The sequence below is a fragment of the Labrys okinawensis genome (assembly GCF_002982075.1).
Taxonomy (GTDB): domain Bacteria; phylum Pseudomonadota; class Alphaproteobacteria; order Rhizobiales; family Labraceae; genus Labrys; species Labrys okinawensis_A.
In genome coordinates this window covers 113,228-168,515 of record NZ_PUEJ01000006.1, presented here as the reverse complement: position 1 = coordinate 168,515, position 55,288 = coordinate 113,228, and the positions used below count along the sequence as shown (strand labels likewise).

General features: G+C 64.9%; 57 protein-coding genes (2 of these 57 cut by a window edge). 25 read left to right on the top strand and 32 right to left on the bottom strand.

The window, feature by feature from the left end:
* A protein-coding gene (locus C5L14_RS17855; RefSeq protein ID WP_105863413.1) for a N,N-dimethylformamidase beta subunit family domain-containing protein crosses the window boundary here: on the top strand, positions 1–564 show its end. 1,701 nt of this gene lie to the left of the window's left edge; 564 of the gene's 2,265 nt are visible here — the last part of the coding sequence; its start codon lies beyond the left edge, outside the window; its stop codon occupies positions 562–564.
* 105 nt (positions 565–669) lie between these two features.
* On the opposite strand, the gene C5L14_RS17850 is transcribed toward C5L14_RS17855, so the two are convergent.
* Positions 670–1,584, bottom strand: coding sequence for a hypothetical protein (locus C5L14_RS17850; protein ID WP_105863412.1), 915 nt, complete (start codon positions 1,582–1,584; stop codon positions 670–672).
* Between the two features lie 83 nt (positions 1,585–1,667).
* Entirely contained in the window at positions 1,668–2,207 is a 540-nt protein-coding gene (locus C5L14_RS17845) for a DUF2569 domain-containing protein (protein WP_105863411.1), read from the bottom strand.
* 203 nt (positions 2,208–2,410) lie between these two features.
* Here C5L14_RS17845 and C5L14_RS17840 point away from each other — a divergent pair, with 203 nt between their 5' ends.
* The 6 genes from C5L14_RS17840 (at position 2,411) to C5L14_RS17815 (ending at position 8,893) form a co-directional block, all read left to right on the top strand.
* Positions 2,411–3,454 (top strand): LacI family DNA-binding transcriptional regulator, encoded by a 1,044-nt coding sequence (locus C5L14_RS17840; RefSeq protein ID WP_105863410.1) that lies wholly within the window; start codon positions 2,411–2,413, stop codon positions 3,452–3,454.
* A 94-nt stretch (positions 3,455–3,548) separates the two neighbouring features.
* Positions 3,549–4,802, top strand: a complete 1,254-nt coding sequence (locus C5L14_RS17835) for an extracellular solute-binding protein (RefSeq protein ID WP_245443420.1) — start codon at positions 3,549–3,551, stop codon at positions 4,800–4,802.
* A gap of 32 nt (positions 4,803–4,834) precedes the next feature.
* Positions 4,835–5,683, top strand: coding sequence for a carbohydrate ABC transporter permease (locus C5L14_RS17830; RefSeq protein WP_105863408.1), 849 nt, complete (start codon positions 4,835–4,837; stop codon positions 5,681–5,683).
* Positions 5,680–6,519 (top strand): carbohydrate ABC transporter permease, encoded by an 840-nt coding sequence (locus C5L14_RS17825; protein ID WP_105863407.1) that lies wholly within the window; start codon positions 5,680–5,682, stop codon positions 6,517–6,519. The genes C5L14_RS17830 and C5L14_RS17825 overlap by 4 nt, the downstream gene beginning before the upstream one ends.
* 10 nt (positions 6,520–6,529) lie before the next feature.
* Positions 6,530–7,567, top strand: a complete 1,038-nt coding sequence (locus C5L14_RS17820) for an ABC transporter ATP-binding protein (RefSeq protein ID WP_105863406.1) — start codon at positions 6,530–6,532, stop codon at positions 7,565–7,567.
* A 42-nt stretch (positions 7,568–7,609) separates the two neighbouring features.
* Positions 7,610–8,893: an amylo-alpha-1,6-glucosidase gene (locus tag C5L14_RS17815; RefSeq protein ID WP_105863405.1), complete on the top strand. Its 1,284-nt coding sequence runs from the start codon at positions 7,610–7,612 to the stop codon at positions 8,891–8,893.
* A gap of 78 nt (positions 8,894–8,971) precedes the next feature.
* Here C5L14_RS17815 and C5L14_RS17810 read toward each other — a convergent pair whose 3' ends face one another.
* The 7 genes from C5L14_RS17810 to C5L14_RS17780 form a co-directional block, all read right to left on the bottom strand.
* Positions 8,972–10,462 (bottom strand): HAL/PAL/TAL family ammonia-lyase, encoded by a 1,491-nt coding sequence (locus C5L14_RS17810; protein WP_105863404.1) that lies wholly within the window; start codon positions 10,460–10,462, stop codon positions 8,972–8,974.
* Positions 10,463–10,605: 143 nt separating this feature from the next.
* The gene (locus C5L14_RS17805; RefSeq protein ID WP_105863403.1) at positions 10,606–11,385 is read right to left on the bottom strand and encodes an ABC transporter ATP-binding protein; all 780 of its coding nucleotides are present in this window, start codon (positions 11,383–11,385) and stop codon (positions 10,606–10,608) included.
* A gap of 11 nt (positions 11,386–11,396) precedes the next feature.
* Positions 11,397–12,119 (bottom strand): ABC transporter permease, encoded by a 723-nt coding sequence (locus C5L14_RS17800; RefSeq protein WP_105863402.1) that lies wholly within the window; start codon positions 12,117–12,119, stop codon positions 11,397–11,399.
* An 8-nt stretch (positions 12,120–12,127) separates the two neighbouring features.
* A complete protein-coding gene (locus tag C5L14_RS17795; protein WP_105863650.1) occupies positions 12,128–12,841 on the bottom strand; it encodes an ABC transporter permease in 714 nt (237 codons plus the stop codon).
* A 196-nt stretch (positions 12,842–13,037) separates the two neighbouring features.
* Complete coding sequence (locus C5L14_RS17790) at positions 13,038–13,892, bottom strand: transporter substrate-binding domain-containing protein (protein ID WP_105863401.1); 855 nt, start codon at positions 13,890–13,892, stop codon at positions 13,038–13,040.
* A 171-nt stretch (positions 13,893–14,063) separates the two neighbouring features.
* Positions 14,064–14,921, bottom strand: coding sequence for a transporter substrate-binding domain-containing protein (locus tag C5L14_RS17785; RefSeq protein ID WP_209432991.1), 858 nt, complete (start codon positions 14,919–14,921; stop codon positions 14,064–14,066).
* 36 nt (positions 14,922–14,957) lie between these two features.
* On the bottom strand, positions 14,958–16,352 hold the full coding sequence (locus C5L14_RS17780) for a formimidoylglutamate deiminase (protein ID WP_105863399.1): 1,395 nt from the start codon (positions 16,350–16,352) through the stop codon (positions 14,958–14,960).
* A 110-nt stretch (positions 16,353–16,462) separates the two neighbouring features.
* Here C5L14_RS17780 and hutC point away from each other — a divergent pair, with 110 nt between their 5' ends.
* The 3 genes from hutC (at position 16,463) to C5L14_RS17765 (ending at position 20,707) form a co-directional block, all read left to right on the top strand.
* Positions 16,463–17,266, top strand: coding sequence for a histidine utilization repressor (gene hutC / locus C5L14_RS17775; RefSeq protein WP_245443419.1), 804 nt, complete (start codon positions 16,463–16,465; stop codon positions 17,264–17,266).
* A 103-nt stretch (positions 17,267–17,369) separates the two neighbouring features.
* Entirely contained in the window at positions 17,370–19,043 is a 1,674-nt protein-coding gene (gene hutU, locus C5L14_RS17770) for a urocanate hydratase (RefSeq protein WP_105863648.1), read from the top strand.
* Between the two features lie 473 nt (positions 19,044–19,516).
* The gene (locus C5L14_RS17765) at positions 19,517–20,707 is read left to right on the top strand and encodes a porin (protein ID WP_105863398.1); all 1,191 of its coding nucleotides are present in this window, start codon (positions 19,517–19,519) and stop codon (positions 20,705–20,707) included.
* A 273-nt stretch (positions 20,708–20,980) separates the two neighbouring features.
* Here C5L14_RS17765 and C5L14_RS17760 read toward each other — a convergent pair whose 3' ends face one another.
* Positions 20,981–22,513, bottom strand: a complete 1,533-nt coding sequence (locus C5L14_RS17760) for an MFS transporter (protein ID WP_105863397.1) — start codon at positions 22,511–22,513, stop codon at positions 20,981–20,983.
* A gap of 178 nt (positions 22,514–22,691) precedes the next feature.
* Here C5L14_RS17760 and C5L14_RS17755 point away from each other — a divergent pair, with 178 nt between their 5' ends.
* On the top strand, positions 22,692–23,582 hold the full coding sequence (locus C5L14_RS17755) for a LysR family transcriptional regulator (protein WP_105863396.1): 891 nt from the start codon (positions 22,692–22,694) through the stop codon (positions 23,580–23,582).
* A 100-nt stretch (positions 23,583–23,682) separates the two neighbouring features.
* Positions 23,683–24,159, top strand: coding sequence for a VOC family protein (locus C5L14_RS17750; protein ID WP_105863395.1), 477 nt, complete (start codon positions 23,683–23,685; stop codon positions 24,157–24,159).
* Between the two features lie 124 nt (positions 24,160–24,283).
* Here C5L14_RS17750 and C5L14_RS17745 read toward each other — a convergent pair whose 3' ends face one another.
* Positions 24,284–24,541, bottom strand: coding sequence for a hypothetical protein (locus C5L14_RS17745; protein WP_105863394.1), 258 nt, complete (start codon positions 24,539–24,541; stop codon positions 24,284–24,286).
* Positions 24,542–24,635: 94 nt separating this feature from the next.
* Between C5L14_RS17745 and C5L14_RS17740 the strand changes: the two genes are divergently transcribed.
* Positions 24,636–25,553 (top strand): LysR substrate-binding domain-containing protein, encoded by a 918-nt coding sequence (locus C5L14_RS17740; protein WP_105863393.1) that lies wholly within the window; start codon positions 24,636–24,638, stop codon positions 25,551–25,553.
* 58 nt (positions 25,554–25,611) lie between these two features.
* Here the strand turns inward: C5L14_RS17740 and C5L14_RS17735 are convergent, their stop codons facing one another.
* Positions 25,612–26,052 (bottom strand): DUF1772 domain-containing protein, encoded by a 441-nt coding sequence (locus tag C5L14_RS17735; RefSeq protein ID WP_181161240.1) that lies wholly within the window; start codon positions 26,050–26,052, stop codon positions 25,612–25,614.
* A 53-nt stretch (positions 26,053–26,105) separates the two neighbouring features.
* Here C5L14_RS17735 and C5L14_RS17730 point away from each other — a divergent pair, with 53 nt between their 5' ends.
* Entirely contained in the window at positions 26,106–26,573 is a 468-nt protein-coding gene (locus C5L14_RS17730; RefSeq protein WP_105863391.1) for a MarR family winged helix-turn-helix transcriptional regulator, read from the top strand.
* Between the two features lie 824 nt (positions 26,574–27,397).
* Here the strand turns inward: C5L14_RS17730 and C5L14_RS17725 are convergent.
* Positions 27,398–28,954 carry a TROVE domain-containing protein gene (locus C5L14_RS17725; protein ID WP_105863390.1) on the bottom strand — a complete coding sequence of 519 codons (1,557 nt, stop codon included), beginning with the start codon at positions 28,952–28,954 and terminating at the stop codon, positions 27,398–27,400.
* A gap of 333 nt (positions 28,955–29,287) precedes the next feature.
* Here C5L14_RS17725 and rtcR point away from each other — a divergent pair, with 333 nt between their 5' ends.
* Positions 29,288–30,883: an RNA repair transcriptional activator RtcR gene (gene rtcR / locus C5L14_RS17720; protein ID WP_105863389.1), complete on the top strand. Its 1,596-nt coding sequence runs from the start codon at positions 29,288–29,290 to the stop codon at positions 30,881–30,883.
* 74 nt (positions 30,884–30,957) lie between these two features.
* On the opposite strand, the gene C5L14_RS17715 is transcribed toward rtcR, so the two are convergent.
* Both C5L14_RS17715 and C5L14_RS17710 read right to left on the bottom strand, forming a co-directional pair.
* Entirely contained in the window at positions 30,958–31,350 is a 393-nt protein-coding gene (locus C5L14_RS17715) for a nuclear transport factor 2 family protein (protein WP_105863388.1), read from the bottom strand.
* A gap of 67 nt (positions 31,351–31,417) precedes the next feature.
* Entirely contained in the window at positions 31,418–32,023 is a 606-nt protein-coding gene (locus tag C5L14_RS17710) for a TetR/AcrR family transcriptional regulator (RefSeq protein ID WP_105863387.1), read from the bottom strand.
* A gap of 88 nt (positions 32,024–32,111) precedes the next feature.
* On the opposite strand from C5L14_RS17710, the gene C5L14_RS17705 reads away from it, so the two are divergent.
* Positions 32,112–33,020 carry an alpha/beta hydrolase family protein gene (locus tag C5L14_RS17705; protein WP_210203262.1) on the top strand — a complete coding sequence of 303 codons (909 nt, stop codon included), beginning with the start codon at positions 32,112–32,114 and terminating at the stop codon, positions 33,018–33,020.
* 42 nt (positions 33,021–33,062) lie between these two features.
* On the opposite strand, the gene C5L14_RS17700 is transcribed toward C5L14_RS17705, so the two are convergent.
* The 3 genes from C5L14_RS17700 to C5L14_RS17690 form a co-directional block, all read right to left on the bottom strand.
* Complete coding sequence (locus C5L14_RS17700; protein ID WP_105863385.1) at positions 33,063–33,584, bottom strand: YegJ family protein; 522 nt, start codon at positions 33,582–33,584, stop codon at positions 33,063–33,065.
* 120 nt (positions 33,585–33,704) lie between these two features.
* The gene (locus C5L14_RS17695) at positions 33,705–34,304 is read right to left on the bottom strand and encodes a hypothetical protein (protein ID WP_146126945.1); all 600 of its coding nucleotides are present in this window, start codon (positions 34,302–34,304) and stop codon (positions 33,705–33,707) included.
* A gap of 10 nt (positions 34,305–34,314) precedes the next feature.
* On the bottom strand, positions 34,315–35,034 hold the full coding sequence (locus C5L14_RS17690) for an SH3 domain-containing protein (RefSeq protein ID WP_105863383.1): 720 nt from the start codon (positions 35,032–35,034) through the stop codon (positions 34,315–34,317).
* A 150-nt stretch (positions 35,035–35,184) separates the two neighbouring features.
* On the opposite strand from C5L14_RS17690, the gene C5L14_RS17685 reads away from it, so the two are divergent.
* Positions 35,185–36,189, top strand: a complete 1,005-nt coding sequence (locus tag C5L14_RS17685; RefSeq protein ID WP_105863382.1) for a 2-hydroxyacid dehydrogenase — start codon at positions 35,185–35,187, stop codon at positions 36,187–36,189.
* A gap of 151 nt (positions 36,190–36,340) precedes the next feature.
* Positions 36,341–36,931, top strand: coding sequence for a nucleoside 2-deoxyribosyltransferase (locus tag C5L14_RS17680; protein WP_105863647.1), 591 nt, complete (start codon positions 36,341–36,343; stop codon positions 36,929–36,931).
* A 53-nt stretch (positions 36,932–36,984) separates the two neighbouring features.
* On the opposite strand, the gene C5L14_RS17675 is transcribed toward C5L14_RS17680, so the two are convergent.
* Entirely contained in the window at positions 36,985–38,001 is a 1,017-nt protein-coding gene (locus C5L14_RS17675; RefSeq protein WP_105863381.1) for an adenosine kinase, read from the bottom strand.
* Positions 38,002–38,103: 102 nt separating this feature from the next.
* On the opposite strand from C5L14_RS17675, the gene murJ reads away from it, so the two are divergent.
* On the top strand, positions 38,104–39,672 hold the full coding sequence (gene murJ, locus C5L14_RS17670) for a murein biosynthesis integral membrane protein MurJ (protein ID WP_181161221.1): 1,569 nt from the start codon (positions 38,104–38,106) through the stop codon (positions 39,670–39,672).
* Positions 39,673–39,826: 154 nt separating this feature from the next.
* On the opposite strand, the gene C5L14_RS29995 is transcribed toward murJ, so the two are convergent.
* Positions 39,827–40,480 carry a hypothetical protein gene (locus tag C5L14_RS29995; protein WP_146126944.1) on the bottom strand — a complete coding sequence of 218 codons (654 nt, stop codon included), beginning with the start codon at positions 40,478–40,480 and terminating at the stop codon, positions 39,827–39,829.
* A 16-nt stretch (positions 40,481–40,496) separates the two neighbouring features.
* Between C5L14_RS29995 and C5L14_RS29990 the strand changes: the two genes are divergently transcribed.
* The gene (locus C5L14_RS29990) at positions 40,497–40,676 is read left to right on the top strand and encodes a hypothetical protein (RefSeq protein WP_146126943.1); all 180 of its coding nucleotides are present in this window, start codon (positions 40,497–40,499) and stop codon (positions 40,674–40,676) included.
* 219 nt (positions 40,677–40,895) lie between these two features.
* Here the strand turns inward: C5L14_RS29990 and C5L14_RS17665 are convergent, their stop codons facing one another.
* The 7 genes from C5L14_RS17665 to nth form a co-directional block, all read right to left on the bottom strand.
* Positions 40,896–41,459, bottom strand: coding sequence for a sugar O-acetyltransferase (locus C5L14_RS17665; protein ID WP_105863646.1), 564 nt, complete (start codon positions 41,457–41,459; stop codon positions 40,896–40,898).
* A gap of 56 nt (positions 41,460–41,515) precedes the next feature.
* Positions 41,516–41,821 carry an NIPSNAP family protein gene (locus C5L14_RS17660; RefSeq protein ID WP_105863379.1) on the bottom strand — a complete coding sequence of 102 codons (306 nt, stop codon included), beginning with the start codon at positions 41,819–41,821 and terminating at the stop codon, positions 41,516–41,518.
* 100 nt (positions 41,822–41,921) lie between these two features.
* The gene (truA, locus tag C5L14_RS17655; protein ID WP_105863378.1) at positions 41,922–42,665 is read right to left on the bottom strand and encodes a tRNA pseudouridine(38-40) synthase TruA; all 744 of its coding nucleotides are present in this window, start codon (positions 42,663–42,665) and stop codon (positions 41,922–41,924) included.
* A 92-nt stretch (positions 42,666–42,757) separates the two neighbouring features.
* Entirely contained in the window at positions 42,758–43,684 is a 927-nt protein-coding gene (gene fmt, locus C5L14_RS17650) for a methionyl-tRNA formyltransferase (protein WP_105863377.1), read from the bottom strand.
* 4 nt (positions 43,685–43,688) lie between these two features.
* Positions 43,689–44,258, bottom strand: a complete 570-nt coding sequence (gene def / locus C5L14_RS17645; protein ID WP_105863376.1) for a peptide deformylase — start codon at positions 44,256–44,258, stop codon at positions 43,689–43,691.
* Between the two features lie 164 nt (positions 44,259–44,422).
* On the bottom strand, positions 44,423–45,640 hold the full coding sequence (locus C5L14_RS17640) for an MFS transporter (RefSeq protein WP_105863375.1): 1,218 nt from the start codon (positions 45,638–45,640) through the stop codon (positions 44,423–44,425).
* A gap of 458 nt (positions 45,641–46,098) precedes the next feature.
* Complete coding sequence (gene nth / locus C5L14_RS17635) at positions 46,099–46,836, bottom strand: endonuclease III (RefSeq protein ID WP_105863645.1); 738 nt, start codon at positions 46,834–46,836, stop codon at positions 46,099–46,101.
* Between the two features lie 112 nt (positions 46,837–46,948).
* Here nth and C5L14_RS17630 point away from each other — a divergent pair, with 112 nt between their 5' ends.
* Entirely contained in the window at positions 46,949–47,416 is a 468-nt protein-coding gene (locus C5L14_RS17630) for a DUF2244 domain-containing protein (RefSeq protein WP_245197180.1), read from the top strand.
* A gap of 82 nt (positions 47,417–47,498) precedes the next feature.
* Complete coding sequence (locus C5L14_RS17625) at positions 47,499–48,407, top strand: methylated-DNA--[protein]-cysteine S-methyltransferase (RefSeq protein ID WP_105863373.1); 909 nt, start codon at positions 47,499–47,501, stop codon at positions 48,405–48,407.
* A gap of 85 nt (positions 48,408–48,492) precedes the next feature.
* Here C5L14_RS17625 and lldD read toward each other — a convergent pair whose 3' ends face one another.
* Positions 48,493–49,626: an FMN-dependent L-lactate dehydrogenase LldD gene (lldD, locus tag C5L14_RS17620; protein WP_105863372.1), complete on the bottom strand. Its 1,134-nt coding sequence runs from the start codon at positions 49,624–49,626 to the stop codon at positions 48,493–48,495.
* Between the two features lie 209 nt (positions 49,627–49,835).
* On the bottom strand, positions 49,836–50,456 hold the full coding sequence (locus C5L14_RS17615; RefSeq protein ID WP_105863371.1) for a 2,3-bisphosphoglycerate-dependent phosphoglycerate mutase: 621 nt from the start codon (positions 50,454–50,456) through the stop codon (positions 49,836–49,838).
* Positions 50,457–50,628: 172 nt separating this feature from the next.
* On the opposite strand from C5L14_RS17615, the gene C5L14_RS17610 reads away from it, so the two are divergent.
* Together C5L14_RS17610 and C5L14_RS17605 are read left to right on the top strand one after the other, a co-directional pair.
* On the top strand, positions 50,629–51,711 hold the full coding sequence (locus C5L14_RS17610; RefSeq protein ID WP_105863370.1) for a cobalt-precorrin-5B (C(1))-methyltransferase: 1,083 nt from the start codon (positions 50,629–50,631) through the stop codon (positions 51,709–51,711).
* A 120-nt stretch (positions 51,712–51,831) separates the two neighbouring features.
* Positions 51,832–52,383: a hypothetical protein gene (locus tag C5L14_RS17605; RefSeq protein WP_105863369.1), complete on the top strand. Its 552-nt coding sequence runs from the start codon at positions 51,832–51,834 to the stop codon at positions 52,381–52,383.
* Positions 52,384–52,527: 144 nt separating this feature from the next.
* Here C5L14_RS17605 and C5L14_RS17600 read toward each other — a convergent pair whose 3' ends face one another.
* From C5L14_RS17600 to C5L14_RS17590, 3 genes are all read right to left on the bottom strand, one after another.
* The gene (locus tag C5L14_RS17600) at positions 52,528–52,842 is read right to left on the bottom strand and encodes a type II toxin-antitoxin system RelE/ParE family toxin (protein WP_105863368.1); all 315 of its coding nucleotides are present in this window, start codon (positions 52,840–52,842) and stop codon (positions 52,528–52,530) included.
* Positions 52,839–53,093: an antitoxin gene (locus C5L14_RS17595; RefSeq protein ID WP_105863367.1), complete on the bottom strand. Its 255-nt coding sequence runs from the start codon at positions 53,091–53,093 to the stop codon at positions 52,839–52,841. The genes C5L14_RS17600 and C5L14_RS17595 overlap by 4 nt, the downstream gene beginning before the upstream one ends.
* Positions 53,094–53,409: 316 nt before the next feature.
* A complete protein-coding gene (locus C5L14_RS17590; protein ID WP_105863366.1) occupies positions 53,410–53,739 on the bottom strand; it encodes a hypothetical protein in 330 nt (109 codons plus the stop codon).
* 222 nt (positions 53,740–53,961) lie between these two features.
* On the opposite strand from C5L14_RS17590, the gene C5L14_RS17585 reads away from it, so the two are divergent.
* Positions 53,962–55,288, top strand: the 5' end (the start) of a protein-coding gene (locus tag C5L14_RS17585) for a DUF2126 domain-containing protein (RefSeq protein WP_105863365.1). Its footprint extends 2,048 nt past the window's final position; only the first 1,327 of its 3,375 coding nucleotides appear in the window; it begins with the start codon at positions 53,962–53,964; the stop codon falls past the right edge of the window.

The window sequence follows — 55,288 nt, the reverse complement described above, 5'->3', positions numbered from 1 at the left end:
ATTGCCGAGCCCGGCGAGTATTACCAGTCCTTCAACGGCGAATATGGCGGCCTCTGGCGCCGCATCGGCCGGGCGCCCAACGTGATCTGCGGCGTCGGCTTCATCGCCCAGGGCTTCGACGTCTCCAGCCCCTATCGCCGCGCCCCCGACGCCGACAATCCTCGCGCCGCCTTCATCTTCGAGGGCGTGCCGGACGAGATCATCGGCGATTTCGGCCTGATCGGCGGCGGGGCGGCCGGCATCGAACTCGATTGCCTGGCCACGGATCTGGGCTCGCCGCCCAACATGCTGCGCCTGGCCTCTTCGGTCGACCATTCGCCGATGATGCTGCTTGTCAATGAGGAGTTCGGCGTGGTGCCGCCCAATATCGGCGGCGACGTCAATCCGCGCGTGCATGCCGATCTCGCCTTCGGCGAGACGCCGTCGGGCGGCGCGCTGTTCGCGACCTCCTCGATCGCCTGGTGCGGCTCGCTCAGCCACAACAATTACGACAACAACGTCTCCCGGATCACCTGGAACGTGCTGAAGCGCTTCCTGGAGGACGAGCCCTTCCCGGTGGCGTGAGAGGCACCTGAATTATCGGGCAGAAAGAGGCGCGTCCTGCCTTTCCCACGAAGTGGGGAAGGCTGCTCGCGCGTGTTCCGGCATGGTCGAGGAGGTCGGCCCGCACTACTTTCCGTAAGTGAGATTGATCCATCCGTCGGGGAACAGCTCGCCGGGCGTGGCGCCCCCGATCATGATGCGGAAGACGTCGTCGACACCCACCGGCTGGGGCAGCTTGATCGACAGATAGAAGGGCTTGGTCGCCTTGGGAAAATCCGTGAGCGCGGCGATGGTGTCCTCGACCTGCGCCGGGGGCATGTTGGTGAGGCTCAAAGTGATGCGCAGCCAGGCCGCGGCCTGGTCCTTGATCTGCTTCAGGCGGGCTGCAGGGTCGGCCGAGCCCCGAAGCAAGGTATAGCCGACGGGCAGGAGAAGCAGGCGCTGGATCTCGCCTTCCTCGTCCTGCAGGCTGAATTCGAGGGATTTCAGCGCTGTCCGCGTAACGATCGTCTTCGATTGGCTCTCAGACGCCGTGGGGTCGAAACGGGCGATCTCGGCGGAAGCGCTGAGCGCCCCATGCCGCGTGTTGAAGGTGAAGGCGGTAAGCTTCAGCGTCTTGCTCGTCGTGTCCAGCTCATAGTCGATGGAGAAGGCGAGCGGGTCGCGCGAGAGCTGCAGCATGTAGTCCTCGGCGGCATCGCCCGAACCACCGGAGAGACGCATCCCCGTTGCCGTCAGGCGGAGCGCCAGCGGCAGCCTGCCGCCGTCCGCGGGATCGGGCTCGATCAAATCGACATCGACGGTGTCGATGGTGAACGATGTTGGCTTGGCCTCCGAACGCAGATTGCCGAAAAGGCAGCCCTTCGTTCCCTTGGCGTCGACCTTCTCGGCCGTGAGGCTGAGGGAGTGAGCCTTGGAGAAGGCGGCCAGCAGGTCGCGGCAGCCCTGCTCGGTACCCGGCGCGGCAGTCTGGGCCAAGGCGGGCGTCGCCAAGAGCAGCCATGCGGCCAGCAGGCCTGGCCGGAACGATCGGTGCGTCATCGTCATCGTCTCCTCGGGTCCCGCGGTGCGTGCCGGCAACGCTTCCGGAAAAAACGCTCCCGGCAGGGGCTATCGTTCCCATCTCACGAGAATATCTCACCGAGCTGTCTATCGGCCTCCTCCCGTGACCGGAACGTGTTCGCCACCCGCCGGGAACGCCGGAAATAGACGATCCAGATCAGGCAGATGGCGGCGATGAAGGGCAGGACCCAATAGTCCTGCGAACTCGCCTGCTGGAGCATGTCCTCCACCGTCCGATAGAGAAAGAAATCCAGGAAGCCGAGCACGAGTTCCACCGCATAGTAGATGATCATCCATCTCGGCGCCCGGGGCGAGCGTTTCAGCATCAGACAGAGGCAATAGCCGGCAAGAGCGACCCTGACGACTGATGTGAAGGTGTAGGCGAGAAGCGGCAGCCGGGCAGCCTCGAAGCGCCCGTCCTCCGCGCCGCCGACAAAGGCGCCGAGCAGGTTCCAGCCGGTCAGCACGGAATGGATTTCATAGGCTGAATAGAACGGATTGATGACGACATCCAGCAAGGGGAGGATGAGCCAGCCGCCGATGCCGACAGGCCCGGCGAGCGGGTGTGGTGAATCCAGCCTGTCTTGGCCCGCGATGCTCATCGGTCGTCACCATCGCCTCTTCCGTAACGTCCCTGGTCCATAGCATCCACGCCGGGCTCGCCCAAGTGACTTGGGTTACCCCTGTGTCCAAGTGACCCCACGCACCGCCTTCCTCGGCATTGGAATATCCGCTGTTCGACTCACAGCTTGACATTTTCCAAAACGTTTTGGATTCTCTTCAAAACGTTTTGAAGAGAAAATAAGTGAGTGAAACGTCGCGGGCAATCGGGCTCAAGGAGCTCGCCAGGGTGCTCGGCCTGTCGGTGCCGACGGTCTCGCGTGCGCTCGGCGGCTATTCCGACGTTTCCCAGAAGACGCGGGAGCGCGTGGCCCAGGCCGCGCGGGAGCATGGCTATGTCGCCAGCCGCGCCGGGCGCATGTTGGTCTCCGGGCGCTCCAATGCCATCGGCATGATGCTGCCGCAGCCGGCGGGACAGATCACCGATGCCTTCGTCGGTGAGTTCCTGCTCGGTCTTGCCGACAGCCTTGCCGAATTGGGACGCGATCTCTTCCTGGCCGCCAGTTCCCAAAGCCGCGACGAGCTGCAGGTCTTGCGCCACATGGTGGACGGCTCGCAGGCCGACGGCATCGTCATCAATCGCCTCACCGTCGACGATGCCCGGGCGCGCATGTTGATAGCGCGGCGCATTCCCTTCGTTGCCCATGGCCGGCTGATCGATGCTCCCGGCCCCTATTCCTGGCTCGACACCGATGGTGAGAAGGCGCTGGACGGGCTGGCGCGTCAGCTGGCTTCCCTCGGACACCGGCGCTTCGCCCTGGTCATGCCCGATGTGGCCTACACCTTCGCCCATTTCCGCAGCCGCGGCCTGGAGCGGGCCTTGGACCAGCTCGGCCTGCCGCTGCACCCCGAACACGTCGTCAAGGTGGCTCCCAACGACCATGAGGGCGCCCATGCCAGGGCGCGGGCGCTGCTGTCGCTCGAGCCCCGGCCGACGGCGGTGATCGCGTTGACCGATCAGCTTGCCTTCGCCGTGCTCGACGTCGCCCGCGAACTCGGCCTCGGAGTGCCCGGCGACGTCTCGGTCGTCGGTTTCGACAATGTGCCGATGGCAGCCTACGCCAATCCCCCGCTCACCACCTTCGACCAGAACATCCGGGAGAGCGGTCGCATTGCCGGCGACATGGTGGTCGCGCGGATAGAGCAGGGCGAAGCCGGCATCAGGACCCTGCTGCTGGAACCGAAGCTGGAGCTTCGAGCCAGCCATGGGTCCGCGCCCGGCGATTGAACGATTGCGATTTCCAAGGCCCACAGCGGCCGCACCAGGAGGCAAGCGCATGCATAAGGGGGAGGCGAGGATGGCGGCACGGAGGAGAGGATTTGTGAGCGGCGTTGCCCTGCTGGCCGCGCTGGCCGCACCCTCGATGGCGGGGGCACAGAACCTGCTGTTCTGGTCGACCCAGGCGACGCCCGTGGAGGAATCGCAGGCCATTCGCGACAATGTGCTGCCAGGCTTCGGCAAGCCCGTCACCTATTCCGCCCAGGAGGCCGGCCCGTTCATCACCCGTATCCAGGCCGAGCTGCAGGCTGGATCGGGGGCCATCACCGTGCTGGGCGGCCTGCATGGCGAGCTGGCCAGCATTCCCGACGGCCTCGTCAATCTCGACGGCGTGGTACCTGCCGGGGCCGTCGCCGAAAGCTATATGGGGTTCGGCAAGCTCGGCACGGCCGAGCAGAAATACATTCCCTGGATGCAGGCGACCTATGTGATGATCGCCAGCAAGCAGGCGCTGCAATATCTGCCCAAGGGCACGGACCTGCAGAAGATCACCTATGAGCAGTTCTATGCCTGGGGCAAGGCGATGGCGCAGGCCTCTGGCGGTCCCAAGATCGGCTTTCCCGCCGGCCCGAAGGGGCTGTCGCATCGTTTCTTCCAGGGCTATCTCCTGCCTTCCTTCACCGGCGCGGCGGTGGTGAAGTTCAAGTCGCCCGAAGCCGAGAAAATGTGGAGCGACTTCCGCGACTTCTGGCACGAGGCGGTGACGCCGGCCTCCACCTCCTATGCCTTCATGCAGGAGCCGCTGCTGAACGGCGAGGTCTGGGTGGCCTGGGACCATGTCGCCCGGCTCAAGGACGCGCTCAACCAGAAGCCGGACGATTTCGTGGTCTTTCCGGTGCCGGCCGGGCCGAAGGGACGCGCCAACATGCCGGTGATCACCGGCATCGCCGTGCCCAAGACCTCGAACGCGCCCGAGGATGCCAAGGCACTGGTCGCCTATATGCTCAAGCCTGAGACGGAGATCGCCATGGTGAAGGCGACCGGCTTCTTCCCGGTGGTCGACGTCAAGCTGCCCGACGACATGCCGGCCAGCGCCAAGATCCTGGGGCCGGTGGTGGCGGCGCAGAACGCGGCGACCGATTCCCTGCCCGTGCTGCTGCCGATCGGCATCGGCGATGCGGGCGGGCGCTACAACAAGGTCTTCTCCGATACGTTCCAGCGCATCGTGCTCGGCGGCCAGCCGGCGCGCGAGGTGCTGGACCAGCAGGCGCAGTCGCTGCAGGCCATCCTCGACGAGAAGAAGGCCCCCTGCTGGGCGCCCGACCCCAAGAGCGAAGGGGCCTGCAAGGTTGAATAGCCGTAGCGTTTTGCTCCAAGAGGATCAAACCCGTGAGCAATGTCCGCGTTCTTCCCTATCTGCTGCTCGCCCCCGCCACGCTTTTCCTGGTGGCCTTCTTCCTGGTGCCGTTCGCCCAGGTCGCGGTGGAAGCCTTCACGCAGTTCGGCCAGGTCTCGACCGGCAATTTCCGCTCGATCATGAGCGACTGGAAGTTCTGGCCGGCGCTGCGCAACACGGTGGTGCTCACGGCGATCGTGGTGCCGCTGCAGCTCGCGCTCGCCCTGGCCATGGCGGCCCTGGTGATGAATCTCGGCAGGGGGCGCGATTTCGCCCTCTATGTCTTCACCATCCCGCTCGGCATCTCCGATCTCGCCGCCGGGCTGATCTGGCTGGCCATCCTGGAGCAGAACGGCTTCCTCAACAGCGCCCGCCATGCCCTCGGGCTGATCGCCGGCCCCCAGCTCCTGCTGGGCTATCAGAACATCGTCCTGCTCTTTGCCGCCATCGTGCTCGCCGAACTCTGGCGGGCGACGGCGGTGGTGCTGGTCATCCTGGTGGCGGGCATGTCGCTCATTCCGCGCGAATATTACGAGGCGGCGGAGGTGTTCGGCGCCGGGCCGTGGAAGCGCTTCGTCAGGATCACCCTGCCACTGCTGCGCCCCAGCCTGCAGACAGCGCTGATCCTGCGTACCATCCTGGCCTTCGAGGTCTTCGCCATCGTGCTGGTGCTGGCCGGCACCAACCTGCCGGTCCTGATGGGCGAGACCTATGGCTGGCAATTCACCCTGCAGGATCGTGCCGGAGCCGCTGCCTACGCCATGGCGATCCTGGCGATCTCGATCGCCCTGACCGTCTTCTTCCTATGGGCGCTGGGCGAGAAAAAGGAAGCGGTGTCATGAGCGGGGCCGTCGTGACGCAAGACGATGCGGGTACCGCCGCCCCGGCTCGCTGGGGCCTGCGCATCGCCGCCATCGTCCTCTGCGCCTGGGTGCTGGTGCCGATCTATCTGCTGGCGGTGGATGCCTTCAATGCGCCCGCCGCGGTGACGGGCTGGCCCAAGCGCTTCTGGCCGGCCTTCGATCTCACCAGCCTCGCCTTCTTCTGGAACTATGCCGGCGTCACCAGGGCCCTGATGAATTCGCTGCTGGTGGCGGGGCTGACCATGGTGCTCTCCATCCTGATCGGCGCACCGGCCGGCTATGCCCTGGCCCGTTTCCGCTTCAGGGGAAAGGGCGCCTTCCGCATCCTCGTATTGATGACGCGCGCCTTTCCCCTGCCGCTGCTCGCGCTGCCGCTGGCGGTGTTCTATCTGCGTACCGGCCTCGACGACACGCTGCTCGGCCTGGCGCTGATCCACACCGTGCTGGCGCTGCCCTTCGCCATCCTGATCACCTCCTCGCTCTTCGTCAGCATTCCCGTGGAGCTGGAGGAGGCGGCCTGGGTGTTCGGCTGCAACCGGCCCCAGGCCTTCGTCAGGATCGTGGCACCCTTGGCGCTGCCCGGCATCGCGGCCTCGGGCGTGTTCGCCTTCGTCACCTCCTGGAACGAGGTGTTCGCGGCGTCCGTGCTCACCGTGCAGAACCAGACCCTGACGGCCTTTCTGCTCACCAGCCTCGATGTCTCGCCACTGCCGCTGAAATTCGCCGGCGCCTTCGTGCTGATCATCCCGGCCCTGATCTTCCTGTTCCTGGTGCGGAAATATCTGTTTTCGCTCTGGGGCATCGCCAATCGCTGAGGAGGGCCCGATGGCCGACATCGAGATCCGGGGCGTGCGCAAGAATTTCGGTTCCTACACGGCGCTGCACACGCTCGACCTCGCCATCCGCGACCAGGAATTCCTGGTGCTGCTCGGCGCCTCGGGCTGCGGCAAGACCACGCTGCTGCGCATCGTCGCCGGGCTGGAGACGGCGAGCGGCGGCGAGGTCCATATCGGCGGCAGGCGGGTCGACGGGCTGCCCCCACGCGACCGCGGCATCGCCATGGTCTTCCAGAACTACGCGGTGTTCCCCCACATGACCGTCTTCGAGAACATCGCCTTTGGCCTGCGCATGAAGAAGTTGCTCAACCAGGAAGTCGAGCAGCGCGTGAAGCGCGCGGCCGGACTGATGCATATCGACCAGCTGCTGCAGCGTTATTCGGGCCAGCTCTCCGGTGGCCAGCGTCAGCGGGTGGCCGTCGCCCGCGCCCTGGCCGTGGAGCCGGCCGTCCTCCTGATGGACGAACCGCTTTCCAACCTCGACGCGCTGCTGCGGCTCGAAATGCGGGCCGAGCTCAAGGGCATCCTGCAGGAAAGCCGTACAACTACGATCTATGTCACCCACGACCAGGTCGAGGCGATGAGTCTGGCCGACCGCATCGCCGTGATGCATCAGGGCCGGATCGTGCAGGCGGCACCAGCGACGGAGGTCTATGCCTATCCGGCGACCCGCTTCGTCGGCGGTTTCATCGGCAATCCGCCGATGAATTTCCTGCCGGCCTCGGTGGCAGGTCCGATGGCCGAAGTTGCCGGCCTGAAACTGCCGGCGCCAGCGACATCCCGGCCGGTCGAGTTCGCCATCCGGCCCGAGGAACTGACGCCGGGCGGCGAGGGGCTGACGGGACGGGTCAGGGTGGTGGAGCCGCTCGGCCCGCATCAGCTCGTCTCGCTCGATGTCGGCGGCCACCTGTTCCGGGCCATCGTCGACAATGATCGTGAAGTCCGCCCCGGCGAAAATCTCACTTTGGCGCCGCGCCCCGGTAGTGTGCGCTGGTTCGACGTCGAGAGTTCAGCGGCCGTGCTCTGACGACATCACCCCCTTTCATGACGAACGCATTGGGAGCCTTTCATGAGCCGACTTGACCGTGCCGCTGCCTTCGAGCGGGCCGCTGCCGTGCTGCGCGAGAATGATCGCGGCGCCTACACCATCCCCACCAAGGGGCTTTATCCCTTCCAGTGGAACTGGGATTCCTGCCTGACGGCGCTGGGGCTGCGCCATCTCGACGAAGCCAGGGCCTGGCAGGAGGTCGAGACCCTGCTCGATCATCAATGGCCGGATGGCATGGTGCCGCACATCGTCTTCCACGTCGACGACGACGGCTATTTCCCTGGCCCCGGCGTCTGGCGCACCGGCCGGCCGGTGCCGACCTCGGGCATCACCCAGCCGCCGGTGCTGGCTTATGTGATGAAGCGCCTCCACGACGAGGCCGGCGACCGGGAGCTTGCCCGGCGCAAGGCGCAGGCCCTGCTGGCCAAGGCGGAGGCCTGGCATCGCTGGTTCTATGCCTGCCGCGATCCCAAGGACACCGGGCTCGTCGCCATCATCCATCCCTGGGAGTCCGGCCGGGACAATTCGATCGACTGGGACGAAGCGATGATGCGCGTGCCGACCGACGGGGTGGAGCCCTATGAGCGCCGCGATACCAAGCATGTCGATTCCGCCCAGCGTCCGCATAAGGCCGACTATGACCGCTTCCTCTGGCTGCTGCAGCGCTTTCGCGGCCTTGGCTGGGACAATGCCAGGCTACACGAGGCCTCGCCCTTCAAGGTGGTCGATCCGGGCTTCAACGCCATCCTGATCCGCTCGGACAGCGACCTCGCCGAGCTTGCCGAGACGCTCGGCGAGCCCGAGATCGCCGCCCGGGCCCGAGAGCGCGTCGCCAAGGCGAGAGCGGCCTTCGAGACGCTCTGGAGCGACACTTTCGGCCAGTATCTCTGCCTCGACCGCGTCTCCAACCAATTGATCGACAGTCCCTCGATCGGCGGATTGCTGCCGGTCTTCGCTGGGCTGGGCGGCGAAGCGCGGCAAAGGAGCATTGCCGGCCGCATCGAGGCCTGGCGCAAGCGCACGCGCTTTGGCGTGGCCAGCCACGATCCGGCGGACCGGCGTTTCGAATCCAAGCGTTATTGGCGCGGGCCGGCCTGGATCATCGTCAACATGCTGATCGCCGACGGGCTCCGGCGCTGCAATCTCGCGGACGCCGCCGCCAAGGTCGAGGCCGGCAGCCTGGCCCTGATCGAGGAGAGCGGCTTTGCTGAATATTACGACCCGATCTCCGGCGAGGGCCTCGGCGGCGGCCATTTCACCTGGACGGCCGCCATGGTGGCCGAACTGGTGAAGCGGGCGGCTTGAGCTTGTGGGAGCCGGCTTGGTGGACGCGGGGTTCCTTTACCCTCGCCATCGAGGGGAGGGTAAAGAATCGGCGCCGTCTCAGGCCGCGGTGGCGTCCGCCCGGCGGATGATCCCGCGCGCGACGGCGATGTCGCCCGCCAAGGGACGGTCGTCGCGATAGGGCGGCAGGGCCGTGCGCACGTCGCGATAGAAGGCATCGGTGCCGGGCGCCTTAGCGAGGTCTTCGGCCTGAAGGTCATAGGCCTGGGCATCGGCGATGAGTTCGATTGCCAGGATGTGCTCGACATTGTCGAGGATCTGCAGGGCCTTGAGGGCCGATGGCGTGGCGTGGCTGAGATGATCCTCCTGCAGGCCCGAGGTGATGCCGCCGTCGAGGCTTGCCGGGCTGGCGAGGCGCCGGTTGAGCGCCACCAGCGAGGCAGCGGTGTATTGGGCGATCATGAAGCCGGAGGAGACGCCGCTGCCCACGGCGAGGAAGGCCGGCAGGTCGCTGACATGCGGATTGACGAGGCGGTCGATCCGCCGCTCCGCCATCGCCGCCAGCTCGGCCACGGCAATGGCGAGCGTATCCATGGCGAGGGCGATGCCGGGCGCCACGGCATGCGCCTGCGAAAAGACCTCGGGCGCTTCGGGCGTGCCGAGCACGGCCGGGTTGTCGGTGACCGAGGCCAGTTCGCGGTCGACGGTGGCGCCGATTTCGGCAAGCGCGTCGCGCACCGCGCCATGGACATGCGGCACGGCGCGCAGGCTGAGCGGGTCCTGGGTCTGGCGTCCGGCCGCCGCGGCCAGGATAGCGCTGCCTTGGAGCAGCGCGCGTAGATGCCGCCCCGTCGCCTGCATGCCCTCGGAGATGCGCAAGGCGAGCGAGGCCTCGTCGAAGGCCCGCGGCTGGCCGCGCAGGTTTTCGAAGCTCATGGCGGCCGTGACGTCGGCCCAGCCGACCAGTCTTTCGCTGCGGGCCAGAGCAAGCGCGGCAAGGCCGGTGACGCAGGGCGAGCCGTTGACCAGGCTCAGGCCCTCCTTGGCCTCCAGCACCAGCGGCGCCAGCCCGATGCGGGCCAGCGCCTCGCCGCCTGTCAGTCTCTGCCCGTCGAGCACGGCGTGGCCCTCGCCGATCAGCACCAGGGCGATATGGGCCATGTGGCTGAGATAGCCGACCGAGCCAAGCGAGGGCACTTCGGGCAGGCAGTCATGCGCCAGCAGGGCCAGCAACTGCTCGACCACTGCGGGCCTGACGCCGGAATGGCCATGGGCGTAATTGTTGATGGCGGCGGCGATGATCGCCCTTGTCTCGGCCTTGCCGAGGGGGGCGCCGACGCCCACGGCATGGCTCATCAGGATGTTGCGCGACAATTGCCGCTGCTGCGGCCTGTCGACGATGACGTTGGCGAGGCCCCCCACGCCGGTGTTCACGCCATAGGCGAGGATGCCGCGCTCGACGATGGCGTCGACGATGGCCCGGGCATGGAAGAGGCGCTGCCGGGCAGCTTCGGAAAGGGCGAGTTCCGTCCCCTCGGCGATGGCGGCGATCTCTCGCCAGGCGAGGGGGCGGTCAAGAACGATGGACATGGGGAAACCAGGACGAGGAGGAATATCGGATAGGGAAATTGAGGACGAGATTGCGCAGCCCCTCCCCCTTACCCTCGCCCGTTCTTACGGGGAGAGGGTAAGGGGGAGGGGCGCCGCAACCCACCTGCCGTCGCGCCAGATCGTCAATGATGCTGGCTGGAGATGAACTGCTTGAAGCGTTCCGACTTGAGCTCCTTGAACAATTCGTCGGGCGAGCCGTCCGCCTCCACCTCGCCCTTGTGCAGGAACATCACCCGGTTGGAGACGTTGCGGGCAAAGCCCATCTCGTGGGTGACCACCAGCATGGTGCGGCCTTCCTCGGCAAGACCCCGCATCACACGCAGCACTTCGCCGACCAGTTCGGGATCGAGCGCCGAGGTCGGCTCGTCGAACAGCATCACCTTCGGCTTCATCGCCAGCGCCCGCGCAATGGCGGCGCGCTGCTGCTGGCCGCCCGACATGTGCGAGGGATAGTAGTTGCGGCGCTCGGCCAGGCCGACCCGCTCCAGCAGGGCCTCGGCCTCGGCGATGCACTCGGCCTTGGGGCGACCCAGCACATGCACCGGGCCCTCGATCAGGTTCTGCAGCACCGTCATGTGCGACCACAGGTTGAAGCTCTGGAACACCATGCCGAGTTCGGAGCGGATGCGGTCGACCTGTTTGCCGTTGGAGGGTTCGAGGCGGCCCTTCTTGCTGCGGCGCATCTCGACTTTCTCGCCGGCGACGACGATCTCGCCCTCGTCGGGCGTCTCGAGCAGGTTGATGCAGCGCAGGAAGGTGCTCTTACCCGAGCCCGAGGCGCCGAGAATGGAGATCACATCCCCCTGGTGGGCATCGAGCGAAATGCCCTTGAGCACTTCGTGATCGCCGAAACTCTTGTGGATGTTCTTGACGCTGAGCGCGATTTCGCTGGAAGCGGCCATGGCGTTTCCTTTCAGCCGACGATGGTGCGCGGTGTCTGCGCGCTCGGCGGCATGAAGCGCAGATGGGGAGAGAGCTGGCGCTCGGCGAGGCCGAGCAGGAAGATGATGACATAGCTCAGAGCGATATAGATGATACCGGCCAGAGCCAGGACCGGCACGTCGAGCAAGGCCTGGCGGCCAATTTTCTGGGCGATGCCGGTCATCTCGACCACGCCGATCAGTCCGGCCAGCGAGGTCGATTTCAATGTCAGGATCACCTCGGTCGAATAGGCCGGCAGCGCCTGGCGCAGGGCGATCGGCGCGATGATGCGATAGAGCAGCTTGAAACCGGACATGCCGATGGCACGCGCCGCCTCGATCTCCTTGGTCGAGACGGCCAGCAGGCCGCCGCGCAGGATCTCGGCCTGATAGGCGGCGGTGCAGAGCGCCATCACGAACACGGCCGAGGCGATGCGGTTCTTCAGCACCAGCCAGAACAAGGATTCCTTCATGAACTGGAACTGGGCCAGGCCGTAGAAGATCAGGAAGATCTGGATCAGGAGCGGCGTGCCGCGAAAAATGAAGATGTAGGTCTTGGCGATACCGGACAGCAACCTGTTGCTGCTCATGCGCATCCACAGCACGATCAGCGCGAAGACCAGTCCGAGCAGGACGGAGAAGATGAAGAGCATCAACGTCGTCGGCAGGACCGCCAGGATCTTGTTGAGGGCTTCCAGGGCGAAATCGAGACTCATGGCGGCACCTACGATCCCACCGGACGGCGGAAGCTCTTGGCTACCCGCCGCTCGCCGGCACTGAAGATCTGGGTCGAGAAGGTCGTCAGGATGAGATAGAGGCAGGCCGCCACGGTGTAGAACAAGAAGGGCTGTCGGGTCGATCCGTTCGCCTTGTTGGCGGCGTTCATGATCTCGACCAGGCCTGTGACGGAGATCAGGGCCGAGTCCTTCACGCTGAGCTGGAAGACGTTGCCAAGCCCTGGAATGGCAAAACGCATGATCTGCGGCGCGATGATGCGGCGAAAGCGCATGAAACGCGGCATGCCGATGGCGCGGCCCGCCTCGATCTCGCCCTTGGCGATGGCGGTGAAGGCGCCGCGGAAGACCTCCGCCTGGTAGGCGGCGGAGATCAGGCCGACGCCGAGGGCGCCGGCGAGAAAGCTGTTGATCGTGGTGCTGTTGCCGATGCCGAGCGCGCCCAGCGAATTGCCGATCACATCGACCACCCGGCCGAAATAGACCATGTAGATGATCAGCAGTTCGGGGGCTCCGCGCAGCACCACGGTATAGACATTGCCGATCAGGGTGGCCGGCAGGTTACCGGCGATCTTGGCCCAGGCGACCAGGGCGCCGACGATGGCGCCGATCAGCATGGCCGCGAGGGTGACGGCCAGCGTCATTCCGGCGCCGCCGAGGAGATAGAGCCCCCAACCGGTCTCGCCGAAGCCGAGCGTGGCGATCAGATAGGAGATCTTGTCGGACAGGCTGGTAATTACGTCCACAATTTGGCTCTCCTCTTAGGGTAGGCCAGAGAGACAGGGGCTATGGCTGCGATGCCGGCAGTTTTCGGCACCAAGGGGGCTGAAACCGACGGTGCGTCCTACCTGGCGGTCCTGCGGGGCGGCTGATGCCGGCCCGCAGAAGCGTCATCGGCGGTCAAGATCCCTTGACGGGGGTCACGTCGAGCTTGAACCATTTCAGGCTGAGCTTCTTGACGGTGCCGTCGGCGATGGCCGCGCCGATCGCCTTGTCCCACATCTCGCGCAGGTCGTTGTCGGACTGGCGGAAGGCCGGGCCGATACCCTCGCCCCAGATCGGACCGGCGATCTGGGCGCCGAGGAGGGTCATCTGCTCATTGCCCGATTTGGAGAAGGCGGAGGTGAAATAGGTGTCGTCGTCGAAGCCGACATCGATGCGCCCGCCCGTGATGTCGAGGTCGCGCTCGCCCGAAGTCTTGTACTCGGTGATGGTGGCGATGTCCTTGAAGTTCTCTTCGACGAATTTGGTGTAGACGGTGGCGGTCTGAATGCCGATGGTCTTGCCCTTCAGGGCTTCGCGCATCTTCTCCACCGTGCTCTTGTCATGGCCGGCCTCGCCCGTCAGCGTCACCGTGGTGCCGGTGCCGTCCATTTTGGCGAGGTCTCCGGTCTTCAAGCCGGCAAATCCCGCGGGAGTCTGGGCGTAGGGCTGCGAGAAGGAGACCTGCTTCTTGCGGTCGTCGGTGATCGACATCGCGTCCATGATCACGTCGAACTTGCCGCCATTGAGACCGGCGATCATGCCGTCCCAGTCCTGGGCAATGAATTTGCACTCGATCTTCATGCGGCCGCACAGATCCTTGGCGAGGTCGATCTCGAACCCATCCATGCTGCCGTCGGGCTTGGTCAGGTTCCAGGGCTCGTAGGCGCCTTCCAGAGCGATCGTGGCCGTCTTCCACTCCTTGGCCGGTGCGGGCATGGCCACAAGAGTGCTCAGCGCCAGCAGCGCCGAGGAGAGCAGATACTTCTTCATTGTCGGTTCCCCTTTGGGTTCTGCCGCCCGGTTTTCCGGATCGGCTTCATTCTGGATCGCCCTTGCAGTACCCCGGTCGGTCTTGCGCCGCTTGGCCGGGCGGCATCCGGGCGGGACGCGGTTCCCCTGCCCGGATGCCGGCGTGGTCGATGATCAGGACTTGCCTGCGCCTCAGGACTTGGTCTGAGGCGACATGTCGGTCTTGAACCACTTCATGCTGAGCTTCTTGATCGTGCCGTCGGCAAGGGCTTCGCCGATCGCCTTGTCGAACATGTCGCGCAGCTCCGGATCGGATTTGCGGAAGGCCGGGCCGATGCCTTCGCTCCATACCGGGCCGGTGATTTCAGGGCCGGCCAGCGTCATTTCGGAATGATCGGGGCGCGACAGCACCGAATAATAGAAGGTGACATCGCCGACGGTGGCGTCGACGCGGCCGGCAGCCAGGTCGAGGTCGGCCTCACCCACGGTCTTGTATTCGGTGACGGTGATGGTGTCCTTGAAATTCTTGGCCAGCCATTCGGCATAATTGGTCGCGACCTGCACGCCGACGGACTTGCCCTTCAGCGCTTCACGCAGGGTGTCGAGCGTGGCCTTGTCCTTGGCGGGGTCGCCCGACAGCGTCACGACGGTGCCGGTACCGGCGAGCTTGGCGAGATCGTTGGACTTCAGCGTGGCGAAACCGGCCCGCTCGCCGGCATAGGGACGCGAGAAGTCGATCTGCTTCTTGCGTTCCTCGGTGATGGACATGCCGTCCATGATCACGTCGAACTTGCCGGCATTGAGGCTCGGAATCATGCCGTCCCAGTCCTGGGCAATGAATTTGCACTCGACCTTGATGCGCCCGCACAAATCCTTGGCAAGGTCGACCTCGAAGCCATCCATGGTGCCGTCGGGCTTGGTCAGGTTCCAGGGCTCGTAGGCGCCCTCCAGGCCGATGGTGACGGTTTTCCACTCCTTGGCCTGGGCGGCCGGAACGCTGACCAGCGTCGCCAGCGCCAGGATGGCGGTGGAAATGAGGGTCTTCTTCATCATCAATTCCCCTATGTTGACAGCAACCTGCGCGCCTCAATGGCGGGCCAGGTTTCTGATCGCGGTCTTGAAGGCCGCATTGATGATGTCGTCCTGGTCGTGACGCCCGTCGCGGATACGCCACTGCCCCTCAACCATGACGTCACGCACCGTACGGTCGCCAAGCGCGAACAGCCAGCGATCGACAATAGCGTCATCCTTGGCGCTGTCTATGAAAGCATCGTCGCCATCCAGCACGACGAGACTGGCGATCATGCTGGGGGCGATGGCGCCGATGGGCTGGCCGAGGGCCTGGGCGCCGCCGGCAAGTGCCGCATCGTAAATATCGCGCCCGACCGAGCGGTGCGGGCCATTGGCGAGCCGGTTGCGCTTTTCGTCGCGCAGGCGCTGCGAATATTCGAGCGTACGCAACTCGTCGACCACGCTGGGGGAAACATGGCTGTCGGTGCCGATGCCGAAGCGCCCGCTCCGGGCACGATAGGCGACCGCGTCGAAGATGCCGTCGCCGAGATTGGCTTCCGTCGCCGGGCACAGGCCCGCCACGGCGCCGCTCGCCGCCATGCGCTGCAGTTCGGACGGATCGGCATGGGTGGCGTGGATCAGGCACCAGCGCTCGTCGACGGGCATATGGTCGAACAGCCATTGCATCGGGCGTTTGCCGCTCCAGGCGATGGAATCGTCGACTTCCTTTTGCTGTTCGGCGATGTGGATGTGCAGCGGCCCGCTCTTGGGCAGGCTCGCCATCAGAGTCTTCATTTCCTCGGGCGTCGCCGCCCGCAGCGAATGGAAGGCATAGCCGAGCGTGGCGCCCTGCGTCGCGCAGGCCGGGGCGAGTTCCGCCATCAGCCGCTCGAAGCCATCGACATCGTGGATGAAGCGGCGCTGGCCCTCATGCGGCGCGACGCCGCCGAAATTGGCATGGGCGTAGAAGACGGGCAGCAGCGTCAAGCCGATGCCGCTGGTCCGGGCCGCGGCCAGGATGCGCTTCGACATTTCGGCGCGGTCGGCAAAGAGGGAGCCGTTCTTGTCGTGATGCAGATAGTGAAATTCGGCGATCGAGCCGAAGCCGGCCTTGAGCAGATCGACATAGAGCCGGGTGGCGATCGCCTCGGCATCCTCGGGCGTGATCTGGCCGACGGTGCGGTACATTTCCTCGCGCCAGGTCCAGAAGCTGTCGCTGCCCGCGCCGGATACCTCGGCAAGGCCGGACATGGCGCGCTGGAAGGCGTGGGAATGCAGGTTGGGCATGGCGGGCAGCACTGGCCCCGATGCGATCTCGGCGCCATCGGCGCTGGCGTCGGCGGTCACGGCGCTGATCCGGCCTGAAACGTCGATCTCGATCAGTACATTCCGGGCCCAGCCATCGGGCAGCAGCGCCTGGCTGGCCAGGAGGCTGCGGTTGCTCTGGAGTTGTGGGCGGAAATCGGGCATGTTGTGTACCGACGAGTTCGCAACTTGTATATATAAGTTTTATACATAATTTTGCGATCATGGCAAGTGCCGCATGAGGCGGTGAGTCGATTTTGAGGAATGACGTCGTCATGAGCATGCCGCCGGACAGGAAGCCGGAGCCCGCCATACCTGCCACGCCGCTCTATGCCGAGGTGAAGCAGCACATCCTCTCGCGGGTGCGCAGCGGCGAGTGGCCGCCGGATCATCGCATCCCTTCCGAAAGCGAATTGGTCGAGCAGCTCGGGGTGAGCCGCATGACGGTGAACCGGGCGCTGCGCGAGCTCAGCCTCGAGGGCGTGCTGGTCCGCATGCAGGGCAGGGGCTCCTTCGTGGCGGGCGGCAACAGTCATTCGGACGTGTTCGCCGTCACCAATATCGCCGAGGAAATCCGCGGGCGCGGCCATGATTACAGCGCTCAGGTGCTGCTGCTCGATACGCTGAAGGCGACGCCCGATATCGCCGATCTCCTCGAACTGCCGATCGGCAGCCCGGTTTTCCATTCAATCATCGTGCATTGCGACAATGAGGTGCCGATCCAGCTCGAGGATCGTTTCGTCAATCCGGCGGTGGCGCCCGGCTATCTCGATCATGATTTTTCCCGGGTGACGCCCAATGAGGTGCTCAGTGCGGTGGTGCCGTGGAGCGAGGCGGAGCATCGCATCGAGGCGGTGCTGCCGCAGGCCTGGGAGTGCAAACTGCTGGCGATCTCGCGGGCCGATCCGTGCCTGCTGATCCGTCGTCGCACCTTCGCGACCGGCTGGGTGGGGGCGCCGGCCCCGGACGCCGGCGGTGGCGAGGAGGCCCTGCAGCATGTCGTCACCGCGGTCCGCCTGCTGCTGCCGGGCGGGCGCTACCGCATCGAGCATCGCAGGCATTCGAACAGGGTGGGGTGACTGCAGGGCCGATCTGAAGATCGATCTCCGTCTTCGGTTCTCCCTTGACAGATTTGCCGTTTTGCCGCTAACTTGTATATACAAGCAACAAGAGGTCATGTACATGCTCAGCAATGCCCGTTTCCGCGATGTCGAGATCCGCGCCCCGCGTGGCACTCAGCTCAATGCCAAGAGCTGGCTGACCGAAGCGCCGCTGCGCATGCTCATGAACAATCTCGATCCCGACGTCGCCGAGAACCCCAAGGAATTGGTGGTCTATGGCGGCATCGGCCGCGCCGCACGCGACTGGGAATGCTTCGACACCATCGTGCGCACCCTGAAGAACCTCAACAATGACGAGACGCTGCTGGTGCAGTCCGGCAAGCCCGTCGGCGTGTTCAAGACCCATGCCGATGCGCCGCGCGTCCTCATCGCCAATTCCAACCTGGTGCCGCATTGGGCGACCTGGGAGAAGTTCAACCAGCTCGATGCCGAGGGCCTGATGATGTACGGCCAGATGACGGCCGGCTCCTGGATCTACATCGGCTCTCAGGGCATCGTGCAGGGTACCTACGAGACCTTCGTCGAGGCCGGCCGCCAGCATTATGGCGGGGATCTCGCCGGCCGCTGGGTGCTCACCGCCGGCCTCGGCGGCATGGGCGGCGCCCAGCCGCTGGCCGCGACCCTGGCCGGTGCCGTGTCGCTCAACATCGAATGCCAGCAGCAGAGCATCGATTTCCGCCTGCGCACCCGCTATGTCGACAAGCAGGCCCGGGATCTCGACCACGCGCTCGAGCTCGTCAAGCATCATTGCGAGCGCAAGGAGGCCGTCTCGATCGCCTTGCTCGGCAATGCCGCCGAGATCCTGCCCGAGCTGGTGCGCCGCGGCGTCCGCCCTGACATGGTCACCGATCAGACTTCCGCGCATGACCCGCTGAACGGCTATCTGCCGATCGGCTGGACCTGGGAGGAATACAAGGAGCGCGCCCGCACCGAGCCGGCCCATGTCGTCACCGAGGCGAAGAAGTCGATAGCCGTGCATGTCCGCGCCATGCTCGATTTCCAGAAGATGGGCGTGCCGACCTTCGACTACGGCAACAATATCCGCCAGATGGCCAAGGAAGTCGGCGTCGACAATGCCTTCGACTTCCCGGGTTTCGTGCCGGCCTATATCCGCCCGCTGTTCTGCCGCGGCGTCGGCCCGTTCCGCTGGGCCGCGCTGTCGGGTGATCCGGCCGACATCGCCAAGACCGACGCCAAGGTCAAGGAACTCATCCCCGACGACAAGCACCTGCACAACTGGCTCGACATGGCCGCCGAACGCATCGCCTTCCAGGGCTTGCCCGCCCGCATCTGCTGGGTGGGCCTCGGCCAGCGCCACCGCCTCGGCCTCGCCTTCAACGAGATGGTGCGCAACGGCGAGCTCTCCGCCCCGATCGTCATCGGCCGCGACCACCTCGACTCGGGTTCGGTCGCCTCGCCCAACCGCGAGACGGAATCCATGCGTGACGGTTCGGATGCCGTGTCCGACTGGCCGCTGCTCAACGCCCTGCTCAACACCGCATCGGGTGCGACCTGGGTGTCGCTGCATCATGGCGGCGGCGTCGGTATGGGCTATTCGCAGCATTCGGGCATGGTCATCGTCTGCGACGGCACCGAGGATGCCGACCGGCGCCTCGCCCGCGTGCTGGTCAACGATCCCGGCACCGGCGTGATGCGCCATGCCGATGCCGGCTACGACATCGCCATCGACTGCGCCAGGGAGCAGGGCATGAACCTGCCGATGCTGAACAGGTAACACAGGGCGCCGGCTCTGCCCGGCCCGTGAAAACGTGGTCATGGCCATCCCGCGCGGTTGGCCGAAAGGCGGGTCTTCGTGGCCCGCCTTTTTCACGTGTGGCCGGGCATGTCCTTCTCCCCTTGCCCCTGGATCGCGGAAGCCAGCTTGCCTGCCGGATGCAAGGTGAAGTTGTGAAATAGTTTTGCTGCAATGTGACCTTTAAGTAACAATGGAGTCGAAAATCGCACGAGCTCCAATCGGAAGCCGGCAATTTTGGTTGTCGGCATAGGCCGATTGGTTCAAATTCGAATGGTAATTTTCAGATGCTCTAATTTTGCTGAGCTCTACGGCCTCATTCTGGCTCGAAGACTTTTTTCTGTCGTATTGCAATTGAAAATTGTTTGGAGGAAATTGTGATTAAAAGAGCATTTATTTTAGGAACAGTCGCCGGCCTTACCGGTTTTGCCGCTGCTCATGCGGCGGATCTTCCGATGACCAAGGGCGAGGCCGTCGAATATGTGAAGGTCTGTACGGCCTTTGGCCCGGGCTTCTTCTATATTCCGGGCAGCGACACCTGCCTGCGCATCGGCAGCGAGTTCCGCATAGACTATCGCATCTATGGCGGCGGCAAGTTCAATCGCGACGACAACCGCACCGCCTTCAACACCCAGGCCCGTGTCTGGTTCGATGCCCGCACCGAGACCGAATACGGCCTGCTGCGCTCCTATTTCCAGATCAATGCGGACAGCAACACCGCCACGCGGGTGAACGGCACGGAACAGCGCAACCGCTTCACCATCGATAAGGCCTTCATCCAGTTCGGCGGCCTGACGGCGGGTTATGCCCATTCCTTCTTCGGCTTCTACGACAACGACTATGGCAACACCATCTTCGGCCCCTATTACGCCCAGTCGAACACGGTGAACCTCATAGCCTATACGGCACAGTTCGGCGGCGGCTTCTCGGCCACCCTGTCGATCGAAGATGGCCGCGATCACCGCCAGAACGACGTGTTCGCCTATCAGGGCGGCCAGCAGGTGCCGGATGTCGTCGGCGTCCTCCGGCTCGACCAGGAATGGGGAACGGTGGCGCTCCAGGCCGCGGCCCACCAGTTCCGCAGCGCCTCGCGCTATGACAATGGCACGCCGGACGATCCTGCCGACGACGTCGCCCTTCGGCATCAGAACAAATGGGGCTATGCGATCGGCGGCGACGTGCTGATCAAGATCCCGCAACTCCAGGACGGGCATCTGGTGATCGAAGGCCAATATGCCGACGGTGCGCTGGACTATCTGGGCGCCGACAACCTCTATGCCCTCCGCTCGCAGGACTTCTACTACCGCAACGGCTTTTCGCGGCTGGAAGCCGGCAAGGGCTGGTCCATTACGGCGGAACTGGGCGGCAACTTCACGCCGCAATGGGGCTTCAACATCGTGCCGAGCTATATCGACACGCGCTATGACGGCGCCGGCATCAATGGCCAGGACCTCAAGGCCAAGGAATACGCCATCACCGGCAACCTGACCTACATGATCGTCAAGGGCCTGTCGGTGACGGGCGAGGTCTCCTACATCCGGTCCGAGTTCGATCGCGAACTCGGCAACGAAACCTTCGCCGATGTCAGGCCGAAGGAGAAGCTCAACTCGGTGGTCGGCGGCATCCGCATCAAGCGGATGTTCTGAGGTCATTACCGCAATCGATACCGGCTCGGCATATGAGAAAAAGGGGGCTCTTCGGCCCAATGCAGTTCACTTAAGCGTTTCGGGGTGCTCGACCTTTGTCATTGCCGGCTTGACCCGGCAATCCAGCTCTCCGACGGTTCGTCCGTGCGGCTTCTGGGTAGCCGGGTCAAGCCCGGCTATGACAAATTCGGAGCGGTTCCTGCTTAAGTGAACCGTATTAGCGCTTCGGCCCCCTTTTCCGTGGTCGTAAGGCTGGTTGCCGATGTACGGCGTTCAGCCGTTCGCCGAGGCACAGACTGTCTCTGCCGGGACGTCGTCCCGAGGCGTTTCCCGGCGCCCGAGAAAGACGAAGACCACGACGGCGGTGACCACGGTGATAGCGGCCAGCAAGAGCAGCAGCGTGGAGAACGCACCGCCATAGGCCTGGATCAAGGCCGGGCGGGCCAATTGCGGCAGCGCGCCGGCGGCACCGGCAACGTCGCCCGTCACCAGCTTCTGGGCGCCCTCCCGGGCATGCGCACCGGGAAGGTGGCCTGATGTTAGGGCCGAGAGCACGGCGCTGACGATGGCAAGCGCCACGCCCTCGCCGGCGACGCGGACGGTGGAGAAGATGCCGGTCGCCATGCCGGCCCGCTCGCTCGGCACCACGGAGACGGCGAGACCGTCCATCAGGCCCCAGGGCAGGCTGATGCCGATGCCGATCACGGCCATGGGCGCGAGCATGGCGTTGACGTCGCCGCCGGCCGGCATGAAGCTCAGCCAGGCAAGTCCGGCTGCTGAGACCAGCAGGCCGAGGCCGCAGATCACGGCCGGCGCGATCCAGCGTGAGAGCCAGCCGGCCAGGAGCGGCAGAACCAGCAGCGGGGCGGACAGCGCCATCATCATGCGGCCGGCAGCAACCGCGCCGACGCCCTCGATGCCGACGAAACGGATCGGCAGCAGGATCAGCAGCACCACGAAGGCATAGGCGGGCGCGGCCGCCAGCAACTGCACGCCGACGAAACGCCCGTACCGGAACAGGCTGAGGTCGAGCATCGGGCGGGGCGAGTTGAGTTCGATGCGCACGAACAGCGCCATCAGCGCGAGCGCGCCGACGAGCAGGACGATGACGAGCGGATCGCTCCAGCCGCTTTCCGGCGCCTGCAGGACGCCATAGGTGAATAGGGTCAGTGCGAGGGTGAAACTGGTCGCGCCCGGCCAGTCCAGCCCGCGAGCCTGGGGATCGCGGGATTCCCGGAGCACGGCGACGCCGATGACGAAAGAGACCGATGTCAGCGCGACGACGGCGAGAAAGATGCTGGGCCAGCCGAAGGTCGCGCTCATCAGGCCCGAACTGATCGGGCCGAAGGAAAGGCCGGCGCCGAAACTGGCGCCGACCACGCTGAAGGCACGCATGCGCGCGCTGCCGGAAAATTCCTGCGCCAGGGCCGCCATGCCGCCCGCGAAGGCCGCGGCAGCGGCAAGCCCCTGGAGAGCGCGCAGCAGGTCGAAGATCAGGATCGAGCGCGCGCCCACCAGGGCCAGCGAGGCCAGGGCGAAGCCGGCGGTGCCGGTGAGGAAGACACGCTTGCGGCCGAAGCTGTCCGATAGGGCTCCGGCGGCCATCAGCGCGCTGCCGAAGGTCAGCATGAAGGCATTGGTCACCCAGTTCAGGGCGATCGGGCTGCCGCCCAGCGTTTCGGCGATGGCGGTCAGCGCCACCGCCGGTCCCGTGAAGGTCAACGGCATGGCGATGGCAGCAAGGCAGACGGACAGCAGGATGAGCGCCTTGTGGGCCGCGCTCGGAGCCAAGGTTCGATCTGTCATGGAATCTTGCTCGAAAGAGGGGTGGCAGGTCGCCTGCCAGCGGGGCGCTCGGTGGGGAGGCTTGCCCCGGCAAAACGGCTCGACCCGTTGCGAGCAATCTATTCTTGCCGCATTATTGAGGAAATGGGGGCGTTGTTCCGAAGATAACGGAACAAAATTCCGTAATAGCGGAGAGTCTATGGACAGGAGCGGCAATCTCACCGCTTTCGTGCGCACGGCGGATCTCGGCAGTTTCGCCGCAGCCGGGCGCGTGCTCGGCCTTTCGGCTTCAGCCGTGGGCAAGTCGGTGGCAAAGCTTGAACACGATCTCGGCGTCCGCCTGTTCCAGCGCACCACCCGCACCATCCGCCTGACGGAGGAAGGGCGCCTGTTCCACGAGCGCTGCCGGCGCGTCCTCGACGACCTCGACGACGCCTGGGCCATCGTGGCGGGTTCGCGCGACGCTCCGCGGGGCAGGCTTCGGGTGTCGACGCCGGTCGTCACCTACCACATCCTGATGCCCCTGATGCCGGAGTTCACCGCGCTCTATCCGGAGATAGATCTCGATTTCGATTTCAACGACCGGCTGGTCGATCTGGTCGAGGAAGGCGTCGATATCGCCATCCGCAGCGGCGAGTTGCCGGATTCCCGGCTGATGTCGCGGGTGTTCTGTTCCTTCCGGCAGATGCTGTTCGCTTCGCCCGCTTATCTCGAGCGCCATGGCACGCCGCTGAAGCCGCGCGATCTCGACGGCCATCTCGCCATCCGCTACCGCTTCCTCAACAGCGGCAGGATGTTGGAATGGCCGCTGATCCTGCCGTCGGACGAGCCGGAGCCGCGCCCGCGCACCGTCTTCACCTGCAACAATATGGAAGCCATGCGCGGCGCCACGCTCGGTGGTCTCGGCATCGGCGTCATGCCGGACTTCCTGGTGCACGATGCCGTCGAGGCCGGAACACTGCGGACCGTGCTGCCCGATCATGTGGGCGGGCCGCGCAATTTCAACATGATCTGGCCGTCCAGCCGGCATCTCTCGCCGAAGGTCCGCGTCTTCGTGGATTTCATGCAGGCCCGTCTCGGCGGCGTGTAAGCATGAAATCCGCGGTCGAGACACATGGCAATGTCGGATCGGCAGGTCTTCCCTCGTCCTTGGGGCATTCGCCCGCAAGGGTCCATCGGAGGAAAATGCCATGTCCAAGATTTCGCCGTGCCTGTGGTTTGCCGGAGAGGCCGAGGAGGCCGCCAATTTCTATGTGTCGCTGTTGCCGGATTCGCGCATCGATCATGTGCAGCGCAACGTCGCGGATGGGCCGGGCGGCAAGGCCGGCAGCGTACTGATGGTCCGCTTCACTTTGGCGGGCGAGAGCTATCTCGCCCTCAATGGCGGGGAGAAATGCGAATACAACCACGCCGTCTCTTTCCACATCGACTGCGCCGATCAGGCCGAGATCGACCGGCTGTGGCAGGCGCTGGGCGAGAAGGGCGAATTGATACATTGCGGCTGGCTCAAGGACCGCTATGGCGTGCACTGGCAGATCGTGCCCTCGATCCTGCCCACGCTGCTGGCCGATCCCGACCAGGCCAAGGCGCAGCGCGTGATGGCCGCCGTGCTGCAGGCGATCAAGTTCGACATCGCGGCGCTGCAGAAGGCGTATGACGGGGTATAATAGCAGGTTGTATGACGGTCACTCCTCCTGGGATCGCCAGCATCCTGCTGGCTCTTGGAGGCGGGGCGTGCGGCGGTAAAGGCCAGCAGGATGCTGGCGGTCCCAGGACGTCCTCGATACCTGGCTAGCGGGCGGCGATTGCGGTTCCCCGTAAGGCCTGGCGCGTTGGTGTCCGGCGCGCGGCCGCCTCGCCTGGATTGCACGCGAGCACACCCGTATTATGGCCGGGCGGCGGCGGTGGTTCCAGCGGCAGGTCGGCCAGCTCCCGCAGGGACATGGCCTGCAGGCTGGGATGGTCGAGCGGCTCCAGGCCGCGGGCCGGCACCGCCGACAGGCGGGTCCAGCATTCCTGAAGGGTCTTGAGTATCCTGACGATCAGCATGGCTGAAATATTCCTGAGTTCCTGCTGCGGAATCTCTGGCAAATCGGGCAGAAAAGAAATGGAGTTCTGCGCTGGAATCCTATAGAAAAACTATATGGATACTCTGCTGCGATATCAGCTCGGCGCCTTGCGGGCGGTCGAAGCTGCCGGCCGTCTCGGCTCGATGGCGAAGGCCGCCGAGGAGCTCGGCGTCACCGTCGGCGCGGTCAGCCAGCAGGTGCTCAAGGCCGAGCAGCGCCTGGGGCGGCCGATCTTCACGCGCGGCCCGAAGGGGCTGGTGCCGACACCGCTCGGCCAGTCCCTGCTCGCGGGCCTCACCCGGGGTTTCCGGGAGATCTCGCAGGCCCTGGCGACGGCGGAAGCCCGGTCCGAGCATGTGCTGACGGTGACGGTCGCGCCGGTTCTCGCCGCCAAATGGCTGGTGCCGCGCCTGCATCGTTTCCATGAGGCGCATCCAGGCCTGCAGCTGCGTATCGATGCCTCGGTCGAACGGGTGGATTTCGATACCTCGGACGTCGATGTCGGCGTGCGCGTGGGCGCGGGCCCCTGGCCGGGGGTGAGGGCGGATTACCTGATGGATCAGAGCCTGTTCCCGCTCTGCTCGCCCGCGTTGGCCGCCGGCATCCGGGAAATCGAGGATCTGGTCAGGCTGCCGGCCATCATCGACTATAATTCGCCGGAAAGCTGGCCGATCTGGCTGGCGGCCTATGGCAAGGCAGACCTGCCGCTCGCGCCGGGCCCGGCCTTTTCGGATGCGGCGCTGTGTCTCGATGCCGCGATCGCCGGCCAGGGCGTCTCGATCGGCTGGCAGACCCTGGCACAGGATGCACTGCGCGACGGGCGCCTGGTTTCGCCTTTCCCGCGCCCGGTTCAGACCGGCCTGGCCTATTGGCTGGTGAGCTCGGCGCGCCGCAAGCCTTCAGCCAAGGTAAAGGCTTTCGAGGCCTGGCTGCGGGCCGAGCTGGCCGATGCCGGGGCTGAGCCTCCTGGAGCAAAGCGCGTTCAGGACTGAACGCTTTTTTGCTCTTGCCCTTTGCTTCGACGCGTCTTTGCGATTCCGGACGATCCCGTCAAATCGCAAAACGCTGTAGCGAGGCGGCGAGATAGGCCAGCGTCGCCGCCGCGCCGAGGGCGGTGCGTACGGCGTGCAGCCGGCCCCAGTGCCCGATCAATCGGCGCGTCTGGGCCCCTGCCTCATCGTTCGGTGTTGCCTCCAGGCGCCGGTTGGTCGGCATGATGCCCAGCAGCGTATAGGGCCAGTTCGCCAGGATCAGCACGGCACCGGCCAGCCAGAGCCAACCGCCGGCCAGCCAGGCGGCGGCGATGCCGGCAAGACCGGAGACGACGGCCAAGCTGGCCTGCATGGCGAAGCCGCGCCCATAGCTGGGTTTCCATTGCGCCAGCAGGGAGGCGTCGTCGAGGCCGAGCCGCGCCGGCTGCTCGGCAATATTGATGTAGAAGGCCGCCCCGGTGAAGGCGGCTGCCAGAACGAGCGCGATCTGACCGATCAGCATGGGTCAACTCCAATTTGACAATACATTGTCAAATTGGGTATATATTGTCAATGAATGAATCGGATCCTGCCTTGGCCGGCGAGGGCGTCACGGCCCTCATCCTCGAAATCTTCCGCCTGAATGGCCGCCTGCTCGCGGCCGGCGACCGGCTGGTGGCCGGGCTGGGGCTAAGCAGCGCGCGCTGGCAGGTGCTGGGCGCCATCGCGCTGGCCGACACTCCGCAGCCCGTGGCCCATCTCGCCCGTTCCATGGGGCTCAACCGTCAGGGCGTACAGCGTATCGTCAACGAAATGGTGGACGAGGACATTCTCGCCTTCCGCGACAACCCCCATCATCGCCGGGCCAGGCTGGTGGTGATGACGTCAAGGGGGAAGACGGCCTACGAAGCCGCGGGCCGGCGGCAGAAACCGTGGGTCGACGCCCTTGCGCAGGGATTGGCGACGGAGGATGTGGCGGCCTGCCTGCGCCTGATAGGCACGCTGCGCCAGCGGTTGGAGGCGGATGCCGGTCCGGAGTAGCGGAGAGGCCGCCGCCGGAAAGAGAAGGGAACGTTGCGGCGACAAGAATGGCGAAACATATGCTCTACCATTGAGCTACGGGCCCATAGTGGTGGACCCGACGGGATTCGAACCCGCATCACGTGGGGAATAGCCATGTAGTTCCGCCGGCATTCGCCGCTCTGCTCGGTATCGTCAAGGGGCCACGGCGACGAGGGTGATGAGAACGGGCTCCCGATAACGGTGAGTCGGGTGCAGTTCGCGGCTGCAGCGCCCTGAGGTGCTGTATTCCCATCGGCATTCGCCGTGACGTGTCAAAATTCCTTTCAGTCGAAACAGCTGCGGCGACAAGGCATGACAGGACGGTTGCTGCTGAACTACCGCTTACGCGGGGCGCCTTGATGCGCCGGCTCCCTTTGCTTTGAAAGGGTGTTCTACCTGTAGTCCTGTCGGCATTCGCCGCTGGTTGCAATGAGCCATGATCGAGCCACGGCGACGAGAGTGACGAAACATCCTGCTCTATCCACTGAGCTACAGGCCTTGCGGCCTGGCGGGACTCGAACCCGCGACCTGGAGCGTGAAGGCTGTAGTTCCGTCGGCATTCGCCGTGTCCGTACGTAGTCTCCCGATGATAAGTGCCACGGCAACAAGAATGACGAAACGTTACCGCCTCGCGGCGGTCCGTGCTCTATCCGATTGAGCTATGCAGCTTGCGCCGCAGCGGGATTTGAACCCGCAACCCCGGGATTCGCAGTCTGTAGTTCCGCCGGCATTTGCCGTGGCCCATTACGTATGCCTTGGCTCCGGCCGGCAGCTTGAAGCCGCCGGCCGGAAATCGTGTCGTATCAGAGCTCGATCTTCTCGATCTCGCCGACCCAGTGCTCGGCGCCCATCTCGCCCTTCGTGAAGGCCGCGATGGTGTCGAACACCGCATCCGAGAAGCCGCCGATGTTGAGCACATCGGCGCGCTCCTGCGCCTGGGTGGTCGTGTAGGGCTGGATGTCCAGGCAGACGAGCTTAGCATCGGGATTGCTGGTCTTCACCCGCTCCCACTGCTTCATCATCTGCGTGGCCTCGCCGCCCCTGCGCGCATCGACCCAGGACTGGTTGTCCGAGACGAAGATCACGAGATCCACCTTGGCCCGCTCGTTCGCCAGCTTCTCCAGCGGCGCCGAGCAGTTGGTGCCGCCGCCGCCGATGGAGGCGAGCTTGCGGGCATTGGTCATCACCGTGTCGCGCGGCTCGAGGTCCACCCGGACCACGCTCTGCTCGAACGGGATCACCCGTGCCGAAGGATTGGCCCGGAGCACCGAAGCCGCCACCAGCCCGGCCACGTCGATGCAGCGCACTTGCGTGGTCGCGCCCGGTCGATAGCCGGTGACCGGCGAGGACATCGAACCCGAAACGTCCGGGCAGACGACCACGCGGCCCTCGATCGCCGGCACGTTGGCGACCGCAATCTCCATCGCGTCATGCAGCGCCTCGCGCACCACGGGCGGGATGTCCTGCCCCGCCTGCGCATAGGCCATCAGCAGCTGGTACGGGAAAACCCGTGCCCGCTTAATGGCCTCGCGATCGGCAAGCCGCCCGGCGAGGTTTTCGGCGAAGCCCTCCACCTCGAACACGCCGTGGCGCGCGAAGGTGGCGAGATTCATCCGGAGCATCTGCCAGCCGGCCTTGTCGGCGATGGCGGCCCAGTGGTCCCGCGTGAGCGGCAGGGCCGTCAGCATCTGGAACGGCACGGCCGGTACCGGCAGCGACGGATCCTGCTTGAAGGCCTCGAATGACCGGGCGATGGCGGGCAGAGCCATCACCTCGTAGGGGCGCCCGATCAACCAGGCATAGAGCGCCTCGCGCGCCTTGTCGGCGGGCTTGGGGTGGACCATCTTGATCACATCGGCGAGCGAGGGCGCGTTGCCGACGCTGGCGCGCATGATCTCGATGTCCGAGGCGGTCTCGAGCCAGGCCTGGACCAGCTTCTTCGGCCGGGTTCCCAAGGACTTGCGGCCGACGGCGCCCGAACGCATCACCTGCACGAAGTTGCGCAGCATCTTGCCATTGTCGACCACGCGCGGGAACGCCTTGGCGAAATCACCCGTCTGCAGCATGGAGAGATAGGCGAGCAGCAAGGCCGGCATATCCTTCATGTGGCCGCGCTGGCGGGCATAGATGGCCGCCTTGGCGATGAACGCGCTCTCCACCTCGCAGACCGCCTTGAGCGTCTCGTCGAGCTGCGCCGTGGCGCTGGCATAGAAGGTGTGGTTCAGCGTGCCGGTGACGGCGAGCTGGGCCAGCGCGTGGCGCGGGGTGAACTCGTAGGCGGGGGCGCCGTGCTTGTTGGCGGCCTCGGCCTTCGGCAGCATCTTCCCCACCAGGGAGGCAAACAGCGACTTATTTGCCATGGCAATCATCCTCATTTTGTTACGGGGATCTGTCTGCAGAGAGCGTGCCAAGTGGAGGAGGGGTATGGAATTATTTTATAAAATATTGATTTCGAACAATAAAAAATTTCCACCCGGCCATTTTCGGAAATTCCGGGGGAGAGAGTTGGGGTCATGATTTATATTTTCTGATAATAAAATATCCTGTGATATAGAGTGTTGAATGGCGAGCGTTTCTGGGATCCCGGGCTTCCAGCCTGCTCTTGGAAACGCATCGTTGGCAGGAAAGAGCAGGTATCGCGACATTGAGTCTGCCTCAACGTCGCTGAGAAGCCTGCGACCCAGGATGTGACCATGAAAAAGCGTGTCGCCATCGGCTTTCTCGGCGTCAGCCTCGACAGCGGCAAGCGCGACAAGCGCTGGGAGCGCTGGCGGCCGACCGTGGCGCTCTGCCAGCAGGCCGACCTATCCATCGACCGCCTCGACCTGATCCACGACATCCGGGCGACCTCGCTGGCCGAGCGGATCGCAGGCGACATCGCGGTGATCTCGCCGGACACGCAGGTTATCAGGCACATCATGAATCTCGCCGATGCCTGGGATTTCCAGGAGGTCTATGGCGCCCTCTATGATTTCGCCCGGGCCTACCCCTTCGATGCCGAGGAAGAGGAGTATCTCGTCAACATCACCACCGGCACCCATGTCGCCCAGATCTGCTGGTTCCTGCTGACCGAGGCCCATTATGTGCCCGGCAAGCTGATCCAGCTCTCGCCGCCCAAGCGCCAGGGCGAAGGCGTTGCCGGCTCCTATTCGATCGTGGATCTCGATCTCTCTCGCTACGACGCCATCGCCAGCCGCTTCCGGGCCGAGGCACGCGAGGCGACCTCCTTCCTCAAATCCGGCATTCCGACCCGCAATGCCGCCTTCAACGCCATGATCGACCAGATCGAACGGGTGGCGATGCGCTCGCGCGCGCCGGTGCTGCTGACCGGGCCGACCGGAGCCGGCAAGTCGCTGCTGGCCCGCCGCATCTTCGAGCTCAAGCAGGCGCGGCGCCAGCTCACCGGCGATTTCGTCGAGGTCAACTGCGCCACCTTGCGCGGCGACCATACGATGTCGGCCTTGTTCGGCCATATCAGGGGGGCCTTCACCGGTGCCCAGACCGACAGGGCCGGGCTCCTGCGTGCGGCCGATGGCGGCTTGCTGTTCATGGACGAGATCGGCGAACTCGGCCTCGACGAGCAGGCCATGATCCTCAGGGCCATCGAGGAGAAGCGCTTCCTGCCGGTCGGCGCCGACAAGGAGGCGGTCAGCGATTTCCAGCTGATCGCCGGCACCAATCGCGACCTTTCGGTGGATGTGCGCTCGGGCAAGTTCCGCGAGGACCTGCTGGCGCGCCTCAATCTCTGGACCTTCGCATTGCCGGGCTTGGCCGCGCGCCGCGAGGACATCGAGCCCAATCTCGACTTCGAACTGAGCCGTTATGCCGAACGCGAGGGCGAGAACATCGCCTTCAACCGTGAGGCCCGCACCCGCTATCTCGCCTTCGCCACGGCGCCGGAAGCGCGCTGGACCGCGAATTTCCGCGATCTCTCCGCCTCCGTCACCCGCATGGCGACCCTGGCGCCGGGCGGGCGCATCACCGAGGAGGGCGTGGCCGAGGAGATCGAGCGCCTCGTCAGGCACTGGCGGGCGGGCGACGGCGAGGGCACTGACGGGCTGCTCGCCGATCTTCTCGGGGAAGAGCGCGTCAACGGCATCGACCGTTTCGACCAGGTGCAATTGGCCGAAGTGGTCCGCGTCTGCCGCGCCAGTTCCTCCCTCAGCGCGGCCGGGCGCGTGCTGTTCGCGGCATCGCGCCGGGCCAAGGCGAGCTCGAACGATGCCGATCGCCTGCGCAAATATCTGGCGCGCTTCGAGCTGGATTGGGAAGGGGTAAGGCAGGGTTGAATGTCGATCTCAGGGCGGCGAAACACAAAGTCTGGCCACTTACAGGCGATGCCTGCGGCCGGGCGTGACGGGCTTCACCGATGCAGGTCGAAGTGAAAGACCTTCGAGATGATCTGCCAGCGTCCGTCGAGATGGACAAAGGTCAGCAGGTCGGTGAAATGTTTGGGACCAATGGCGCATTCAACCCGGGCAAAGGCCGTGACCGGGCCGGCAAATTCGATGGAGATGATTCTGTCGGCCCGTTCCTCGTTTCGACTTGCGGGCGATGGCCTGTTGTCGACGATGGGGAAATATTCGGCCATGCCGAGATGCGTCAGGCTGCCCTCGCTGGCGCAGGCGTAGAGTGCCTGTGGGTGAAACACTTGCCGCAGCCTTTCGGTGTCGCTGTGATAGAGCCCGTCGAAATAGGTCTGAAGCGCCGCGACGAGCGCCTCGAAACCGGGATCCTTGGCGGCGTGGCTGGTCATGGCGCAGCGGTCCTTTCCTGGAAAAATCTCGATATGATGGGATATAAATGTTGCCGGCTATCGAACTCTAGGCCGCGGCGGGAGCGCGCGATGTCCTCCTGCCCAGGGCGGCGGTGATCAGCGTGGCGGCCGCCTTGCCGGCAGCTTCCATATAGTCGGGGTCGCGGTGCAGCAGGACGACGGCAAAACTGCCGTCGAGCAGGAGCACCACCTGCCGCGCCAGCAGGGCCGCGTCGTCCAGCCCCTCGTGTTCCAGCTCGAGCCGCAGCCAGGCTTCGAAGCTCTTCTTATGGGCGGCGCCGATCTTGATGGCCGGATGCCCGGGCAGATCGGCCAGTTCGGCGGCGGTGCGCAGAAAGCCGCATCCCTTCCAGCGCGGATGACGGGCCGCCGCGGCGAGATGGCGGAAGATCGCCTCGACCCTGGCAGCGACATCTCCCTGCGCCTCGCCGAACCAGCGTCGGAACAGAGCGAGGTTGGGTTGGTCGCGGGCCGCCAGATAGGCGGCGATCAGATCGTCCTTGCTGGTGAAGTGATAATAGAGCGTGCGCTTGGTGACGCCGGCCTTGGCGGCGACGGCGTCGACGCCGACATTGCGGATGCCCTTGTCGTAGAACAGGCGCGCTGCCGCCGAAACGATGCGTTCTCGCGTGGTGGTGGCGGGCTCGGACATGGCTTGCCCTCATGTATACTGACAAGTGAGTATAACCGTTGCCGCTGGCCATGCTATCCCTTCATGCGAGTGAGGACTGTCGATGGCGATGGACATGACACCGGGCGCGCCGGTCGAGATCACCTGCGGGGACGGGATCGTTCTTGCCGGCCATCTCTGGCGGGCGGAGGGCGCAGGTGCGACCGGCACGGTCGTCATCAATGCCGCGACAGGCGTACTCGCCCGCTATTACCATCGCTATGCCCGCTTCCTCGCCGAACAGGGCTTCGATGCCATCACCTATGACTATCGCGGCATCGGCCTGTCGCGCCCGGCGGATCTGAAGCATTGCGGCTATCGCTGGAGCGAGTGGGGCACCCGCGATTTCGAGGCCGTGCTGGGTTTTGCCCGGCAGCGCCGGCCCGACGGGCCTCTCCTCGTGGTCGGCCACAGCATCGGCGGTTTCCTGCCGGGGCTTGCCCACAATGCCCGCTGGATCGATCGGATGCTGACGGTCGGTGCCCAATATGCCTACTGGCCCGATTATGACCGGCGCCGCCGCCTGGGCCTGGTCTGGCGCTGGCATGTACTCATGCCCCTGTTCACGGCGATATGCGGCTATTTCCCGGGCCGGCGGCTCGGCTGGCTGGAAGACCTGCCGGCGGGCGTGGCCCTGGAATGGAGTTTTCGCGGCAGGCATGTCGAGACCAGCCATCCGCCCCGGGAACGGGCAGAGGTCCTGGCGCGTTTTGCCGCGGTCTCCGCCCCGATCCTGGCCGTGACCATGTCCGACGACGAATTCGGCACCGTGCCGGCCATCCGGCGCGCGCTGGCCTATTACCGTTCGAGCTCCGCGACCGCGGTGCGCCTGATGCCGCAGGACTATGGCTTGGCCGAGATCGGTCATTTCAGCCTGTTCCATGACCGTCATAGGGCCGGCTTCTGGCAGGATACGCTCGCCTGGCTCAGGGACGGCGTAAATCCCTGGCCCCACCGCCGTTTTGAAACGGCGGGGTGAGGGACAGTCGGGCCACATGGGTTGCGAAAGCAGCAGTTCGGCTTATTGCGGTGAGGCGTCGCCTTCGCAGGCCAGGCCGATCTGGTCCTTCAATTCCTGGGCCTCCCGCGGCTCCTCCTTCGCCAGCAGGGCGCAGGTCGTGAAATTGCCCTGCAGCTTGCCGTTGCGGTAATAGCCCCAGTCCCGGATGCGGCTCCTCAAAAAGGTGAGTTGCTGGCCGAACGTCACATTGCCGACCAGTTCCGGACGGTTGTTGACCTTGCCGGTGAAGCGGTCACCCCGATGGCTGACCTCGTTGAGCCAGAAATATTCGGTCTGGGTGCCCTGGATGATCGGCACCTTCACGAAAAAGTCGCTGGCGCCGGCGACCTTGCCGTCCAGGGCGTCGATGAAATCGGGCAGGCTTTCCTGGGCCTTGGCGAAGGCAGCCTTCATGGCGGGATCGTCGTCCCCGGCCTTGAAAGTGGCGTCCCGGCCGGCTTTCTGGGTTACGGTTTCAGCACTGGCCGCGGACAGGCCCAGAAAGGCAAGGCCTGTTGCGGCGAAGAGGAATGCTCTCGTCATCGGCGGCTCCGATTGCACGCCCTATCGTAGCGGCAGGACGGGGCGAATCGCAACGAGGCGACCCGGAGGGGAGCTCCGCCGAGAGGTGCGACCTTCTTGGCTCGAGTTCTTCGCTTTGGTTCAGAAAGCCGCGAGCGCCGCGGCGAAGCGGTTCAAAGCCGATGCATCGAAACCATCTTCGCCAGCGAGCATGAGATCGACGGCGTGGGGCCGCAGCGCGGCGACGGCCGGCAGGAGCGCCGGGTCCGTCAGTCCGAGAAAGCAGGGCAGGTCCGCTTGTTCGATCGGGCGCCGGCAGGCATTCAGATCCTCAGCGGTATCGACCTTCAGATGCAGCGCATCGGCGAGGCCGGCATAGGCCTCCACCAGGGCTTCGGCGTCGGCGGGATCGATGGATTGGATGAGCTTGCGGCCGCGGATGATGCGTTTGAGACCGGGATATTCGCTGGCGGCGATCGGCCTGGCGAGGCGAACGGCGAGCGTCGCCGAGGCGTCGACCTGCTGGGCCACGGTGCCGGCCGTCAGCGCGGGCGTTATCAGGATCGGCGTGACGGCCGGTGGCAGACCGAGCGCGATCTCCGCCAGCACCGCGCTGCCTTCCGGGCCCGCCTGCGGAAAGGCGGCAGGGTCGAGCCCGACCGCATCGGCGCCGGCCTCGATCGCCGCGGCGGCTTGCTCGCGGGAGATGACCCCGCTGATCATCAGGCGAAGGCGGGGCACGGGCTCCGTCTCAGTCGATCACCTCGCCGGGATAGGCGCCCCACAGATTGCTTTCCTGGATCCAGCCGTCGAAGCCTTCGCCCTGGATGCGGCACCAGTTCGAGGCGCAGCTCTTGATCGAGGCCTGCACGCCGGGCTGCAGCATGGCCACGGCCGTCGCCTTGGCGTCGGCGGTGGCGCGCAGCGGCAGCGTCTGCTGCTTGGACCAGGGCGCGATCAGGGCCGTGCGCTTGCCCGACAACAGGTTCTGCAGCACCCAGCCCTCGGAGCCGTCGGCATCGCGGATGCGCCGCCAGTTCTCGAATTCGGCGATCACTTCCACCGGCAGGTTGGACTTCTGGTAGATGAAGGACACGGTCTGGTCGCGCGAGGGGCCCTGGCGCACATTCACCCGGTCGGGCTTCAGGCTGACAAAGCGCGGCATCGGCAGGCCCGAAACCGGGCCGAGCTGGTCCTTGCCGGCTTTGGGATCGGGCAAAGAGCCGGTAACGTCATCGGCCGGCTTGTCCGGAATGGCGGCCTTGCCCGCGCCGGCGATGAAGGCCGCCACGGTGGGATCGGCGAGCGTGTCGGCGCTGATGCCTTCGGTCGCCGTATCCACGGGTTGCTTCAGCCGCTTGTGATGAAGATAGTAGACCCCGCCGGCGACGATGAGGGCGCAGAAGGCACCGGCAAAACCGATCTTGGCGATGGGACTCAAACGGGGCGCTTCTTCTTCGTAATGGGACATGCCGGGCCTCGACGCACACTCTCGCCCGCAACCGCCTCTGTTGCTGCGCTTGCCTGTCTGTTAGAGGAAGGACAGCGACGGGCTGCGGGCTTATCGGCGCAGTTTGTCTGAGGGCGGTGAACGCCGTCTTAAAGTTTGCGGGAGGTCGGCATGTCGTTACGAAAAAAACCGCGGGTCGTGGTCACACGCCGCCTGCCTGACAGCGTGGAAACCCGCATGCGCGAATTGTTCGACGCGCAGCTCAACCTGACCGACGAGAAGATGTCACAGGAGGCGCTGATCGAGGCCGTGAAGACGGCCGACGTGCTGGTGCCCACCATCAATGACCGTATCGACAAGGCCCTGATCGAGGCGGCCGGCAGCAATCTCAAGCTGATCGCCAATTTCGGCAATGGCGTCGACAATATCGACGTGGAGGCGGCGGTCACCCGCAAGATCACCGTGACCAACACGCCGCGCGTCCTCACCGAGGACACCGCCGACATGACCATGGCTCTGATCCTCGCCGTGGCCCGGCGCGTGACCGAGGGCTCCAGGGTGATTCCCGAAGGCGACAATGCCTGGCCCGGCTGGTCGCCGACCTGGATGCTGGGGCGCCGCATCACCGGCAAGCGCCTCGGCATCATCGGCATGGGCCGCATCGGCCAGGCGCTGGCGCGCCGGGCCAAGGCCTTCGGCCTGCAGGTGCACTACCATAATCGCCACCATGTCGATCCCGCCATCGAGGCCGAGCTGGAGGCGACCTATTGGGATTCGCTCGACCAGATGCTCGCCCGCATGGACATCATTTCGGTCAATTGCCCGCACACGCCGGCGACCTACCACCTGCTCTCGGCCCGGCGCCTGAAGCTGCTCAAGCGCGAGGCCCTGGTGATCAACACGGCGCGCGGCGAGGTGATCGACGAGACCACGCTCGCCAAGATGCTCGATGCCGGCGAGATCGCCGGCGCCGGCCTGGATGTGTTCGAGCACGAGCCCGCGGTCAATCCCCGCCTGGTCAAGCTCGCCAAGAGCGGGCGGGTGGTGCTGCTGCCGCATATGGGCTCGGCCACCATCGAGGGCCGCACCGACATGGGCGAGAAGGTCATCGTCAACATCCGCGCCTTCATGGACGGCCACAGCCCGCCGGACAAGGTGTTGCCGGAGATGCTGTGATCTCGAATACACGGGCAAGATGCCCGTGTATTGGGGTGCGCGAATGGCAAGGAAACTGCCGATCCGGAGATCGGCACACCGCGTTTGCGAGTGCCTCGGCCGTCAACTTTGTCCTTGAGGAGCGGGACGGCCTCATACGGGAAGGAACATGATGCGCGTCTATCTGGCTGGCCCCGAAGTCTTCCTGCCCAACGCCCGCGAGGTGCTCGACGCCAAGATCGAGCTTACGCGGCGCCATGGCTTCATCCCGGTTTCGCCCGGCGACCTGGAAATCCCGGCGCAGCCGACCAAGCGCGATTTCGGGCTCGCCATCAGCGCGATCAACGAAAAGCTGATGCTGAGCGCCGATGCGATCATCGCCAATCTGACGCCCTTCCGCGGCATCGCCGCCGATACCGGCACGGTCTACGAGCTTGGCTTCATGTGCGCGCGGGGCTGCCCCGCCTTCGCTTTCTCCAATGTGGCGCTGTCGCATTTCGAGCGATTGCAGATCTATTACGACCGTCGGATCGCGGATGATGCGGAAGGCCGGCCGCGCGGCGCCGACGGCCTGGCGGTCGAGGATTTCGACATGGTCGAAAATCTGATGCTCGATGGCGGCATCGCGGCGCGCGGCGGCGCCTTCGTCACCCGCGCGGCGGCGCCGGGCAGGCTCTTCGAGGATCTCACGGCCTTCGAGGAATGCCTGGGGATCGCCGCCGAGCGGTTGCTGCAAGGCGGCGGTCCGTCCTCTTCGGCATAGGCGCAAGAGTGTCGATCCGGAGATCGACACTCCGTGCTCGCGGTTGCATCAGGTCAGAGCAGCCCGTTTTCCAGGGCCAGCACGCGCAGATTGGCCTGCGGGCGTGCGCCGACATGCTGGATGACCTCGGCGGCGGCCAGTGCGCCGAGCTTGAGCGAGGCCAGATGCGGCAGGCCGCGGGCAAGCCCGAACAGGAAGCCGGAGGCGAAGAGATCGCCCGCGCCGGTGGTGTCGACCAGCTTGTCGATCGGAAAGGCCGGCACCGAGACGCGCGTGCCGCCCTCGATCGCCAGGGCGCCTTCCTCCGAGCGTGTCACGATGGCGAGGCGGCAGTCTTTCTCGACCTGGGCGAGCGCCGTCTCGAAATCGGAGGTCTCGTAGAGCGACTTGATCTCCTGGGTGTTGGCGAACACGGTATCGACCACGCCCGAGCGCATGAGATCGAGGAATTCACCGCGGAAGCGATCGACGCAGAAGGAGTCGGACAGGGTGATCGCCACGCGCCGTCCGGCCCTGTGGGCGATATCGGCGGCCTTCAGGAAGGCATCCTTGGCATCCTGGGGATCCCACAGATAACCTTCCATATAGGTGATGGCGGCGCCCTCCACGACGTCCTCTTCGATATCGGCGGGGCCGAGCAGATGGCAGGCGCCGAGATAGGTGTTCATCGTGCGCTCGCCATCGGGCGTGATGAAGATGAAGCTCTTGGCGGTGGAAGGTCCCTCCGTCAGCGGCACCGTCTCGAAATGGGCGCCCTGGGCGCGCAGGTCGTGGGTGAAGACCTTGCCGGCCTCGTCCTGCTTCACCTTGCCGAAATAGGCGGTCTTGCCCCCGAGGGAGGCGACACCCACCGCCGTATTGGCGGCCGATCCGCCCGAGATCTCGACGCTCTGTCCCATGGCGGCGTAGAGATGGTCGGCACGTTCCTCGCTGGTGAGGATCATGGCGCCCTTGGCGAGGCCTTCGCGAACCAGGAAGTCGTCTTCCGTCTGGGCAAAGACATCGACAATGGCGTTGCCGATGGTGAGAACGTCGAAACGAGGTTTCGCGCTGGAAGGGGATTTGGGCATGCAGTATCTCTGTTTTGCGCGCGCGGACTATAGCGATGTGCTGCGCTGCGGCAAGAAAGAGTTGCGATGCAACCGCTGCCATCGCCGCGGTTCGGAGTTCTGATGGCCTTTCTGCGCAATGCCGCTTCGGTTGGGGTCGCGACCCTCCTCTCCCGTATTCTCGGCTTCCTCCGCGATACCATGGTGGCGGCCGCGCTTGGCGCCGGCCCAGTGGCGGACGCCTTCGTGGTGGCTTTCCGCCTGCCCAGCCTGATGCGCCGGCTGTTCGCGGAAGGGGCGGTGAATACGGCTTTCGTGCCATTGCATGCCGAGGCCGAACGGCATGGCGAGGGCGAAGCCTTTTCCGACCAGGTCTTCACGCAGGTCGCCCTGGTGTTCTTCCTGGCTTCGGCCGTGGCACTGTTCGCCATGCCGCTGCTGATCGGGCTGATCGCCCCCGGCTTCGGTGCGGGAGGCGGCCGCGTCGACCTCGCGGTCGGCCTTTCGCGCATCACCTTCAGCTATTGTCTGGCAACGGCCGTGATGGTGGTGGCTTCGGCCGTGCTCAATGTGCATGGCCGCTTCACGGCGGCTGCCTATGCGCCGGCTCTCGTCAATGTCGTCACCATCGCAGCCCTGCTCGGTGCGCCGCTGCTGGGACAAGGAGACCAGGAGGCCTTGGCACGCCTCCTGGCCTGGTCGATCTTCGTCGGCGGCCTCGCCCAAGGGGCGCTGGTCTTCCTCGCCCTGCATCGCGCCGGCCTCAGGCTGCGCCTGGTGCGGCCGGTGTGGACGCCCGCGGTCCGGCGCTTTTTCCTGCTCGCTTTGCCCGGCGTGCTGACGGCAGGGGCGACGCAGGTCAATGCCTTCATCGGCTTGATCATCGCCTCGGCCGATCCCGGCGCCGTTACCTGGCTCTATTATGCCGATCGCCTCTACCAGTTGCCGCTGGGCATCATCGCGGTGGCGCTCGGCAATGCACTCTTGCCGGACCTTGCCCGCGCCAGCAGCCGGGGCGATCCCCAGGCCGAGAGCGGCATCCTGAGCCGCGCGGTGGAATTCGCGGCCTTTCTCAGCCTGCCGGCCGCCCTGGCCCTGATCGTGCTGGCGGGCCCGATCGTTTCCGTGCTGTTCGAGCGTGGCGCCTTCACGGCTGATGACAGCACCGCCACGGCCCTGGCCCTGGCGGGCTTTGCGGCCGGCCTGCCGGCCTTTGCCGGCGCCAAGGTGCTGCAGCCGCTGTTCTTTGCGCGGGCCCGCATGCGGCTGCCTTTCCTGATCGCGCTGGTCGGCGCCGCCGCCGATGTGATCCTGTCGCTCGCGCTTTTTCCGGTCTGGCGGCAGACGGGGATCGCCGTCGCCGCGGCGGTGTCGGGCTGGATCAACCTCGTTCTGCTGCTGCTGGCGGCTCGACGGAGCGGGCTTTTGCGGCTCGATGCAGCCGCCGCCCGTCGCCTGCCGCGGATCGCTGCCGCCGCCATCCTGATGCTGGCGGTTGTTTATGGAGCCGCGGAGGCTATGACGGGTTGGCTGATCGCGGGGCAATCCCTGGCGTCGCGCGTCGCAACGCTTGCCCTTCTCTGCGGCGGCGGCCTGATCGTCTATCTCAGCGCCTGCTGGCTGCTCGGCGGCATCGATCGCGGGACAGGGCTGCGCCGTCTCCTCACCGGAGAAACGGCTGCAGGCAAGTAAGAAGCAAAGTAGCGCGGGGTTTCGCTCTGCTCCCGGGATCTGCGGGCTCCGGCAGGAACAACCGGGCAGAATATCCGGACGAGAAAAAGCGGGCGGATCCCGGCATCCGCCCGCTATGGTTACGCATTACTAACGACGCTGTACGTCCTCGTTTTCAGTGGCCGGCCTTGCCGCCGCCGCGGCTGCCGCCATTGCCTCCGCCATGGGTGGAGCCGCCATTGCCATTGTTTGTACCGTTATTGCCGGTACCCGGGCCGGAGCCGCTGGTGTTGCCGCCGCCATTGCCCGAATTCGGGCTGTTGCCATTCCCGTTCCCGGGACCACCGGCGCCCGATCCGCCGCCGCCAGTCGAGCCACCACCGCCCCCGGTAGAGCCACCGCCGCCAGTCGAGCCACCACCGCCGCCGGTCGATCCGCCACCACCAGTGGAGCCGCCACCGCCGGTCGATCCGCCATCACCTGTGGAGCCACCACCGCCTGTGGAACCGCCACCCCCGGTCGAACCGCCACCGCCGCCCGTGGAACCGCCACCGGTCGATCCGCCACCACCGGTGGAACCGCTGCCACCGGTCGATCCACCGCCGGAAGAGCCGCTACCACCTCCGGTGGAGCCGCCGCCCTTGCCGCCTGTCTTGCCTCCGCCACCGGTGCCTCCCGTCGGTGAAGATCCCGGCGCCTGGTTCAGCAGCCCGTCGGCTTCGGAGAAAGCAGCGCTATACGGAACAAGTCCGGTATAGCGGCATGGCGGCGTGTTCTTTTTCTTGAGAGGTTCTGCGACGAATAGGCGCGAACACTTGCGTTGATCCAAAGGGCGAGCATCAACGGTGGATAGAGTCATCAACAAAACAGGAATTACAAAGGCGCTTGCCGCCGTGCAGGTCTTGAGTATCGTCTTTGCTGACATCGGTGAAGGTCCTGAAGCCCAAGAAGTGCTCTCAAAGGCCGATAATCGGGCTTCTGAAATTATCTTACGCTACGATATCATGGGCAGATGCAAAGTATAACTGCACAGTTCGTATGCGATGACGTAGGGTATATACGTCTTTTGACCCTAAGGAGGTGTCGTGTTTATACCGCCCATCAACCGGAGGGAACTGCTGCCTAATACAAAGGAGTGTCGGCCTCGCCTGGAGGGCAGGGCTATGTGAAACGGCAGCGGCGACAGGGGCTCATCGCCGGCGCGCAGCAGGTCGGGCAAGCGGCCGTCACCTGCCTGCGTTGCCTTACGGCTTGAAGCCCGTGCGATCGGCTGCGGTGATGGTCCGGATGATCCGGGCGGGAACGCCGGCGGCAATCACGTTCGGCGGTATGTCGCGCGTCACCACGCTGCCGGATCCGACGATGGCATTGTCGCCGATGGTCACGCCCGGATTGATATGCACGCCGGCGCCGACCCAGACCCGGTTGCCGATCCGAACGGGCTTGGCCTGGCAGGCGCCGGCGACGCGCTCATCGGGGTCGATGGCATGGTTGGCGGTGTAGATGCCTACCCGCGGCCCGAGCAGGACGTGGTCCCCGATCTCGACACTGGCACCATCGAGAATCACGCAGTCGAAATTCGCGTAGAAGGAACGCCCGATACGGATGTTGAAGCCGAATTCGCAGCGAAAGCTCGGTTCGAACAGCGCGCCGGGGCCGACCGATTTCAAAAGACTCCGCAGAATAGCCTCGCGCGCCTCCGCCGGCTCGCCAATGCTGCGGTGATAGGCGCTGGTGAGTTCGACCGCCCTGGCGCGGGCCGCGATCAGCTCTGGGGTAAGATCGTTGTACACGGCGCCGCCGAGCATCAGGGCGCGCTGGGCCTCCAGATCCACCGGGACCTCCTATCGTCGAGAAACCTGACTCAACCGAACACCGGGCGCATGAAGCTGCGCTCATAGCTCACGATGCTGCGGGCCTGCTTTTCCTCGGCTAGGATGGCCTGGCATTCCGGATCCACGGCCAGGCGCTTGCGGTAGTCCTCATAGGCGGCCAGGCTGGGGAAGCTGAACAGCGCATAGGCGATGTTGCTGGCGCCTTCATGCGGCAGGAAATAGCCGTGATGGCTGCCGCCCATGCGGTTGACCACGGGAATCCAGGCCTTCGCATAGGCTTCGAAGGCGTCGAGCTTCCAGGGATCGACGACGTATTTCAGGTAGCAGGTGATCATGGACGGCCTCGCAGTTTGGCGTCATGCCGGAAGGTAGCGTCCGTTTCCTACAACATCGGATCTGATTCTGAATCAGGTCCGATGCCGGCGAGGAAGGCAGTCAGTAGTCGACGCCGGTGAGATAGAGCCCGTGGGGCGGCGCCAGCGCGGCGCAGCGGGTGCGGTCGCGGGCCTCCAGCACCCCCACCAGATCCGCCTTGCTCCAATCGCCGGCGCCGACCCGGCGCAGTGACCCCACCATGGAGCGGACCTGGTTGTGCAGGAAGGAGCGGGCGGTGGCGATGACGTGGATCTCGTCGCCCACCCTGGCCACGTCGAGGCGGTCGAGCGTCTTCATCGGGCTCTGGGCCTGGCAGTCGGCCGAGCGGAAGGTGGTGAAGTCGTGATGGCCGACGAGGCCCTGCGCGGCCTCATGCATCGCGTCGGCATCGAGGGATTTGCGGATGTGCCAGGCGCGATGACGTTCAAGCGTCAAGGGCGGGCGGCGGTCGATCAGGCGGTAGAGATAGCGCCGGCCCTTGGCGGAAAAGCGGGCGTCGAAATTGTCGGGCATCTTCTCGACGCCGAGGATGGTCACATAGTCGTCCTGCAGGGTGAGATGGGCGTTGAGAGCGTCGCGCACCCTGTCCGTGCTCCAATCCTTGGCCAACATCACCGAGGCAACCTGCCCGGTGGCATGCACCCCGGCATCGGTGCGCCCGGCGCCCTGGATGCGCAGGGTCTGGCCGGTGAAGGCCAGGATCGCCTCTTCGATCGCCTGCTGCGCCGAGCGGCCATTGGCCTGGGCCTGCCAGCCGACATAGGGCGTGCCGTCATATTCGATCAGGAGCTTGTAACGCGGCATTCGGATATTTCGTTGCTGAAGTCAGGCCTCTACGCCATCAGGGCGCGAGAGTCACGCACACCGCCACAGAACGGCTGGCTTGGCGCCGGATCTCAATCCAGTCGGGCACCGTGTACCAGCGGTGCGCCCTTGAGGAATTCGGCGGCGCCCATCGGGGTCTTGCCGGCGCGCTGCACCTGCACGAGGCGGATGGCGCCACTGCCGCAGGCGACCGTCAATTCATCGTCGAGCAGCATCCCGGGCACGCCATAGCCGTCGGCGCGCTGGGCGTGCAACGCCTTCACCCGCTGCGGGCCTTGGCCCCAATCGGCCTCGAACCAGGCGCCGGGGAAGGGAGAAAGGCCGCGGATCTGGTTGTGGACCTCTTCGGCCGGGCGCGACCAGTCGATACGGGCTTCGGCCTTGTCGATCTTGCGGGCATAGGTCACGCCCTCTTCGCTCTGGGCCGTGAAAGTGAGCGTGCCGCGCGAGAGGGCGCCGAGCGCCCGCGCCATCAGGTCGGCGCCGAGGAGGGACAGGCGGTCATGCAATTCGCCGGCCGTCATGTCCGGCTCGATCTCGACGGTGTCGGCAAGCGCGACCGGGCCGGTATCGAGGCCTTCCTCCATGCGCATCACCATCACGCCCGTCTTGCTGTCGCCGGCCATGATGGCGCGCTGGATCGGGGCGGCGCCACGCCAGCGCGGCAGCAGCGAGGCATGCAGGTTGAGGCAGCCTTCCGCCGGCGCCTCCAGGACGGCCTTGGGCAGGATCAGGCCATAGGCGACCACCACCGCGACATCGGCGCCGAGGCCGGCGAAGGTGGCGATGGTTTCCTCGTCGCGGAAGCTCTTGGGCGTGAAGACGGGAATGCCGAAGCTTTCGGCAAGCTTGTGTATGGGCGAGGGCACCAGGGCCATGCCGCGGCCGGCAGGCGCCGGCGGGCGGGTGTAGGCGGCGACGACCTCGTGGCCCTGGCTGAGGATCTCGGCCAGCACCGGCCGGGCGAACTCCGGCGTGCCCATGAAGACGACCCGCATGCCCTCAGCTTTCCGCTGGCCGGGGGGCTTCGCGCTCGCGTTTCTCCCGCTTGAACTGCGGCAGTTCTCCGGTCTTGGCCGCCTTGGTGAATTTGCGGATCACCATGTCGCGCTTGAGCTTGGAAATGTGGTCGATGAACAATTCGCCGTTGAGATGGTCGATCTCGTGTTGCAGGCAGGTCGCCATCAGCCCATCGGCCTCGAGCTCGGCCTTTCTGCCCTCGCGGTCGATATAGGCGACGCGCACCTTGGCCGGACGTTCGACCTCGGCATAGTAGTCGGGAATGGACAGGCAGCCTTCCTCATAGACGCTGCGCTCGTCCGACGACCACACGATCTCCGGATTGATGAAGACATGCGGTTCCGGCGGCTCGTCCTCCTTGGCGAGGTCGATGACCACGAGGCGGCGCGGCACGGCGATCTGGATCGCCGCCAGGCCGATGCCCGGGGCGTCATACATGGTTTCCAGCATGTCGTCGGCGAGCTGGAGCAGCTCCGCATCGACGCGCTCGATCGGCGCGGAGACGAGGCGGAGCTTTGAATCGGGCAGGATGATGATCGGTTTGATGGCCATGTCAGGCAGATAAGATGCCACGCGCGGGGCGTCAATGCGAAAGCGGCGGCAAGATGCTCCTGGGAGAGCCGGCGCCCCTACCGGCTCTCGGAACCGCTGTGCTTGCGGGAGAGGAAGAAGCCGGCAGGATGCCGGCGGTCCCAGGAGAAACGGTAAGAAACGCCCTATTCCAGCACGGTCATCACCTGCCCGCGCCGTTCCGGACTGAAACGGATGACGACGATGATGCAGATGGCGACGACGCCGGCGAACAGGGCCAGCGCGTAGCCATAGCTGCTGCCGGGCGCTTCGGCGATGCCGGCCTGGTAGGGACCGCCATAGGACGCGGCGAGATTGCCGGCCTGATAGATGAAGCCGGGCAGCGTCGCCCGCACGGAACCCGGTGAAAGTTCGTTGAGGTGCACCGGAATGACTCCCCAGGCGCCCTGCACCGAGATCTGCATGATGAAGGCGCCGATGGCGAGCATGGTGGGCGAGGTGCTGTAGGCCCACAGGGGCAGGGTCGGCAGCGCGATCAGGCAGGCGATGGTGATGGCGTTGACGCGCCCGATCCGCTCGGACAAGGATCCGAAGAGCAGGCCGCCGGCGATCGCGCCGAGATTGGCGACAATGGTGATCCAGCTCACCGTGTGGGCATCGAAGCCGTGCTGTTTCTTCAGGAAGGTCGGATAGAGGTCCTGCGTGCCGTGGCTGAAGAAATTGAAGAACATCATCAGAACCACGGCGTAGAGGGCGATGCCCCAATGCCGCTGCAGGGTTTCGCCGAGGCTCGGTTTTACCTGGTCCTTGGCTTCGGTGAAGGCCGGCGATTCCGGCACATGCGACCGGATGAAGAGCACGATCAGGGCAGGGAGGAAGCTGAGCAGGAACATGGTACGCCAGCCGACCACATGGCCGCCGATATTCTGGCCATAGATCAAGCCGTAGACGATCGCCGCCAGAAGGTAGCCGGCCGGATAGCCCGCCTGGAGCAGGCCCGAGACCAAGCCGCGGGCCGATGGCGGGATCGATTCCATCGCGAGCGAACTGCCGAGTCCCCATTCGCCGCCCATGGCGATACCGAAGATGGCGCGCAGGATCAGGAACACGGTGAGATTGGGCGAGAAGGCGGCCAGGGCGCCGATCACCGAATAGCTGACGATATTGAGCATCAGGATCGGCTTGCGTCCGAACCGGTCGGCCAGCCTGCCGAAGATGAAGGCGCCGATGAAGCGGGTCGCCAAAGTGAAGAACAGGGCTTCGGAAACGGCGGGTACGCCGACCTGGAATTCGGCGGCGATATCGGTGAGCAGGAAGGTCAGGAGGAAGAAGTCGAAGGCGTCGAGTGTCCAGCCGAGAAAGGAGGCGAGGACGGTCTTTTTCTGTTGTGAACTGAGGGGCAAGCGATTTCTCCCTTATGGCCGTCGGCCGGCCGCAGGGAAAAGACAGTCATTGCCATTCCCGCAGCCGCATTTGCCTGGATCGACGCAATGAACGCCGCCAAGGAAGCCCCCTGCCGGCCATAGAAGTCCTGAAATCGCCGAAGCGCCACAAAAATATGCTGATTCAACTGATGCGTGTATTTGGCAGGGTCTGCCTGACGCCAAGGAAGGACAATCGCTTCAGCTTAATACGTCGTGAAAACGCAACGCTGTCATCCCCGACGCCGCCATCGGCGGCAGGAAGGGGATCCAGGGGCACAAGCCGTACCCCTCGGATTCCAGTCACAAGCAGAGCTTGTGACGATACCCTCGCCCTCTCTCGCTGCGCTCAAGACCGGCGAAGCCGGGAATGACAGATGTTGGTTCGTCGTAATCAACCTGACGCGATTGGCCTGGACGCAGGTTGGATTTCTCGGCGATCACGCCGTCGTCTTGTCCTCGAACAGGCAGATGTCGCGGATCAGGCAGGTGGGACAGGCGGGCTTGATCGCCTTGCAGACATAGCGCCCATGCAGGATGAGCCAGTGATGGGCATGGCGGGCATAGGCCGCCGGCACCACCTTCTCCAGCCCCAGCTCCACCGCCAGCGGCGTCTTGCCGGGCGCCAGGCCGGTGCGGTTGGCGACCCGGAAGAGATGGGTGTCCACGGCGATGGTCGGCAGGCCGAAGGCGATGTTGAGCACGACATTGGCGGTCTTGCGGCCGACACCTGGCAGCGTCTCCAGGATCTCGCGAGAGCGGGGCACCTCGCCGCCATGTTCTTCCACCAGCCGGCGGGAGAGGGCGATGACGTTCTTGGCCTTGGTGCGGAACAGGCCGATGGTCTTGATATGGCCGATCAGGGCTTCCTCGCCGAGATCGATCATCTTGGCCGGCGTGTCGGCGATGGCGAACAGCGCCTTGGTCGCCTTGTTGACGCCGACATCGGTCGCCTGGGCCGAAAGCACCACCGCCACCAAGAGCGTGTAGGCGTTGACATAGTCGAGTTCGCCCTTGGGCTCGGGCAAGGCCTCGGAGAACCGGCGGAAGATCTCGGTGATCTCGGCTTGCGGCAGGGCGGCGCGCTGGGTGCCGGCCGAGGCCGCGGCGGCATTGGCCTTCGCCTTGGTCCGGCCTGCCGATTTTGTCGCAGGGGAGGCAACGGACAGGGCGGGCATTTGAGTCTGGCGGCGGGGCATGAAAAGCTTATAGTGGGCGGCCATGCAAAGCGCCAACCCGAAAACGTCTCAGGAAGCGTCCCAGGAAGCGGTCTTCGAGGAGAAAGCGATCTTGGACGAGCCGGTCTTCGATGCCGTGCTCTATCCGCATCGTTCGCTCGGGCCGCGAGGGTTTCGCAATCTCCTCGTCGTGGTCGGCTGTGCCTCGACGCTGCTCTCCATCCCCTTCTACATGATGGGGGCTTGGCCCGTGGTCGGTTTCTTCGGGCTCGATGTCGGGCTGCTCTATGTGATGTTCAAGCTCAACTACCGGGGGGCGAAACTGCGCGAGCATGTGCTGCTGACGCCGATCCGGCTGTTGTTCTCGCGTGTCGATCCCAAGGGACGGCGCCGGGAGTGGGTCTTCAACCCGCGCTGGGTGCGGCTGCAGCGCGACGAGCACGAGGAGTTCGGCGTGATGCGCCTGGCTTTGGTGCAGCGCGGGCGCGAGGTGGAAATCGCCCGTTTCCTCGGTGCCTCCGAGAAGGGGGAGTTCGCCGACGCCTTTACCCGGGCACTGAACAAGGCGCGGCGCGTCTGACAGGGTTGCCGCAGGTTTCGGGTGGGAAGCCGGTTGATGCAGGTCTATCCAGGGCACAAGTGATGATGCCTGGAGATATCCGATGTCGATAACCCTGCCCGATTTCGCCGAAGTGCCGTTGGCCTCGCCACTCGCCCATTCGCCCGAGGATTACGACCGCATCCGCAAGGCTGTCGCCTACATCACGCGCAAGGCGCAGCACCAGCCCTCGCTCGAGGATATCGCCGGCCATGTCGGCCTTTCGGTCTCGCATTTCCACCATCTTTTCCGGCGCTGGGCCGGCATCACGCCCAAGGATTTCCTGGCGGCGGTGACGCTCGACCGGGCGCGTGACCTCCTGCGCGATTCCGCCTCGATCCTCGATGCCACCTATGAGCTCGGCCTGTCCGGCCCGGCGCGCCTGCACGATCTGTTCGTGACCCATGAGGCGATGACCCCCGGAGCCTTCAAGACGGGCGGGGCGGGCCTGACCATCTCCTATGGCTTCCATCCCTCGCCCTTCGGCACGGCGCTGGTGATGGTGGCGCCGCTTGGCCTAGCCGGAGTCGCCTTTGCCGATCCGGGTGAGGAGGCCATCGCGCTGGCCGACATGCGCAAGCGCTGGCCCAATGCGGAACTGCGCGAGGATTCGATGGTGACGGCACCCTATGCCGGCCGCATCTTCGATCCGAGCCGATGGCAGGCCGACAGGCCGCTCAACGTGGTGATGATCGGTACCGATTTCGAAGTCCGGGTCTGGCGCACTTTGTTGAAGATCCCGATGGGGCGTGCCACCACCTATGGCGATATCGCCAGCCATATCGGCAATCCCAAGGCTTCGCGCGCCGTAGGGGCGGCGGTGGGCAGGAACCCGTTGTCCTTCGTGGTGCCATGCCACCGTGTGATCGGCCGCTCGGGTGAATTGACCGGCTATCACTGGGGCCTCACCCGCAAGCAGGCCATGCTGGGCTGGGAAGGCGGGCGGGTGCGCAGCGGCACGCAGGCGGCATGAGATTGGAGTGTCGATCTTCGGATCGACATTCTTGAAAACTCGCGTTTGACGATGGGGGAATGTCGATCTGGAGATCACACTCCAGCTACAGCGCCAGGCTGCTGCGGCCGATCTGGTCGATCCGCTCCACGCCGGTCAACGTCATCGCCACCCGCATTTCCTTGGCGATGATGTCGAGCAGGTTCTCCACCCCTGCCTGGCCGGCGCTCGCCAGCGCATAGGCGAAGGCGCGGCCGAGCATGACGCCCTTGGCACCCAGGGCCAGCATGCGCACCACGTCGAGGCCGGAACGGATGCCGGAATCGGCGAGCACGGTGAGATCGCCGCCGACGGCGTCAGCGATCGCCGGCAGCGCCCTCGCGCTGGAGAGCACGCCGTCGAGCTGGCGCCCGCCATGGTTGGAGACCACGATGCCGTCGGCCCCGAAGGTGACGGCGTCGCGCGCATCCTCGGGATCGAGAATGCCCTTGATGATCATCGGTCCCTTCCAGAATTCGCGGATCCATTCCAGATCCGACCAGCTGATCGAGGGATCGAAATTCTTGGCGAGCCAGCCGATATAGTCGGCCAGGCCCGTGGGCTTGCCGAGATAGCGCGAGACGTTGCCGAGATCATGCGGCTTGCCCATCAGCCCGACATCGAGGGCCCATTGCGGCTTGAACATCGACTGCAGAATGCGGCGCTGGGGGCCGAAGGGCCCCGACATGCCCGAATGCGGATCGCGATAGCGCGCGCCGGGCGTGGGCATGTCGACGGTGAAGACCAGCGTGGTGATGCCGGCGGCCTGGGCTCGCTCCAGCGCGTTCTTCATGAAGCCGCGGTCGCGCAGCACATAGAGCTGGAACCAGATCGGGGCGGGGCTTGCCGGCACCACCTCCTCGATCGGGCAGATCGAGACGGTGGAGAGCGTCATGGCGATGCCCTTGGCTGCCGCCGCCTTGGCCACCTGCACCTCGCCGCGGCGGGCCAGCATGCCGGTGATGCCGACAGGGGCGAGGATCACCGGCATGGCGAATTTGCGCCCGAAGATCTCGGTCTCCAGGCTCAGTCTGTCGACGTTCTTGAGGATGCGCTGCCTGAGGCTGATCCCTTCGAGATCGCTGACATTGGCCCGCAGCGTATGCTCGGCATAGGCGCCACCGTCGACATAGTCGAACATGAAGCGCGGCAGCTTGCGCCTGGCGGCGGCACGATAATCGGAAGGGGAGGCAATGATCATGGGAACGCAGGCAGCCCTGAGGAGATCGTTTCTCTCCGTTTAAGCATTCTTGAGGGGGATGGCTATGCCTTCCCCGTTATTTTGTAAGACAAGTCTGCCGAGGAAAGCTCCGACTTTGTCGTGCCGGGCCTGTCCCGATCACAAGCCCGGCGACGGCAAGGTCGAGCTCCGGCGATGTCTGGATCCTCTGCCGAAGACCGGTGCTGCGGTCAGCCCTTCAGTTCCTGCTTGCTGGCGATGGTGGTGTCCGGGTTCAGCCGGTAGACGATCGGCACGCCGGTATCGAGCTCGCGTTTGACGATCTCCTCGCCCGTCAGGCCTTCCAGCGCCATGATCAGGGCGCGCAGCGAATTGCCATGGGCGCCGACCAGCACGGTCTTGCCGGCCATCACCTGGGGCTGGATGCGATGGATGTAATAGGGCAGCACACGCGCAGCCGTATCCTTCAGGCTCTCGCCGCCGGGCGGCGGCACGTCGTAGGAGCGGCGCCAGATATGCACCTGCTCCTCGCCGAACTTCACGCGGGCCTCGTCCTTGTTGAGGCCGGAGAGGTCGCCATAGTCGCGCTCGTTGAGGGCTTGGTCACAGATTGTCTCGAGGCCGTCCTGGCCGAGCTCGCCGAGGATGATCTTGGTGGTGTGCTGGGCGCGCGACAGCACGGAGGTGAAGGCGATGTCGGCCTTCAGCCCGAGCGCCTTGAGCCGGCGGCCCGCCTCATGCGCCTCGGCCACGCCCTTCTCCGTCAGGCCGGGATCGCGCCAGCCGGTGAACAGGTTCTTGAGGTTCCAGTCGCTTTGGCCGTGGCGGCAGAGCACGAGAGTGGCAGTCATCAAAGGGATCCCGTTTCAGGTCGCAATAGCGCTGACATAACCGGGATTGCAACGAATTGCACTGGCCGAATGCGCCAAGGACTGGCAAAACAGCCGCTGTCGACGTTGCCGTCCCGTCGTCGGGCCCTGATGTGGCGGCGGTCAAACTGACGATATTGCCCTGGTTCCTCTCTTGCGTGATCCTTCATCCCCTCTGCGCTATGGCTGGACCACCGGCGCCTGCGCCGCGGCGGCGGCGAAGGCGGCTTATGCGGCGCTGCTCGGCGGGGAGTTTCCCGATCCTGTCGTCATCACCCTGCCACGTGGCGAGCAGCCGGCTTTCGCCCTGGCACGGCACGAGAAGGGAGAGGGCTTTGCCCGTGCCAGCATCGTCAAGGATGCGGGCGATGATCCCGACGTGACCCATGGCGCGCTCGTCTCCTCGACGGTGCGCCTGGGCGAGGCCGGCACGGGGGTGAGCTTCCGGGCGGGAGAGGGCGTCGGAACCGTCACCCGGCCGGGCTTGCCCCTGCCGGTGGGGGAGCCCGCCATCAATCCCGGGCCGCGCGGCATGATCGCCGCGGCCATTGCCGAGGTGGCGGCCGCGCATGGCGCCGCCGGGGATGTCGAAGTCACCGTCGCCATCGCCGATGGCGAGGCGATCGCCCGCAAGACCCTGAACGGCCGGCTCGGCATCGTTGGCGGCCTCTCCGTGCTCGGCACGACCGGCATCGTCGTACCCTTTTCCTGCTCGGCCTGGATCCATTCGATCCACCGCGGCATCGACGTGGCGCGTGGGGCCGGCCTTGACCATGTCGCCGGCGCCACCGGGGCCGCCTCGGAGGCGGCCGTGGCCAGGCTCTACGGCCTCCCGGAGATCGCCCTGATCGACATGGGGGATTTCGTCGGCGGCATGCTGAAATATCTCAGGGTGCATCCGGTGCCGCGCGTCACCGTGGCCGGCGGCTTTGCCAAGATCACCAAGCTGGGCCAGGGCCTGCTGGATCTCCATTCGCGCGCCGGCCCGGTGGATTTGCGCTGGCTGGCCGAACGGGTGGAGGAACTGGGCGGCGACGGCGAGACGGCCTATCGCGTCTCGCAGGCCAATACCGCCATCGAGGCCCTGGAGATCGCCGGCGAGGCCGGCCTCGATTTGCCGCCCCTGGTGGCGCGGCATGCCCTGAAGACGGCAACGGCGGTGCTGCGCGATGCCGAGATCAGCCTCGACATCGCTATTTTCGGCCGTGACGGTGGGCTGTTGGCAAGTGCGGGTTGAAGTTCCGGGTAGCGGGTTCGTTTGAATTAAGGTTTTATCGTAGCCGACACACCGCAAAATGAGGCGCAAAGCTGTCTCATTAATTGGGATTTTCGCGACAAATCGGAGACACATAGCGTGATGAGGCGATCTTTCATTGCCGGGTTGTTGGGTATTTTCGGCTTAAACAAAATCGCCTCAGCCAAGGATCAGAAGACCTTCCCGCCCGTTCCGAAATGGCGCCCATCGTTCTTGCAGCCGATGGAAAAGATCATTGACCGTATGACCTATTATACCAATGGCAAAAGTGACATTGCGGTATTTAGAAGTGGCACCTGCGTAATACTCGGCTCTGGCTTATCAGATTCGGATGCCAAGACATTCGCGCTGAAGACCTTATCGGATATCTTTAATTATCATCCCGACATGAATCCAAAGCCTATGGATGATGGCAACATACTCGTCACATACAACCATCCGGCGGCCAATGTTGTGCTTCACGACGTGGCAGAAGCACACTGGGATGAAGTCGAAAAGCACTATCTGGATGGCCTGGCGACGTCTGAAGTTTTAGTCACACCGCTTGGGCCGAACAAGTTTGATGCTTTCGGAAAGCAAGCCCTGCTAGGTCGCGCTTACATGTTTATGGATGCTCAGGCGCCTGAGATCGTCCAAGTCAGACGGAACAGTTGAGTTTCGACGAGCCGCAATGGCGATATCTATTTATCGCTCTAATCCTGACTTTTTCGGCGTGTCGACCATCCGCTGACATCGCAGCATTTTCGTCGTCGCAAAAGTCGGATGCAAAAGTCCCGCAGCAGGTCGGCCGTTGCATATTCATTGAGATTCATTGAGCCTGTCAGCCAAGCGCGCCATCAGGTCCATGCGTTCGTGGAAGATCGCGACGATCAGCACGGGCTCGTCCTGACGCGGCAGGCAAAACACATAGTGATGTTCGCAACGAGCCATGCGCAGCGCCGGATAGAGCGCATTCAGTTCTTTGAATACGCCCTGCCCCGCCGCGACGCGGGCAATGCCCGCTTTCAGTTTTGCGATGTAGGTGCGCGCCTGCGCTCCGCCCCATTCCTTGTGCGTGTAGCGGACGATGGCGCGTAAGTCGGTCTCCGCGTCGTCGGTCAGGGCGTAGTTCAACCCCGGCCACCTCCGGCAAGTTCTTCATCGAGAATCTTGTCGATGCTCTTGCCCGAGACCTTGCCGGACAACCCGGCTTTGATCCGGTCGCCAAGCAGAATTTTCAGCTCCTGCCACGCCAGATCGGCGTCGGTGTCACCCGGGAACAGCCGTTCGAGCACGTATTGCTTGATCGTCTTGCCTTGCAGAGCAGAAAGGGCCTTGAGGCTTTGGTGCTGCTGGTCCGTGAGGTCAATGGTCAATCGGCTCATGCGATAAACTCCCATGGATTACCACAAACCCACATTAGCACATATGCGGGTGTAACGCCGTTCAATCTTGCCCCCTATGGGTGACATGACCTGCCCGTCGGTCCTGCGTGGCGCGCAACTCCTGACTTTTCGAGATGTCGACCGTTCGCCGACATCACAGCATTTTCTTCGTCACAAAAGTCGGATGCAAAAGTCCCATCGTGCGAGGGATTTTTGCATCATTGTCGTGGTCGCGGTCCTCTATTAGGTACCGGAAAATGAGCCAACGCGGCTATGCGTAGCGGACATCCGAACTGGCCCGCCGCCAACTTCCAGCTCAGCCGTGCCCGGTATTGGTGATGATGCAGTTGAGGAATTTCACATAGGAGCCCAGGCCGGTGCGCGGGGCGGGCTGGTTGCGGGCGAAGCAGCGGTCCTGCACCTCGGCGGCGGGCGGTGCGCGCCAGATCCGGCGCAACTGGTTGTAGGACATGATTTCCTGCGTTTCGCAGTTCTGGACCATCACCGGATTTCCCTTGCCGAGCTGCTGACAGAACAGCTTGTACTGGTAGACCGGCAGGGTGGTGGCCTGCGCGGGCAAGGCACCCGCGCAAAAGGCGGACAGGCAGAGCAAGAGAGCGGCGAAACCGGACGCCGGACGCTTCATGATGGTTTTCCTCGACCGAAAGGGCATTGCCGAAAGGATGTCGCCAAAAGGGTGGCTCCTGGCCCTGCTTACCCTGCCCGTGTTAAAAAAACGTCGCCGGGCGTGCCATCCGGCGAACTTGGATTGGGCAGCAGGTGCTTATTTTTGCCTTCTCAATAGGCTTGCCTAGTTCGAGAGCAAACCGATACGCTGCGGGCGTTTCTTGGCCGGGGGTATCCTGTCTTGTCGATCGTTGCTGCCCTCTATCACCGTACGACCTATGATTACGATCGTCCGGTGACCCTATCTCCCCAGATCGTCCGGCTCAGGCCCGCTCCGCATTCCCGAACGCGCATCGTCAGCTATGCCTTGAAGGTCGAGCCTGCCCAACATTTCATCAACTGGCAGCAGGATCCGCACGGCAATTGGCTCGCCCGCTTCGTTTTCCCGGAGCCGGCGACCCGTTTCCAGATCGAAGTCGACCTGGTTGCCGACTTTTCGGTGATCAATCCTTTCGATTTCTTCGTGGAGGATTACGCGACCCACCTGCCCTTCGCCTATCCCGCGGATCTGGCGCATGAACTCGCGCCTTATCTGGAGATCGAGCCGGCGGGCGAGGGGCTGGCCGCCTTCGTCGCTTCGATCGACATGGGCGGGCAGCCGGTCGTCGACTTCCTGGTGGGGCTCAACCAGCGCCTGCAGCGCGAAATCGCCTATACGATCCGCATGGAGCCGGGGGTGCAGAGCCCGGAGGAGACGCTGTCCCTGCGCTCGGGTTCCTGCCGCGACAGCGCCTGGCTGCTGGTGCAGATCCTACGCAGGCTGGGCCTCGCCGCCCGTTTCGTCTCCGGCTATTCGATCCAGCTCACCCATGACCTCAAGGCGCTCGACGGCCCGCGCGGGGTCGACGCCGATTTTGCCGATCTGCATGCCTGGGCCGAGGTCTACCTGCCGGGTGCTGGCTGGATCGGCATGGATGCAACCTCGGGGCTGCTCACCGGCGAGGGCCATATTCCGCTGGCCGCCACGCCGCATTATGCCTCCGCTGCCCCGATCAGCGGTTCGCTGAGCGCGGCCGGGCCCGTCAATACCGAGTTCTCCTTCGAGATGCCGGTGCGGCGCATCGCCGAATCCCCGCGCGTGACCTTTCCCTTCTCCGACGAAGCCTGGCGCGAGCTCGATGCGCTGGGACAGGAGGTCGAGGCCGATCTCGTCAGCCAGGACGTGCGCCTGACGCTGGGCGGCGAGCCCACTTTCGTCTCCATCGACGACTATCAGGGCGAGGAGTGGAACACCGGTGCCGTCGGCCCGACCAAGCGCGGCCTCGCCGATACGCTAATCCGCCGCCTGCGCACGGCCTTCGCCCCCGGCGGCTTCCTGCATTACGGCCAGGGCAAATGGTATCCAGGCGAATCCCTGCCGCGCTGGGCCTTCGCGCTCTACTGGCGCAAGGACGGTCAACCGATCTGGCGTAACGCAGAGCTGATCGCCCGCGAGCCGAAGCCGGCGGGCGGGCCGAACGGCAAGCATCCGATCCGCAAGGTCTTCGATCCCACGCCGATGCGCATCC

Excerpts from the sequence above, each read along its gene's own strand:
- C5L14_RS17740 (WP_105863393.1), top strand. The coding sequence starts at position 24,636 with ATGGATACTCTGCTGCGATATCAGCTCGGCGCCTTGCGGGCGGTCGAA.
- C5L14_RS17760 (WP_105863397.1), bottom strand. The coding sequence starts at position 22,513 with ATGACAGATCGAACCTTGGCTCCGAGCGCGGCCCACAAGGCGCTCATC.
- C5L14_RS17750 (WP_105863395.1), top strand. The coding sequence starts at position 23,683 with ATGTCCAAGATTTCGCCGTGCCTGTGGTTTGCCGGAGAGGCCGAGGAG.
- C5L14_RS17675 (WP_105863381.1), bottom strand. The coding sequence starts at position 38,001 with ATGCCCAAATCCCCTTCCAGCGCGAAACCTCGTTTCGACGTTCTCACC.
- C5L14_RS17690 (WP_105863383.1), bottom strand. The coding sequence starts at position 35,034 with ATGTCCCATTACGAAGAAGAAGCGCCCCGTTTGAGTCCCATCGCCAAG.
- C5L14_RS17730 (WP_105863391.1), top strand. The coding sequence starts at position 26,106 with ATGAATGAATCGGATCCTGCCTTGGCCGGCGAGGGCGTCACGGCCCTC.
- C5L14_RS17805 (WP_105863403.1), bottom strand. The coding sequence starts at position 11,385 with ATGGCCGCTTCCAGCGAAATCGCGCTCAGCGTCAAGAACATCCACAAG.
- C5L14_RS17755 (WP_105863396.1), top strand. The coding sequence starts at position 22,692 with ATGGACAGGAGCGGCAATCTCACCGCTTTCGTGCGCACGGCGGATCTC.
- C5L14_RS17765 (WP_105863398.1), top strand. The coding sequence starts at position 19,517 with ATGACCAAGGGCGAGGCCGTCGAATATGTGAAGGTCTGTACGGCCTTT.
- C5L14_RS17700 (WP_105863385.1), bottom strand. The coding sequence starts at position 33,584 with ATGACGAGAGCATTCCTCTTCGCCGCAACAGGCCTTGCCTTTCTGGGC.
- C5L14_RS17665 (WP_105863646.1), bottom strand. The coding sequence starts at position 41,459 with ATGCTCGGCGGCGCCGTGTACAACGATCTTACCCCAGAGCTGATCGCG.
- nth (WP_105863645.1), bottom strand. The coding sequence starts at position 46,836 with ATGCCCGCCCTGTCCGTTGCCTCCCCTGCGACAAAATCGGCAGGCCGG.
- C5L14_RS17725 (WP_105863390.1), bottom strand. The coding sequence starts at position 28,954 with ATGGCAAATAAGTCGCTGTTTGCCTCCCTGGTGGGGAAGATGCTGCCG.
- rtcR (WP_105863389.1), top strand. The coding sequence starts at position 29,288 with ATGAAAAAGCGTGTCGCCATCGGCTTTCTCGGCGTCAGCCTCGACAGC.
- C5L14_RS17815 (WP_105863405.1), top strand. The coding sequence starts at position 7,610 with ATGAGCCGACTTGACCGTGCCGCTGCCTTCGAGCGGGCCGCTGCCGTG.
- C5L14_RS17825 (WP_105863407.1), top strand. The coding sequence starts at position 5,680 with ATGAGCGGGGCCGTCGTGACGCAAGACGATGCGGGTACCGCCGCCCCG.
- C5L14_RS17615 (WP_105863371.1), bottom strand. The coding sequence starts at position 50,456 with ATGACTGCCACTCTCGTGCTCTGCCGCCACGGCCAAAGCGACTGGAAC.
- C5L14_RS17790 (WP_105863401.1), bottom strand. The coding sequence starts at position 13,892 with ATGAAGAAGTATCTGCTCTCCTCGGCGCTGCTGGCGCTGAGCACTCTT.
- lldD (WP_105863372.1), bottom strand. The coding sequence starts at position 49,626 with ATGATCATTGCCTCCCCTTCCGATTATCGTGCCGCCGCCAGGCGCAAG.
- C5L14_RS17845 (WP_105863411.1), bottom strand. The coding sequence starts at position 2,207 with ATGAGCATCGCGGGCCAAGACAGGCTGGATTCACCACACCCGCTCGCC.
- hutU (WP_105863648.1), top strand. The coding sequence starts at position 17,370 with ATGCTCAGCAATGCCCGTTTCCGCGATGTCGAGATCCGCGCCCCGCGT.
- C5L14_RS17715 (WP_105863388.1), bottom strand. The coding sequence starts at position 31,350 with ATGACCAGCCACGCCGCCAAGGATCCCGGTTTCGAGGCGCTCGTCGCG.
- fmt (WP_105863377.1), bottom strand. The coding sequence starts at position 43,684 with ATGCGGGTCGTCTTCATGGGCACGCCGGAGTTCGCCCGGCCGGTGCTG.
- C5L14_RS17660 (WP_105863379.1), bottom strand. The coding sequence starts at position 41,821 with ATGATCACCTGCTACCTGAAATACGTCGTCGATCCCTGGAAGCTCGAC.
- C5L14_RS17745 (WP_105863394.1), bottom strand. The coding sequence starts at position 24,541 with ATGCTGATCGTCAGGATACTCAAGACCCTTCAGGAATGCTGGACCCGC.
- C5L14_RS17710 (WP_105863387.1), bottom strand. The coding sequence starts at position 32,023 with ATGTCCGAGCCCGCCACCACCACGCGAGAACGCATCGTTTCGGCGGCA.
- hutC (WP_245443419.1), top strand. The coding sequence starts at position 16,463 with ATGAGCATGCCGCCGGACAGGAAGCCGGAGCCCGCCATACCTGCCACG.
- C5L14_RS17785 (WP_209432991.1), bottom strand. The coding sequence starts at position 14,921 with ATGAAGAAGACCCTCATTTCCACCGCCATCCTGGCGCTGGCGACGCTG.
- murJ (WP_181161221.1), top strand. The coding sequence starts at position 38,104 with ATGGCCTTTCTGCGCAATGCCGCTTCGGTTGGGGTCGCGACCCTCCTC.
- C5L14_RS17705 (WP_210203262.1), top strand. The coding sequence starts at position 32,112 with ATGGACATGACACCGGGCGCGCCGGTCGAGATCACCTGCGGGGACGGG.
- truA (WP_105863378.1), bottom strand. The coding sequence starts at position 42,665 with ATGCCGCGTTACAAGCTCCTGATCGAATATGACGGCACGCCCTATGTC.
- C5L14_RS17820 (WP_105863406.1), top strand. The coding sequence starts at position 6,530 with ATGGCCGACATCGAGATCCGGGGCGTGCGCAAGAATTTCGGTTCCTAC.
- C5L14_RS17850 (WP_105863412.1), bottom strand. The coding sequence starts at position 1,584 with ATGACGCACCGATCGTTCCGGCCAGGCCTGCTGGCCGCATGGCTGCTC.
- C5L14_RS17780 (WP_105863399.1), bottom strand. The coding sequence starts at position 16,352 with ATGCCCGATTTCCGCCCACAACTCCAGAGCAACCGCAGCCTCCTGGCC.
- C5L14_RS17590 (WP_105863366.1), bottom strand. The coding sequence starts at position 53,739 with ATGAAGCGTCCGGCGTCCGGTTTCGCCGCTCTCTTGCTCTGCCTGTCC.
- C5L14_RS17800 (WP_105863402.1), bottom strand. The coding sequence starts at position 12,119 with ATGAGTCTCGATTTCGCCCTGGAAGCCCTCAACAAGATCCTGGCGGTC.
- C5L14_RS17605 (WP_105863369.1), top strand. The coding sequence starts at position 51,832 with ATGAGGCGATCTTTCATTGCCGGGTTGTTGGGTATTTTCGGCTTAAAC.
- def (WP_105863376.1), bottom strand. The coding sequence starts at position 44,258 with ATGGCCATCAAACCGATCATCATCCTGCCCGATTCAAAGCTCCGCCTC.
- C5L14_RS17625 (WP_105863373.1), top strand. The coding sequence starts at position 47,499 with ATGTCGATAACCCTGCCCGATTTCGCCGAAGTGCCGTTGGCCTCGCCA.
- C5L14_RS17595 (WP_105863367.1), bottom strand. The coding sequence starts at position 53,093 with ATGAGCCGATTGACCATTGACCTCACGGACCAGCAGCACCAAAGCCTC.
- C5L14_RS17680 (WP_105863647.1), top strand. The coding sequence starts at position 36,341 with ATGCGCGTCTATCTGGCTGGCCCCGAAGTCTTCCTGCCCAACGCCCGC.
- C5L14_RS17810 (WP_105863404.1), bottom strand. The coding sequence starts at position 10,462 with ATGTCCATCGTTCTTGACCGCCCCCTCGCCTGGCGAGAGATCGCCGCC.
- C5L14_RS17685 (WP_105863382.1), top strand. The coding sequence starts at position 35,185 with ATGTCGTTACGAAAAAAACCGCGGGTCGTGGTCACACGCCGCCTGCCT.